This is a genomic window from Cryobacterium tagatosivorans (assembly GCF_004402215.1).
Taxonomy (GTDB): domain Bacteria; phylum Actinomycetota; class Actinomycetes; order Actinomycetales; family Microbacteriaceae; genus Cryobacterium; species Cryobacterium tagatosivorans.
This window is the reverse complement of the sequence record NZ_SOEZ01000009.1, coordinates 1-57,105: the sequence shown is the minus strand read 5'-3', so window position 1 is coordinate 57,105 and position 57,105 is coordinate 1. Positions and strand designations below refer to the sequence as shown.

General features: G+C 69.8%; 54 protein-coding genes (1 of these 54 only partly in view). 45 read left to right on the top strand and 9 right to left on the bottom strand.

Annotated features, from left to right (window positions below; translation table 11 throughout):
- From E3O23_RS01600 to E3O23_RS01590, 3 genes are all read right to left on the bottom strand, one after another.
- A protein-coding gene (locus E3O23_RS01600; protein WP_134487314.1) for an OsmC family peroxiredoxin crosses the window boundary here: on the bottom strand, positions 1-228 show its 5' portion. It extends 198 nt beyond the left edge of the window; 228 of the gene's 426 nt are visible here — the first part of the coding sequence; it begins with the start codon at positions 226-228; its stop codon lies off the left edge, out of view.
- Positions 229-304: 76 nt separating this feature from the next.
- Positions 305-787, bottom strand: coding sequence for a DUF4395 domain-containing protein (locus E3O23_RS01595; RefSeq protein ID WP_134487312.1), 483 nt, complete (start codon positions 785-787; stop codon positions 305-307).
- Positions 768-1,214, bottom strand: coding sequence for a TlpA family protein disulfide reductase (locus E3O23_RS01590; RefSeq protein ID WP_134487309.1), 447 nt, complete (start codon positions 1,212-1,214; stop codon positions 768-770). Before E3O23_RS01590 ends, E3O23_RS01595 begins: the two co-directional genes overlap by 20 nt.
- 113 nt (positions 1,215-1,327) lie before the next feature.
- Here E3O23_RS01590 and thyX point away from each other — a divergent pair, with 113 nt between their 5' ends.
- From thyX to dapF, 14 genes are all read left to right on the top strand, one after another.
- A complete protein-coding gene (gene thyX / locus E3O23_RS01585; RefSeq protein WP_134487306.1) occupies positions 1,328-2,065 on the top strand; it encodes an FAD-dependent thymidylate synthase in 738 nt (245 codons plus the stop codon).
- 57 nt (positions 2,066-2,122) lie between these two features.
- A complete protein-coding gene (gene dapA, locus E3O23_RS01580) occupies positions 2,123-3,100 on the top strand; it encodes a 4-hydroxy-tetrahydrodipicolinate synthase (protein ID WP_134487303.1) in 978 nt (325 codons plus the stop codon).
- Positions 3,101-3,136: 36 nt separating this feature from the next.
- Positions 3,137-4,813 (top strand): ribonuclease J, encoded by a 1,677-nt coding sequence (locus tag E3O23_RS01575; protein ID WP_134487300.1) that lies wholly within the window; start codon positions 3,137-3,139, stop codon positions 4,811-4,813.
- Positions 4,814-4,973: 160 nt separating this feature from the next.
- Positions 4,974-7,826 carry an FtsK/SpoIIIE family DNA translocase gene (locus tag E3O23_RS01570; protein WP_134487298.1) on the top strand — a complete coding sequence of 951 codons (2,853 nt, stop codon included), beginning with the start codon at positions 4,974-4,976 and terminating at the stop codon, positions 7,824-7,826.
- Positions 7,827-7,830: 4 nt separating this feature from the next.
- Positions 7,831-8,433, top strand: coding sequence for a CDP-diacylglycerol--glycerol-3-phosphate 3-phosphatidyltransferase (gene pgsA, locus E3O23_RS01565; RefSeq protein WP_134487295.1), 603 nt, complete (start codon positions 7,831-7,833; stop codon positions 8,431-8,433).
- The gene (locus tag E3O23_RS01560; RefSeq protein ID WP_134487292.1) at positions 8,426-8,983 is read left to right on the top strand and encodes a CinA family protein; all 558 of its coding nucleotides are present in this window, start codon (positions 8,426-8,428) and stop codon (positions 8,981-8,983) included. Before pgsA ends, E3O23_RS01560 begins: the two co-directional genes overlap by 8 nt.
- Before the next feature lie 201 nt (positions 8,984-9,184).
- Entirely contained in the window at positions 9,185-9,493 is a 309-nt protein-coding gene (locus E3O23_RS01555) for a helix-turn-helix domain-containing protein (RefSeq protein WP_134487289.1), read from the top strand.
- Positions 9,494-9,519: 26 nt separating this feature from the next.
- Positions 9,520-9,744 carry a DUF3046 domain-containing protein gene (locus E3O23_RS01550; RefSeq protein ID WP_092323936.1) on the top strand — a complete coding sequence of 75 codons (225 nt, stop codon included), beginning with the start codon at positions 9,520-9,522 and terminating at the stop codon, positions 9,742-9,744.
- A gap of 16 nt (positions 9,745-9,760) precedes the next feature.
- Positions 9,761-10,465 carry a DedA family protein gene (locus tag E3O23_RS01545; protein ID WP_241983274.1) on the top strand — a complete coding sequence of 235 codons (705 nt, stop codon included), beginning with the start codon at positions 9,761-9,763 and terminating at the stop codon, positions 10,463-10,465.
- Between the two features lie 276 nt (positions 10,466-10,741).
- Positions 10,742-11,845 carry a recombinase RecA gene (gene recA, locus E3O23_RS01540; RefSeq protein ID WP_134487283.1) on the top strand — a complete coding sequence of 368 codons (1,104 nt, stop codon included), beginning with the start codon at positions 10,742-10,744 and terminating at the stop codon, positions 11,843-11,845.
- An 88-nt stretch (positions 11,846-11,933) separates the two neighbouring features.
- The gene (locus tag E3O23_RS01535) at positions 11,934-12,578 is read left to right on the top strand and encodes a regulatory protein RecX (protein ID WP_134487280.1); all 645 of its coding nucleotides are present in this window, start codon (positions 11,934-11,936) and stop codon (positions 12,576-12,578) included.
- 64 nt (positions 12,579-12,642) lie between these two features.
- Positions 12,643-14,256, top strand: coding sequence for a tRNA (N6-isopentenyl adenosine(37)-C2)-methylthiotransferase MiaB (gene miaB / locus E3O23_RS01530; protein WP_134487277.1), 1,614 nt, complete (start codon positions 12,643-12,645; stop codon positions 14,254-14,256).
- Positions 14,253-15,179: a tRNA (adenosine(37)-N6)-dimethylallyltransferase MiaA gene (miaA, locus tag E3O23_RS01525; protein WP_134487274.1), complete on the top strand. Its 927-nt coding sequence runs from the start codon at positions 14,253-14,255 to the stop codon at positions 15,177-15,179. The genes miaB and miaA overlap by 4 nt, the downstream gene beginning before the upstream one ends.
- 37 nt (positions 15,180-15,216) lie before the next feature.
- Positions 15,217-16,098 (top strand): diaminopimelate epimerase, encoded by an 882-nt coding sequence (gene dapF / locus E3O23_RS01520; protein WP_134487271.1) that lies wholly within the window; start codon positions 15,217-15,219, stop codon positions 16,096-16,098.
- A 93-nt stretch (positions 16,099-16,191) separates the two neighbouring features.
- Here dapF and E3O23_RS01515 read toward each other — a convergent pair whose 3' ends face one another.
- The gene (locus E3O23_RS01515; RefSeq protein ID WP_134487268.1) at positions 16,192-16,824 is read right to left on the bottom strand and encodes a class I SAM-dependent methyltransferase; all 633 of its coding nucleotides are present in this window, start codon (positions 16,822-16,824) and stop codon (positions 16,192-16,194) included.
- A gap of 42 nt (positions 16,825-16,866) precedes the next feature.
- On the opposite strand from E3O23_RS01515, the gene hflX reads away from it, so the two are divergent.
- The 3 genes from hflX (at position 16,867) to metE (ending at position 22,005) form a co-directional block, all read left to right on the top strand.
- A complete protein-coding gene (hflX, locus tag E3O23_RS01510) occupies positions 16,867-18,390 on the top strand; it encodes a GTPase HflX (RefSeq protein ID WP_134487265.1) in 1,524 nt (507 codons plus the stop codon).
- A gap of 238 nt (positions 18,391-18,628) precedes the next feature.
- A complete protein-coding gene (locus E3O23_RS01505; protein ID WP_134487262.1) occupies positions 18,629-19,675 on the top strand; it encodes a methylenetetrahydrofolate reductase in 1,047 nt (348 codons plus the stop codon).
- A complete protein-coding gene (gene metE, locus E3O23_RS01500; RefSeq protein WP_134487259.1) occupies positions 19,672-22,005 on the top strand; it encodes a 5-methyltetrahydropteroyltriglutamate--homocysteine S-methyltransferase in 2,334 nt (777 codons plus the stop codon). The genes E3O23_RS01505 and metE overlap by 4 nt, the downstream gene beginning before the upstream one ends.
- 113 nt (positions 22,006-22,118) lie before the next feature.
- Here the strand turns inward: metE and E3O23_RS01495 are convergent, their stop codons facing one another.
- Positions 22,119-23,438 carry a glycosyltransferase family 2 protein gene (locus E3O23_RS01495; protein ID WP_134487257.1) on the bottom strand — a complete coding sequence of 440 codons (1,320 nt, stop codon included), beginning with the start codon at positions 23,436-23,438 and terminating at the stop codon, positions 22,119-22,121.
- Between the two features lie 337 nt (positions 23,439-23,775).
- Positions 23,776-24,477: a transcriptional repressor LexA gene (gene lexA / locus E3O23_RS01490; RefSeq protein ID WP_134487254.1), complete on the bottom strand. Its 702-nt coding sequence runs from the start codon at positions 24,475-24,477 to the stop codon at positions 23,776-23,778.
- A gap of 279 nt (positions 24,478-24,756) precedes the next feature.
- Here lexA and E3O23_RS01485 point away from each other — a divergent pair, with 279 nt between their 5' ends.
- From E3O23_RS01485 to E3O23_RS01445, 9 genes are all read left to right on the top strand, one after another.
- A complete protein-coding gene (locus tag E3O23_RS01485) occupies positions 24,757-25,095 on the top strand; it encodes a LysM peptidoglycan-binding domain-containing protein (RefSeq protein WP_134487251.1) in 339 nt (112 codons plus the stop codon).
- 41 nt (positions 25,096-25,136) lie between these two features.
- Positions 25,137-26,222 carry a histidinol-phosphate transaminase gene (locus E3O23_RS01480; RefSeq protein WP_134487248.1) on the top strand — a complete coding sequence of 362 codons (1,086 nt, stop codon included), beginning with the start codon at positions 25,137-25,139 and terminating at the stop codon, positions 26,220-26,222.
- A 9-nt stretch (positions 26,223-26,231) separates the two neighbouring features.
- On the top strand, positions 26,232-26,852 hold the full coding sequence (gene hisB / locus E3O23_RS01475) for an imidazoleglycerol-phosphate dehydratase HisB (protein ID WP_134487245.1): 621 nt from the start codon (positions 26,232-26,234) through the stop codon (positions 26,850-26,852).
- On the top strand, positions 26,849-27,481 hold the full coding sequence (gene hisH, locus E3O23_RS01470) for an imidazole glycerol phosphate synthase subunit HisH (RefSeq protein ID WP_134487243.1): 633 nt from the start codon (positions 26,849-26,851) through the stop codon (positions 27,479-27,481). The genes hisB and hisH overlap by 4 nt, the downstream gene beginning before the upstream one ends.
- A 60-nt stretch (positions 27,482-27,541) precedes the next feature.
- Positions 27,542-28,288 (top strand): bifunctional 1-(5-phosphoribosyl)-5-((5-phosphoribosylamino)methylideneamino)imidazole-4-carboxamide isomerase/phosphoribosylanthranilate isomerase PriA, encoded by a 747-nt coding sequence (gene priA / locus E3O23_RS01465; protein ID WP_134487240.1) that lies wholly within the window; start codon positions 27,542-27,544, stop codon positions 28,286-28,288.
- Entirely contained in the window at positions 28,272-29,066 is a 795-nt protein-coding gene (locus E3O23_RS01460) for an SseB family protein (protein ID WP_134487237.1), read from the top strand. Before priA ends, E3O23_RS01460 begins: the two co-directional genes overlap by 17 nt.
- Positions 29,067-29,204: 138 nt before the next feature.
- A complete protein-coding gene (locus tag E3O23_RS01455; protein ID WP_134487234.1) occupies positions 29,205-34,028 on the top strand; it encodes an ATP-dependent helicase in 4,824 nt (1,607 codons plus the stop codon).
- Positions 34,021-34,800 carry a DNA-formamidopyrimidine glycosylase family protein gene (locus E3O23_RS01450; protein WP_134487231.1) on the top strand — a complete coding sequence of 260 codons (780 nt, stop codon included), beginning with the start codon at positions 34,021-34,023 and terminating at the stop codon, positions 34,798-34,800. Before E3O23_RS01455 ends, E3O23_RS01450 begins: the two co-directional genes overlap by 8 nt.
- Before the next feature lie 62 nt (positions 34,801-34,862).
- Positions 34,863-35,258, top strand: a complete 396-nt coding sequence (locus E3O23_RS01445) for an NUDIX hydrolase (RefSeq protein ID WP_134487228.1) — start codon at positions 34,863-34,865, stop codon at positions 35,256-35,258.
- A gap of 131 nt (positions 35,259-35,389) precedes the next feature.
- On the opposite strand, the gene E3O23_RS01440 is transcribed toward E3O23_RS01445, so the two are convergent.
- Positions 35,390-35,740, bottom strand: a complete 351-nt coding sequence (locus E3O23_RS01440) for a DUF1844 domain-containing protein (RefSeq protein ID WP_174776578.1) — start codon at positions 35,738-35,740, stop codon at positions 35,390-35,392.
- 256 nt (positions 35,741-35,996) lie between these two features.
- On the opposite strand from E3O23_RS01440, the gene infC reads away from it, so the two are divergent.
- From infC to E3O23_RS01350, 18 genes are all read left to right on the top strand, one after another.
- Positions 35,997-36,626, top strand: a complete 630-nt coding sequence (gene infC / locus E3O23_RS01435) for a translation initiation factor IF-3 (protein WP_134487372.1) — start codon at positions 35,997-35,999, stop codon at positions 36,624-36,626.
- Positions 36,619-36,813, top strand: a complete 195-nt coding sequence (gene rpmI, locus E3O23_RS01430; protein WP_092325036.1) for a 50S ribosomal protein L35 — start codon at positions 36,619-36,621, stop codon at positions 36,811-36,813. The genes infC and rpmI overlap by 8 nt, the downstream gene beginning before the upstream one ends.
- Before the next feature lie 28 nt (positions 36,814-36,841).
- On the top strand, positions 36,842-37,234 hold the full coding sequence (gene rplT / locus E3O23_RS01425; protein ID WP_134487225.1) for a 50S ribosomal protein L20: 393 nt from the start codon (positions 36,842-36,844) through the stop codon (positions 37,232-37,234).
- A gap of 70 nt (positions 37,235-37,304) precedes the next feature.
- Entirely contained in the window at positions 37,305-38,105 is an 801-nt protein-coding gene (locus tag E3O23_RS01420; protein WP_134487223.1) for a TrmH family RNA methyltransferase, read from the top strand.
- Positions 38,106-38,176: 71 nt separating this feature from the next.
- On the top strand, positions 38,177-38,965 hold the full coding sequence (locus E3O23_RS01415; RefSeq protein WP_134487220.1) for an amino acid ABC transporter ATP-binding protein: 789 nt from the start codon (positions 38,177-38,179) through the stop codon (positions 38,963-38,965).
- 38 nt (positions 38,966-39,003) lie between these two features.
- Positions 39,004-39,873, top strand: a complete 870-nt coding sequence (locus E3O23_RS01410) for a glutamate ABC transporter substrate-binding protein (protein WP_134487217.1) — start codon at positions 39,004-39,006, stop codon at positions 39,871-39,873.
- Positions 39,874-39,985: 112 nt separating this feature from the next.
- Positions 39,986-40,633, top strand: coding sequence for an amino acid ABC transporter permease (locus E3O23_RS01405; RefSeq protein ID WP_134487214.1), 648 nt, complete (start codon positions 39,986-39,988; stop codon positions 40,631-40,633).
- Positions 40,630-41,571, top strand: a complete 942-nt coding sequence (locus E3O23_RS01400) for an amino acid ABC transporter permease (RefSeq protein WP_134487211.1) — start codon at positions 40,630-40,632, stop codon at positions 41,569-41,571. The genes E3O23_RS01405 and E3O23_RS01400 overlap by 4 nt, the downstream gene beginning before the upstream one ends.
- 42 nt (positions 41,572-41,613) lie before the next feature.
- Entirely contained in the window at positions 41,614-42,654 is a 1,041-nt protein-coding gene (gene pheS / locus E3O23_RS01395; RefSeq protein WP_134487208.1) for a phenylalanine--tRNA ligase subunit alpha, read from the top strand.
- The gene (gene pheT, locus E3O23_RS01390) at positions 42,654-45,191 is read left to right on the top strand and encodes a phenylalanine--tRNA ligase subunit beta (protein ID WP_134487205.1); all 2,538 of its coding nucleotides are present in this window, start codon (positions 42,654-42,656) and stop codon (positions 45,189-45,191) included. Before pheS ends, pheT begins: the two co-directional genes overlap by 1 nt.
- 119 nt (positions 45,192-45,310) lie before the next feature.
- Positions 45,311-46,354: an N-acetyl-gamma-glutamyl-phosphate reductase gene (argC, locus tag E3O23_RS01385; protein ID WP_134487203.1), complete on the top strand. Its 1,044-nt coding sequence runs from the start codon at positions 45,311-45,313 to the stop codon at positions 46,352-46,354.
- Complete coding sequence (gene argJ / locus E3O23_RS01380; RefSeq protein WP_134487200.1) at positions 46,351-47,532, top strand: bifunctional glutamate N-acetyltransferase/amino-acid acetyltransferase ArgJ; 1,182 nt, start codon at positions 46,351-46,353, stop codon at positions 47,530-47,532. The genes argC and argJ overlap by 4 nt, the downstream gene beginning before the upstream one ends.
- The gene (gene argB, locus E3O23_RS01375; RefSeq protein ID WP_134487197.1) at positions 47,529-48,431 is read left to right on the top strand and encodes an acetylglutamate kinase; all 903 of its coding nucleotides are present in this window, start codon (positions 47,529-47,531) and stop codon (positions 48,429-48,431) included. The genes argJ and argB overlap by 4 nt, the downstream gene beginning before the upstream one ends.
- A complete protein-coding gene (locus E3O23_RS01370) occupies positions 48,428-49,633 on the top strand; it encodes an acetylornithine transaminase (RefSeq protein ID WP_134487194.1) in 1,206 nt (401 codons plus the stop codon). Before argB ends, E3O23_RS01370 begins: the two co-directional genes overlap by 4 nt.
- A 48-nt stretch (positions 49,634-49,681) precedes the next feature.
- Positions 49,682-50,611 carry an ornithine carbamoyltransferase gene (gene argF, locus E3O23_RS01365; RefSeq protein WP_134487191.1) on the top strand — a complete coding sequence of 310 codons (930 nt, stop codon included), beginning with the start codon at positions 49,682-49,684 and terminating at the stop codon, positions 50,609-50,611.
- A gap of 283 nt (positions 50,612-50,894) precedes the next feature.
- Entirely contained in the window at positions 50,895-52,094 is a 1,200-nt protein-coding gene (locus tag E3O23_RS01360) for an argininosuccinate synthase (RefSeq protein WP_134487188.1), read from the top strand.
- 6 nt (positions 52,095-52,100) lie between these two features.
- Positions 52,101-53,555 (top strand): argininosuccinate lyase, encoded by a 1,455-nt coding sequence (argH, locus tag E3O23_RS01355; RefSeq protein WP_134487185.1) that lies wholly within the window; start codon positions 52,101-52,103, stop codon positions 53,553-53,555.
- Positions 53,556-53,565: 10 nt separating this feature from the next.
- Positions 53,566-54,165 (top strand): DNA-3-methyladenine glycosylase, encoded by a 600-nt coding sequence (locus tag E3O23_RS01350; protein ID WP_134487182.1) that lies wholly within the window; start codon positions 53,566-53,568, stop codon positions 54,163-54,165.
- Between the two features lie 88 nt (positions 54,166-54,253).
- Here the strand turns inward: E3O23_RS01350 and E3O23_RS01345 are convergent, their stop codons facing one another.
- Positions 54,254-54,850: a hypothetical protein gene (locus E3O23_RS01345; RefSeq protein WP_134487179.1), complete on the bottom strand. Its 597-nt coding sequence runs from the start codon at positions 54,848-54,850 to the stop codon at positions 54,254-54,256.
- The gene (locus tag E3O23_RS01340; protein ID WP_134487177.1) at positions 54,847-55,485 is read right to left on the bottom strand and encodes a DNA-binding protein; all 639 of its coding nucleotides are present in this window, start codon (positions 55,483-55,485) and stop codon (positions 54,847-54,849) included. Before E3O23_RS01340 ends, E3O23_RS01345 begins: the two co-directional genes overlap by 4 nt.
- A gap of 146 nt (positions 55,486-55,631) precedes the next feature.
- Here E3O23_RS01340 and tyrS point away from each other — a divergent pair, with 146 nt between their 5' ends.
- Positions 55,632-56,933 (top strand): tyrosine--tRNA ligase, encoded by a 1,302-nt coding sequence (tyrS, locus tag E3O23_RS01335; protein ID WP_134487174.1) that lies wholly within the window; start codon positions 55,632-55,634, stop codon positions 56,931-56,933.
- Positions 56,934-57,105: the final 172 nt, after the last annotated feature.

Genomic DNA, 57,105 nt, shown 5'->3' with positions numbered 1-57,105 from the left:
GGGCGTGTGCCCGGCCGCCGACAGGATGCCGGCCAGCGCCATCGAGAAGCACGCGGAGTGCGCCGCACCGAGCAGTTCCTCGGGGTTGGTCGTGTTGGGTGTGCCCTCGGAGCGCGCGGCCCAGGTGACGGGGAACTCCGCGGCGTTCGACGAATCGAGCGTCGTGGTGCCGCGGCCGGACTTCAGATCGCCGGTCCATACGGTTGTTGCTTCGCTGGTAAGCGCCATGGTGCTACCTCCTGAAAGTGAAACCCCAGCCTAACCGCCGCACTCCCGCGAAACCCGAATGCCGGGCCATCGGCGTCTAAGCGGTGCCGGCGGGCGTTCCGCGGCGACCCAGCAGACCGGCGCGCACGAGCAGGAGGTAGAGCTGGCAGCCGAGGCAATAGTCGAACACGGCGTTGAGGAACGCTGCGATGAAGGCGGCGGCCGCCGCGGCCGCTAGGCCGCCGGAAAGCCCGACCAGGCCCAGGATGACGCCGACCAGGCTGACGAAGAGGCCAACGCCCTGCGCGAAGGTCGGCGGGGCCGGGTCTTCCAGCTCGGCCGGCGCGGCCAGCCTCGGGCGCACGAAGCGCTTGAACAGCAGCCCGAACGGATGCCGGCCCGCCCCGGCGAACGCTCCCCAGGCGAACAGCGCCGCGAGGGCGGTGAGCAGCACCAACGCGGCCACGGCTGCCCCGGTCAGCGCAAGGAACACCACGACCAGGAGGAGCACGGCGGTGATTGCCGCGACGAAGCGGGGGCCGCGGGGGTCGATGCGGGGTCTAGCTCGCGAGGCGGACATGGCTGCTCCCGGTGAGGTCGTCGAGGTGCCGGGCGATGCCGGCGCGGTGCGGAACCCCGCCGATGCGGGCGCGAACGCGGCCGGTGCCGTCGAGGATGAGGGTGGTGGGCGTCTGCATGACCCCGTACCGGTTGGCGAGGTCGGCCCGGTGGGTGAGGTCGACGTTGAGGTGGGCGACGCCGGGGCGGGAGCCCGCCACACCGGCGAGCAGCCGGCTCGTGCCGGGGCAGCGCGCGCACAGCTCGGTGGAGAACAGCAGCAGGGTGGCGTCCCGGCCGAAGGGGACCTCGCTGGCGACATCCGTCGGCGTGATGACATCACCGGCAACCGGTGCGATTCGTCCCTGCTGCGCGCGCCAGACCAGGCCGAGCGCGGTCGCTGACAGCACGAGCGCCAGGATGACGACGAGTGCGGTGAACGGTTCCATGCTCGCAAGATTACGCGGGCGAGCCTGCGATCCCGGTGTGTGACGAGAGGTTACGCGGACCGGGCGGCGAGCCACGGCCCGGCGGGCACGCGCCACCGGGTATCGTTTAGGCCGTGCCTGAGATTGAGTTTCGCTCCGATGTGACCGTTGAACTGGTTCGCGCCAGCGCCCACGACTCCGACGTGCTGTTTGCCGCCCGGGTGTCGACCCAGGGCGAGCAAACCCTCGAGGAGAGCCGCCTGGAGGGCTCGGAAACCGAGGTCGACCAGAAGCGCGACCGCGGGCTGATCAACTACCTCATGCGCGACCGCCACGGGTCGCCCTTCGAGCACAACTCGATGACCTTCTACGTGCAGGCGCCGATCTTCGTGTTCCGCGAGTTCATGCGCCACCGCATCGCCTCCTACAACGAGGAATCGGGCCGCTACCGCGAGCTGAACCCGGTCTTCTACGTTCCCGCCCCCGAGCGTAACCTCCTCCAGGTCGGCAAGCCGGGAGCGTACGACTTCCTGCCCGGCTCTGCCGAGCAGCTCGCCCTGGTCGAGCAGCAGACGCGCGACGTGTCCGTGCACGCCTACGCGGCCTACCAGCGCATGCTCGAGGCCGGCGTAGCCCGCGAGGTCGCGCGGATCATCCTGCCGCTGAACATCTACTCCTCGATGTACGTGACCATGAACGCCCGTTCGCTGATGAACTTCCTCAGCCTGCGCACGAAGCGCGAGGGCACCCACTTCCCGTCGTTCCCGCAGCGCGAGATCGAAATGTGCGCCGAGAAAATGGAAGCACACTTCGCCGAGCTCATGCCGCTCACCTACGACGCCTTCAACAAGAACGGCCGGGTCGCCCCCTAACGCCGTTCTGTTACGGCCGGGCTGCAGACGACCGCGGTGAGCCGGTACCCTGTAATTGTGTCTACGCCATCGAATCCATTCGGCCAGGTGCTTGTCGCCCTGGTGACCCCCTTCACCGCTGACGGGGAGGTCGACTGGCCCGGCGTCGCCAAGCACATCGACGACGTGATCAACGCCGGAGCGGACGGCATCGTCGTCACCGGCACCACCGGCGAGACGTCCACCCTGACCGACCCGGAGAAGATCCGCCTGGTCGAGGTCGGCAAGGATGTCTCGGCCGGCCGGGCGAAGATCATCACCGGCGGCGGGTCCAACGAGACCGCCCACGCCATGCAGCTCGCCAAGCAGAGCGAGAAGGCCGGCGCCGACGGCAACATGATCGTCACCCCGTACTACAACAAGCCCACCCAGGCCGGCGTGCTCACCCATTTCCGGATGATCGCGGACGCCACCGACCTTCCGGTCATCCTCTACGACATCCCCGGCCGTACCGGCATCCCGATCGAGTACGCGACCATCCTGCGCGCCGCGAAGCACCCCAACATCCTCGCCGTCAAGGATGCCAAGGGCGACCTCGCGCAGGTCAGCCGGGTGCTCAACCAGACCGACCTGCTGTACTTCTCCGGCGACGACCCCAACGTGCTCCCGCACCTGGCCATCGGCGCCACCGGGCTGATCGGCGTCACCGCGAACATCGCGGCCACCCCGTACCGGCAGATGGTCGACGCGGTCAACGCCGGCGACCTCAAGACGGCCACGGCGGCGCACAAGCAGCTCGAACCGCTGGTGCGAGCCTGCATGACCCATGTGCCGGGCACCGTCGCGGTCAAGTACATCCTGCACGGCCTCGGCCGGATCGGCAGCCCGCGGGTGCGCCTGCCGCTCGTCGGTCCCGAGGAGTGGGAGGCCGCCCAGATCGAGGACGAGATCGACCTGGTCACCGCCATCCCGGGCGTGGACTTCTCCAACTTCCGGCCCGACCGCAACGCCGCGGCCGGCGGGGCACTGCCCAGGATAGCCGGCACCACCCGCTAGAAACGGGACCACACGCGCAACCACCAGGGAGGGCACATGCCAGGCGACGTATACGAACCCCCGGCGCTCGAACCGGGCACCCTCCGGGTCATCCCGATCGGCGGCCTCGGCGAAATCGGCCGGAACATGACGTCGTTCGAGATCAACGGCAAGATCCTGATCGTGGACTGCGGCGTGCTGTTCCCGGAGGAGCACCAGCCGGGCGTCGACCTGATCCTGCCGGACTTCGCGCCCATCCGCGATCGCCTGGACGACATCCTCGGCGTCGTGCTCACGCACGGCCATGAGGACCACATCGGCGCCGTCCCGTACCTCCTCAAGCTTCGCCGGGACATCCCGCTGATCGGCTCGGGGCTCACCCTCGCGTTCATCGAGGCCAAGCTCAAGGAACACCGGATCACCCCGTACACGCTGCAGGTCGCCGAAGGGCAGACCGAGCGGCTCGGGCCGTTCAGCCTGGAGTTCGTCGCGGTCAACCACTCGATTCCCGACGCCCTCGCCGTGGCGATCAAGACCGAGGGCGGCACCGTGCTGCACACGGGCGACTTCAAGATGGACCAGCTGCCGCTCGACGGCCGGCTCACCGACCTGCGCGAATTCGCGCGGCTCGGCACCGAGGGCGTCGACCTGTTCCTCGTCGACTCGACCAACGCGGATGTCCCCGGCTTTACCCCGTCCGAGCGCCTGATTGGGCCCGTGCTGGAGGACGTCATCGCCCGGGCGCCGCGCCGGGTGATCGTCGCCAGCTTCTCCAGCCACGTGCACCGGGTGCAGCAGGTCCTCGACGCCGCGCACACCAACGGACGCCGGGTGGCGCTGCTCGGCCGCTCGATGGTGCGCAACATGACCATCGCCGCCGACCTCGGCTACCTCAGGGTGCCGGAGGGCGTGCTGGTCGATTTCAAGAAGGCCGGGAACATCCCGGACGACAAGATCGTCTACATGTCCACGGGCTCGCAGGGCGAGCCGATGGCGGTGCTCAGCCGGATGGTCAATCGGGACCACCAGATCGAGGTCGGCCCCGGCGACACCGTCGTCCTGGCCTCCAGCCTCATCCCCGGCAACGAGAACGCGGTCTACCGGATCATCGACGGCCTGACCAGGCTCGGCGCCTCCGTGGTGCACAAGGGCAACGCGAAGGTGCACGTGTCCGGGCATGCGGCGGCCGGCGAGCTGCTGTACTGCTACAACATCCTCAAGCCGAAGAATGTGCTGCCGGTGCACGGCGAGTATCGCCACCTCGTCGCCAACGCGCGGCTGGCCATCGACAGCGGGGTGCCGGAGGCGAACACGATCCTCGCCGAGGACGGCACGGTGATCGACCTGCGGGACGGCATCGCCCGCCAGGTCGGCCAGCTCGACATCGGGTACGTCTACGTCGACGGGTCGACCGTCGGCGAGATCACCGAGGCCGACCTCAAGGACCGGCGCACGCTCGCCGAGGAGGGGTTCATCTCGATCATCATCGTCGTCGACGCCAATACCGGGAAGGTCATCGTCGGGCCCGAGATCCACGCGAAGGGATTCGCCGAGGACGCCGCCGTCTTCGACGCCGTCAAGCCGAAGATCGTGGCGGCGCTCGAAGAGGCGGCGCACAACGGCGTGCGGGACCCGTACGCGCTGCAGCAGGCCGTGCGCCGGGTGGTCGGCCGCTGGGTGAATGCGTCGTTCCGCCGGCGCCCGATGATCGTGCCCCTCGTCATCGAGGCCTGACCCGCGCCGGTCCCGCCGGTTGAGATGCGGAGAAAGTGCCTTCGTCGAGCCCGGGAAGGTACTTTGTCCGCAGTTCAGTTCGGAGCGTCCGATGGATGGTTGGGCTGCAGTGGGCGTGGGCTGACGGACGATCGACCGGGGCGGCGGTACCGTAGATGCCATGGCTACGAGCACTAAGTCGACCGGTCGCGCTCGCCCCGCGCCCGCACGCGGCAGCGCGCCCGCACGCGGCACCGCGGCGCGCAAACCCGTCGCCAGGACGGCGACCCAGAAGACCGTCAAGTTCGAACCGAAGCCGGGCCTTGCCGTGCGCATCTGGATGGGGCTCGCCCACCTGACCGGCGGCGCCGCCCGCGCCCTCGGCCCGGAGCAGCTGTCCAAAGAGGAGCGCCGCGACGGGCTGCCGTTCTTCCTCGTGCTGCTCTCGATCGTCGGCGCCGTCATCGAATGGTTCCTGATCAACAGTCCCGTCGCCCGGACCCTCGACGCCTGGACCTTCGGCGGACTGTTCGGCCGGGTCGCCTTCGCACTGCCCGTGATCATGCTGCTCTTCGCCATCTGGCTGTTCCGCAAGCCCAGTTCGATCCACGACAACGGCCGCGTCGGCATCGGCCTGTCCATCCTGCTCGTCTCGGTTTCCGGGCTCTGCCACATCTTCGGCGGGGCGCCGGCGCCCAGCGAGGGCATGGAACGGCTCGCCCTGGCCGGGGGCGTGATCGGCTGGATGATCGCGGCCCCGCTGACCTTCCTGGCCACCTCGATCGGCGCGACGATCGTCGTCATCCTGCTGCTCGTCCTCAGCCTCTTCATCATCACCCGGACGCCGCCGAACAAGCTGCCCGAACGGCTGCGCGAGCTGTACGCCTGGCTCTTCGGCGCGCAGCTGCCCGACGCCGAGGAGCGCCAGGCCGGCAAGGATGCCCGGCTCGACAAGACCGCGCAGGTCGAACTCGACGGCGTTGACGGCGACAACAGCGCGCTGCCCTGGTGGCGGCGCAACAACAGCAAGCGCGAGGAAGACCCCGACTTCGACGGTCCGATCAGCGTCGACCCGCGCGGCAACGCCCGGGACGCGGACTCCGGCGCCGTGGACGCCCTCCGCGACCTGCTCGGCGGCGACGGCACCGGCGGCTTCGACACCGCCCTCGAACCGGCGGAGACCCCGGCGAACCCGCGCCGGGACCACTACGGCACCGAAGTGCTCGAAGACCTGGTTCGGGCCGAGGACGCGGTCAAGCGTTTCACCGGCGAAGTCGAACCATCCGCGGCGGCGATCGGCCTCCACGCCGACGACCCGACCGGCCTGACCGAGGTGCTCCCCGGTTTCGAGGAACTGGAGGCGGCCCTGGCCGCTCCGACCGCCCAGCCCGCCGCGCCGCAGCCGACCGCGCCCTATGTGCTGCCGTCGGCGATGACCCTCATCGCCGGACCGCCGGCCAAGGCCAGGTCCGCCGCCAACGACGACGTGGTCCGTTCGATCACCGAGGTGCTCCGCCAGTTCCAGGTCGACGCGAAGGTGACCGGCTTCTCGCGCGGGCCCACCGTGACCCAGTACGAAATCGAGCTCGGCCCCGGGGTGAAGGTGGAGCGGGTAACGGCCCTGAGCAAGAACCTCTCCTACGCCGTCGCCTCGAACGAGGTGCGGATCCTCTCGCCCATCCCCGGCAAGAGCGCCATCGGCATCGAGATCCCGAACACCGACCGCGAAATCGTCACCCTCGGCGACGTGTTGCGCTCGGCCACGGCCACGAACAGCACCCACCCGATGACCATCGGCGTCGGCAAGGATGTCGGCGGCGGGTTCGTCATCGCCAACCTCGCGAAGATGCCCCACCTCCTCGTGGCCGGCTCGACCGGCTCCGGCAAGTCGAGCTTCGTCAACTCGATGATTACCAGCCTCCTCATGCGCGCCAAGCCGAGCGAGGTGCGGATGGTGCTGATCGACCCGAAGCGGGTCGAGCTCGCCGCCTACGCCGGGGTCCCGCACCTCATCACGCCCATCATCACGAACGCGAAGAAGGCCGCGGAGGCCCTGCAGTGGGTCGTCAAAGAGATGGACATGCGCTACGACGACCTGGCCAGCTTCGGCTTCCGCCACATCGACGACTTCAACAAGGCCGTCGTCAGCAACGAGATCGTGCTGCCGGCCGGCAGCGCCCGCACGCTCAAGCCGTATCCGTACCTGCTCGTCGTCGTCGACGAGCTCGCCGACCTCATGATGGTCGCCCCGCGCGACGTCGAGGACTCGATCGTGCGGATCACCCAGCTCGCGCGCGCCTCCGGAATCCACCTGGTGCTGGCCACCCAGCGCCCCAGCGTCGACGTCGTCACCGGCCTGATCAAGGCCAACGTGCCCTCACGCCTCGCCTTCGCCGTGACCAGCGTCACCGACTCCCGGGTCATCCTCGACCAGCCCGGCGCCGACAAACTCATCGGCCAGGGCGACGCCCTGTTCCTGCCGATGGGCGCCTCCAAGGCCATCCGGGTGCAGGGCGCCTGGGTCAACGAGGCCGAGATCGAGAAGGTCGTCAGGCACGTCACCCGCCAGGCCCGCCCGGACTACCGGCCGGATGTCGCGATGGAAGCTCCCCGCAAGGAGATCGATGCCGACATCGGCGACGACCTCGAGGTGCTGCTCGCGGCCGCGGAGCTCGTGGTCTCCACCCAGTTCGGGTCGACCTCGATGCTGCAGCGCAAACTGCGCGTGGGCTTCGCCAAGGCCGGCCGCCTGATGGACCTGCTCGAGTCGCGGGAGATCGTCGGCCCGTCGGAGGGGTCGAAGGCGCGCGATGTGCTCGTCAGCGCCGAGCAGTTGCCGAGCGTGCTCGCCAAGCTCCGCGGCTCGGACGCCGAACACCACGCCGCCGAGCAGCGGGCGGCCGCGTATCCGCCGGCCAATGCCGCTCCCGACCCCCGCTACGCCGACGACCCGGTCGCGAAAATGACCGAAGACTATCCTGAAGAGGACGGGTCCTCCGACGAGGACGCCTGGCAACTGACCGACAGGGACTGATCCGATGGCAACGCCGAACACCGTTCCAACCGCCCCGCCGAGCAACTGGAACCTGCCGAACCTGATCACGGTCGTGCGCATCCTGATGGCGCCGGTGTTCTTCTGGATGCTGCTGGCCGACGCCGGGCAGGACGGCGCCCTGCGCTGGGCCGCGGCCGCTGTCTTCATCGTCGCGATCGCGACCGACGGCATTGACGGCGCCATCGCCCGCCGCCGGAACCTCGTCACCGACCTCGGCAAGCTCCTCGACCCGATCGCGGACAAGGTGCTCACCGGCGGGGCGCTCATCTGCCTGTCCATCCTCGGGGAACTGTGGTGGTGGGTCACGATCGTCATCCTGGTGCGCGAGATCGGCATCACCGTGTTCCGGTTCGTGATGCTGCGCGACCACGTCATCCCGGCCTCCCGCGGCGGAAAGCTCAAGACCCTCTTCCAGGCCGTGGCCATCTCCCTCGCGCTCCTGCCGTTCTGGCTCCTCCTCGGCGACTGGGTGTACTGGGTGAACTGGACCGTCATGGCGGTCGCCCTCGTCCTCACGGTCGTGACCGGCGTCGACTACCTCGCGGCCGGCTGGCGCGAGCGCCGCAAGCACCGCAGCCATGCCTGATCACGTGCCGGCCCAATCCGCTGCCCCCAGAACTGAGGGTGCCGGCGGTGCGGATGCCGATCCCACCGCGCTCCTGATCGCCGAGCTCACCGCCCGGCACCTCACCATCGCGGTGGCCGAATCCCTCACCGGCGGCCTGCTGGTGGCCGAACTCGTCCGCATCCCCGGCGCATCCGTCGTCGTCAACGGGGGAGTGGTGGCCTACCAGACCGAGCTCAAACACCGCCTGCTCGCGGTGGACAGCAGCATCCTCAACGTGCACGGGCCGGTGCATCCGGATGTCGCCAAGCAGATGGCGATCGGCGTGCGCACCCACCTCGCGGTAGGCGGGGAGCGGGCGGACATCGGAGTCTCCACGACCGGGGTTGCCGGTCCGGACGCCTCGGACGGTCACGAACCGGGCACCGTGTTCATCGGCCTGTCCCAGGGAACCGGGGCGTGGGCGATCCCGCTGCAGTTGCCCGGCGACCGCGACGCCGTCCGCGCGGAGGCCGTCGCGCGAGCGGTCCAGGCCGTGCGGGAAATACTCGGCCGGGATCCGTCGGAATAGTTCCGGGGAGGGTGTGGTTACAATCACAAGATTCACGAGGCCACGACACGACATTCACAAGGAAAGTCCAGTGACCGAGGGTACTCTGGGAGTGTCGGATGGGTGCGGTAACGTAAGCCATTCGCCGCCACGAACCCGATCGTGATGGACACAGCAGTATCACTAGACAGCAGTTTCAAGTTGCATGAGAAGGAGGTTCCGATGATTCTTGTACGTCAAGAAATCGGCGATGTACTCAGGGACTTCCGCCTGCAAAAAGGTCGCACCCTTCGCCAGGTAGCCAGCAAGGCCAGTGTGGCCCTGGGTTACCTCAGCGAGGTCGAGCGTGGTCAGAAGGAAGCTTCTTCTGAGATTCTCGCTTCCGTAGCAGACGCGCTCGACACCCCTATCTCGGTCATCATGCGTGAAGTCGGCGATCGCCTCGCCGTGATCGAAGGCCTCGAACCGTTCCCGGACACCATCCCCGAGGAATTCGTTTCGAACTTCGACTCCACGATCATGGCCCGCTAGGTCGACCGGCGAGCGTTGGGCGCGTTGTGCGACTGAGTGAGTTCCGCCAAGCCCTGAAAGACGAGTTCGGCGACGCCTATGGCCGGGTGCTCACCCGCGACCTGGTGCTGACCCCCCTGGGCGGTCGCACGGCCGACCAGGCCCTCGCCGGTGGCACGCCCGCCCGCGATGTCTGGCTCGCGCTCTGCGTCGAGACGGATGTGCCCAAGAGCCGCTGGTACGGCGCGGGGCTTCCCGCCCCGCACAAGTAGACCTCAGCGGGACGAGGTGTCGCCCTGGGCAGACGTGTTCGCCAGGGTTGACGGCGCCATCGCGCCCGTCGGCGACCTCCCGGGGCTTGTCGGAGTTGCGGTTCGCCTTGTTGAGCGACTGGGCGAGTGGGGAGTGGGCCTGTTCACCCTGGCCGAAACGGTCTTTCCGCCCCTCCCGAGCGAGGTCATTCTTCCCCTGGCGGGCTTCCTTGGCCAGCAGGGCGAGCTGAACGGCGCCCTCCTGGTCGTCACGAGCACGCTGGGCGCATATCTTGGCGCCCTGCTGCTCTACGGGCTCGGGGCGCGCCTCGGGCTCGAGCGCTCAATTCGCTGGCTGGCGAAACTCCCCCTCGTTGATCGTGACGACTGGGACAGGGCTGCCCGATGGTTCGGCCGGCATGGTCGATCGGCCGTCTTCTTTGGTCGGCTCGTGCCGGGGATTCGAAGCCTGGTCTCGTTGCCGGCCGGCGCCGCAAGGATGAATCTCGCCTCGTTCAGCATCTTCACGATCGCTGGAAGCGCAATCTGGAACACCTTCCTGATCCTTCTGGGCGCCGCCCTGGGCACGCAATACGAGCTGGTGGCCAGGTATGCGCTCTACCTCAACTACGTGCTCTATGCGGCCATTATCGGGGTCGTTGTCTGGCTGGTGCTGCGGCGGATGCGAGGACGAAGAGCGGCCGGCGCGCGCGCCGACGACTCGGCGAATGACCCTGACTGACCTTCCGGTGACCGAGTACGAGCGTGGTGCGCCACGCCGCCGGGTGCGGGTACATCGAATACCTGTTCGGATATTGCTAGGCTCCTCAACAGCAGAAGTCGAAGACGGCTTATCCACTTCCGCCGCGACTACCGACCAGTGTCGGGGGTCCGGCGTACAGTCGGATTCGTCAACGACCGACAGCAATTGCCTTGTCGACAGGGGGCATCGGGGTCTTCCCGGTGAACCGAAACGACAGCCTATAGGCGCCAGCACGCATGACCGAAGGAGAACGACATGGCATCAGCAGCAGATCGCGAGAAGGCCCTGGAAGCGGCACTCGCCCAAATCGACCGCCAGTTCGGCAAGGGCTCCGTCATGCGCCTTGGCAGCGACGAGCGCGCCCCCGTCGAAACCATCTCCACCGGGTCGATCGCGCTGGACGTCGCGCTCGGCATAGGCGGCCTGCCCCGCGGCCGGATCGTCGAGATCTACGGTCCGGAATCCTCCGGTAAGACCACGCTCACCCTGCACGCCATCGCCAACGCCCAGAAGGGCGGCGGCATCGCCGCGTTCATCGACGCGGAGCACGCCCTCGACCCCGAGTACGCCCGCAAGCTCGGCGTCGACATCGACGCTCTCCTCGTCTCCCAGCCCGACACGGGAGAGCAGGCCCTCGAGATCGCGGACATGCTCGTCCGAAGCGGGTCGATCGACCTGATCGTCATCGACTCCGTCGCCGCGCTCGTGCCCCGCGCCGAGATCGAGGGCGAGATGGGTGACTCGCACGTCGGCCTTCAGGCCCGGCTCATGTCCCAGGCGCTGCGCAAGCTCACCGGTGGGCTGAGCCAGACCAACACCACCATGATCTTCATCAACCAGCTGCGCGAGAAGATCGGCGTGTTCTTCGGCAGCCCGGAGACCACCGCCGGCGGCAAGGCGCTCAAGTTCTACGCCTCCGTGCGCCTCGACATCCGCCGGATAGAAACCCTCAAGGACGGCACCGAAGCCGTCGGTAACCGCACCAGGGTCAAGGTCGTCAAGAACAAGATGGCCCCGCCGTTCAAGCAGGCCGAATTCGACATCATCTACGGTGTCGGCATCTCCCGCGAGGGCAGCCTGATCGACTTCGGAGTGGACCAGGGCATCGTCAAGAAGTCCGGCGCCTGGTACACCTACGACGGCGACCAGCTCGGCCAGGGCAAGGAGAACTCCCGCAACTTCCTGCTCAAGAACCCGGACATGGCCAACGACATCGAGAAGAAGATCCTGATCAAGCTCGGGGTCGGCCCGGAGGGCATCGCGGCGGCCAAGGCAGCCAAGGAGGCCGCCACCGCGGCCGAGGGCGGCGCGAAGGTCGAGTCGATCCAGACGAAGCTCAGCGCACGCAAGGGCGCCTAGCCCCGGCCCAATCCGCGGCACCGCACCGGTGCAGCATGGCGGCACGGCGCCGCACCGCACGATTCACCACGAGAGGCAGGTCACGGGCATGGTTCATTTCGAAGCATCCGATTCAGCGCAGGACCCGGCGCAGGACGCAGCACAGAACAGCACGCTGGCGTCCGTGACCTACCTCCCCGGGGTCGTCCCGCCGGAGGACCCGGCCGGCGACCAGGCCGCGCACGAGGAGACCGACGCCACCGCCGAGCGCGAACGCGCCGAGAAGGTGCTGCTGCATCGCCTGCGGGGCCGCTCGCTGTCCATCTCGGAGGCGCGCACGGTGCTCCGCACGACGGACATCGACCAGGCCGAGGCCGAGGAGATCATCGAGCGTTTCGCTGAGCTGCACTACATCGACGAGGAGAAACTCGCCGACCAGATCATCCACAGCCACCACGAGCGCAAGGGCCTCGGCCGTGCGGGCGTGCAGACGGAGATGCGCCGCAGGGGCCTCGACGCCAACCTCATCCTGGAGAAACTCGAGGAGCTGCCGGACGACGAGGCCGAGCGGGCCATCGAGATGGCCATCAAACGGGTCGGCCAGCTCGAACGATTCGACGAGCAGACCGTCGATCGCCGCCTCACCGGGTTCCTCATGCGCAAGGGGTACAGTTCCGGCGCCGTGCGGCTCGCCGTGAAGGCGGCGCTGGCGTCCCGGTCCGCCGGCCGAGCCTCGACGGTCCGGTTCCGCTAGGCCCGGATTCGGCCGGCGAGCGGTAGGCGCGGCGCAAACGTAAACTAGAGCCACTATGACCAGCATGACCGCAACATCCGCCCGTGCCACGCCGCCCTCCACCGGGCGGACCGTGATCGCCCCCTCGGAGGCCGCCGTCGACGCCGAGGGCCGCGCGCGCAGCTACGAGGTGCGCACCTTCGGCTGCCAGATGAACGTGCACGACTCCGAACGGCTCAGCGGTTCCCTCGAGGCGGCCGGCTACGTTCCGGCGAACGGCGCCGAGGCCGACATCGTCGTGCTCAACACCTGCGCCGTGCGCGAGAACGCGGACAACAAGCTCTACGGCAACCTGGGCCACCTCGCCTCCGTCAAGCGCCGCCACGAGGGCATGCAGATCGCCGTCGGCGGCTGCCTCGCCCAGAAGGACAAGGACACGATCCTGGCCAGGGCGCCGTGGGTCGACGTCGTCTTCGGCACCCACAACATGGGCGCCCTGCCCAGCCTGCTCGAGCGCGCCCGGCACAACGGCGAGGCCCAGCTGGAGATCCTCGAGTCCCTCGAGACCTTCCCGTCGACCCTGCCGACCAAACGCGATTCCAGCTACAGCGGCTGGGTGTCCATCTCGGTCGGCTGCAACAACACCTGCACGTTCTGCATCGTCCCGGCCCTGCGCGGCAAGGAGAAGGACCGCCGCCCGGGGGAGATCCTCGCGGAGATCCAGGCTCTCGTCGATGACGGCGCCATCGAGGTCACCCTGCTCGGCCAGAACGTCAACTCCTACGGCGTCGAGTTCGGCGACCGGCTCGCGTTCGGCAAGCTGCTCCGTGCGGCCGGCCGGATCGAGGGGCTGGAGCGCATCCGTTTCACCAGCCCGCACCCCGCCGCGTTCACCGACGACGTCATCGACGCCATGGCGGAGACCCCGGCGGTCATGCCTCAGTTGCACATGCCGCTCCAGTCCGGCTCCGATCGCGTCCTCAAGGCCATGCGCCGCTCCTACCGCTCCGCCAGGTTCCTCGGCATCCTTGACCGGGTGCGGGCGCAGATGCCCGACGCCGCCATCAGCACAGACATCATCGTCGGCTTCCCCGGCGAGACGGAGGAGGACTTCCAGGAGACCCTCCGCGTCGTAGAGGAAGCACGCTTCGCCACCGCCTTCACCTTCCAGTACTCGATCCGGCCAGGCACCCCCGCGGCGACCATGGCCGACCAGGTCCCCAAGGCTGTCGTCCAGGAGCGCTACGAACGCCTGGCCGCCCTGCAGGAGCGCATCTCCTGGGAGGAGAACCGGAAGGTCGTCGGCCGCGAGGTCGAACTCCTCGTCGCCAACGGCGAGGGACGCAAGGACGCCGACACGCACCGGCTCAGCGGGCGCGCGCCCGACAGCCGGCTCGTGCACTTCGACCTGCCGGACGGATCGCCCCGCCCCCGTCCCGGCGACATGGTCACCGTCATGGTCACCGAGGCGTTCCCGTTCCACCTGATCGCCGACTCCGTCGACGGCGCGCCCCTGCGCATCCGTCGCACCATCGCCGGGGACGCCTGGGACCGGCTCGAGGCCGAGTCCTGCGGCATCCCGGAGTCCCACGGCTCGGACGGCGCCGCCGGGCCGGTCTCGCTCGGCCTGCCGACGCTGCGACCGGGCAGCGGCTCCGCGACCATCCCGATCTACGACGTCACAGACGGAGAGCGCTGACGCCCGTGCTCGTCGTCATCGTCGGACCGACCGGGACCGGCAAGTCCGAGCTGTCGCTCGACCTGGCCGAGAGCCTCGCCGCCCGGGGGCAGGCCGCGGAGATCGTCAACGCCGACGCCATGCAGCTCTACCGGGGCATGGACATCGGCACGGCCAAGCTTCCGGTGGCCGAACGGCGCGGCATCCCGCACCACCTGCTGGACGTCCTTGCCGTCACCGACGAGGCCACCGTCGCCAACTACCAGCGGGATGCCCGTGCCGCCATCGCGGCCATCGCCGGGCGCGGCGCCGTGCCGATCCTCGTCGGCGGCTCCGGGCTCTACATCTCCTCCGTCGTGTACGACTTCCAGTTCCCCGGCACCGACCCCGCGCTGCGCGCCCGGCTCGAGGCGGAGCTGGCCGGGCAGGGACCCGGCGCCCTGTACAGCAGGCTCAAGGCCGTCGATCCGGAGGCCGCGGCCCGGATCGGCCCGAGCAACGGCCGCCGACTCGTGCGGGCGCTCGAGGTCGTCGAACTGACCGGCGCCCCGCATCGCGCCGCCCTGCCCGGGGAACCGGTCTACTGGCGGCCCGCGGTGACCGTGGGGCTGCGGATGCCGCGCGAGGAACTCACCCCGCGCCTCGACTCGCGCGTCGAGGCCATGTGGGCCGGCGGACTCGTCGAAGAGGCCGAGCGGCTCATCCCGGCCGGGATCGAGACCGGCGTGACGGCGAGCCGCGCCATCGGCTACGCCCAGGCGCTCGGCCAGCTGCACGGCACCCTCACCCGCGAGGAAGCCGTCGAAACGACGCAGCAGTTCACCCGCCGGTACGCGAGAAGACAGGTGAGCTGGTTCAAGCGGGACCCGCACACCCGGTGGATCGACGCGACGGACGCCGACCGCCCGGAGCAGGCGCTGCGCCACGTGGACGCCGCGACGTAAAGCCGGACGCGTGCACCCGGCCACCTAAACTGGCTCCATGGGCATCGATCTCAACTTCACCAAGGGCCAGGGCACCGGCAACGACTTCGTCCTCTTCGCCGACCCTGACGGGCTGATCGACCTCACCCCCGAGCAGATCCGCGCCGTCTGCGCCCGCCAGTTCGGCATCGGCGGCGACGGGATCATCCGCGCGGTCCGGTCGCGGAGCCTGGCCGTGGGGGCCGCCGCGCTGGCCGAAGACGACCAGGCCGAATGGTTCATGGACTACTGGAACGCCGACGGGACGGTGTCGGAGATGTGCGGCAACGGCATCCGCGTCTACGCGCGCTACCTGGTCGAGCAGGGGCTCGCGGAGCTGGCTCCCGGCGACACGCTCGCCATCGGCACGCGCGGGGGAGTGCGCGACGTGCAGCGCAACCAGACCGGATACCAGGTGGACCTCGGGCGCTGGCGGCTCGACGGCGGAGAGCCCCTCGTCCGCGCCAGGAACCTGGCCGTGGCCCGCCCGGGCCTCGGCATCAACGTCGGCAACCCGCACGTCGTGGTCGCCCTGGCCGATGACGACGAACTCGACAGCGCCGACCTGAACTACATCCCCCAGCTCGACCCGGAACCCGCCGCCGGGGCGAACGTCGAATTCGTCGTGCCGCACGACCCGCTCGTCGTCGACGGGGTCGGCCGGATCCGGATGCGCGTGCACGAACGCGGCAGCGGGGAGACCCTCTCCTGCGGCACCGGGGCCGTGGCCGCCGCGCTGGCCACCCGGCACTGGGCCGGCGCCGGCGCCCCCAACCAGTGGCGGGTCGAGGTGCCCGGCGGCGTGCTCGGCGTGCGGATGTTCCCGGCCGAGGACGGTGAGCACGTGTCGCTCTCCGGGCCGGCCGTGCTCGTCTTCGACGGGGTCTTCAGCCTCGGCTAAGGAGCCGAGTGTCCCCGCTTGTGCCGAGAATCGCCGGTAGAACGGCGACTCTGGGCGGAAACGGCGAGTGTCGGCGCCAGACGCCAGGGGCGGCTAGGCGTCGGCCTCGGCCGCGAGCCCGCGCCGTTTCACATGCAGCACCCGGAAACCCTTGCTGGTCGCGGTCCGTGCCACGGTGTACTCGTCGGGCAGGTCGCCCTCGAGCCAGCGATGCAGCGAATCCGAACCGAGGTTGCGCTGCACGACGAGCCAGGCATCCGCGTCGGCTTCTAGGCGTGGCAGCCAGGCCCGCAGCAGGCCGTGCAGCTCGCTCTTGCCCACCCTGATCGGCGGGTTAGACCAGATCGAGCGGAACATCACGTCGGCCGGGACGTCGCCGGGCAGCACCGCCGTGACATTCGTCAGGCCGAGCGCCGCGGCGTTCATCCGGACGAGTTCCAGTGCGCGCTCGTTCACGTCCACCGCCCACACCGTGGCGTGCGGGGAGCAGAGGGCCAGGTGCAGGGCGATCGGGCCCCAGCCGCAGCCGAGGTCGAGGAAGTCGCCCCCGGGAGGCGGCGTCGGCGTGTTCGCCAGCAGCACCTGGGTGCCCGTGTCGATGTGGTCGGGGCTGAAGACAGCGTTCGCCGTGGTGACCTCGTAGGGGTGCCCGGCCAGGTTCACCGTCACGGTGCGCAATTTCAGCGTGCTGTCGGGCGTTGCGGAAAAGTAGTGCTCTGCTGCCATAGAAAAGAACGTATCGCTTATGGAGGAACTAGGGTTAAAGGGATGACTGAACCAGAAGTCCCGCAGGACGACGATGTAGTAGCACGCGTGCTGGCCAGTGCCGACAGCCGGGCCTCCGGGTATGCCCTCTTCCGGAGCGGCTCCGCGCAGGCCCTGCAGGGGGAAACCTCCACCGGCGAGCATGACGGCGAGCAGCAGGACCGCGAAGACCGCAACGCGCTCCGCCGCGTCCCCAGCCTGTCGACCGAGCTCGAAGACGTCACCGAGGTCGAGTACCGCCAGCTGCGCCTCGAGAACGTCGTGCTGATCGGCCTGTACACCCAGGGGACCGTCGCTGACGCCGAGAACTCGATGCGCGAGCTCGCCGCCCTGGCCGAGACCGCCGGCGCGACCGTGTTGGACGGGCTGATGCAGCGCCGGGCCAAGCCCGACGCGAGCACGTACCTCGGCAAGGGCAAGGCGGAGGAGCTGGCCGGGATCGTCCAGGCGATGGGCGCGGACACCGTCATCGCCGACACCGAACTCGCTCCCAGCCAGCGGCGCGCCCTCGAGGATGTCGTCAAGGTCAAGGTCATCGACCGCACCGCCGTCATCCTCGACATCTTCAGCCAGCACGCGAAAAGCCGCGAGGGCAAGGCCCAGGTCGAACTGGCCCAGCTCGAGTACCTCCTGCCGCGGCTGCGCGGCTGGGGCGACTCCATGTCCCGCCAGGCCGGCGGCCAGGTGGGCGGGGCCGGGGCCGGAATGGGCTCCCGCGGACCCGGTGAGACGAAAATCGAACTGGACCGCCGGCGCATCCACACCCGCATGTCCAAACTGCGCAAGCAGATCCTCGAAATGAAGCCCGCCCGCGAAGCCAAGCGAGCCAACCGCAAACGCAACGCCGTGCCATCCGTCGCCATTGTCGGCTATACCAACGCCGGCAAGTCGAGCCTGCTCAACCGGATCACCAGCGCCGGAGTGCTCGTCGACAACTCGCTCTTCGCCACCCTCGACGCCACCGTCCGCAAGTCCACCACGGAAGACGGCCGGCTCTACACGCTGACCGACACCGTCGGCTTCGTGCGCAACCTGCCGCACCAGCTGGTCGAGGCGTTCCGGTCGACGCTCGAGGAAGTCGCCGACGCCGACGTCATCGTGCACGTCGTCGATGCCTCCCACCCCGACCCGGTGAGCCAGCTCGCCACCGTGCGCGACGTCATCGGCGAGGTCGGCGCCCGGGACATCCCCGAACTCGTCGTCTTCAACAAGAGCGACCTCATCACCGAAGACGACCGCCTGGTCCTCCGCGGCCTCCAGCCCCGCGCGATCTTCGTCTCCGCGCACAGCGGAGAGGGCATCGAGGGGCTGCTGGCCGCGATCGCGGAGATCCTGCCGAGCCCGCAGATCGAACTGGACCTGCTGATCCCCTACGAGCGCGGCGACCTCATCGCCCTGCTGCACGACCAGGGCCGCGTGCTCTCCACGGTGTACGCCGAGACCGGCAGCCAGGTCAGGGCCCTCGTCACGCCGGAGATCCAGCCGCAATTCACCGAGTTCCTCAGCGTTCCCGCTATCGCGGGCTGAACACCTCGGGCCGTCGCGTAACCCGCCCGGCCTGAAACATACAGACACACTCCAGCTTCGCCCGATCGGGCGTTGTTAGAGTCTCTTTCAATCGTTGCCGCCGGGATTGCCGGCCGGCATGGAGCGACAGCCGAGCCCGGCACCCGCCCGCGAGCACCCGCCAGGCCTGCCTGGCGGTCCGCGGCCGCCCGGCCATTCAGTGCTCGTTACTACCGTGCTTCTGCCGAATGAGGGAACAATGACCGAGACGACGACTACGCGAACGCGCGGCCCGCGCATTCCGTTCTCGTTCGAGCTGTACCCGCCCAAGTCCGAGGCAGCCTCGACCGCGCTCACCCACACGATCGACCGCCTCGCCGCAGCCGGGCCCGACTTCATCTCCGTCACATACGGGGCGAACGGCTCCTCGCGCACCTCTTCGCTCGACGTGCTCCGCTACATCCTGGACGCCACCGGGGTCGACCCGATGGCCCACCTGACCTGCGTCGGATCTTCGGCCGCCGAGGCGAGCCGCCTGATCCGCGAGTTCCTCGACGCCGGTGTGCGGAGCTTCCTCGCCCTGCGCGGCGACCCGCCGCAGGGCATCGACGAGGGGGAGACCTTCCTCGGCGACCTCGGCAGTGCCGCCGAACTCGTGCAGCTGATCCACCGGGTGCAGGCCGAACGGGTGCCCTACCGCGAAACCGCCATCCCCGGCCTGCCCGGCGCCCGCGCCGTCAAGACCGACCGGGAGAAGGTGCGGATCGCCGTGGCCGCGTTCCCCAACGGCCACCCGCGATCCCGGTCGACGTCACAGGACATCGACACCCTGCTGGCCAAGCAGGCGGCCGGGGCCAACCTCGCGATCACCCAGCTGTTCTTCCATGCCGACCACTACCTCAGCTTCATCCAGCGTGCGCGCGAGGCCGGTGTCGAGTTCCCGATCCTGCCAGGGATCATGCCCGTCACCAGCCCCAACCGGCTCCGGCGCATCCTGGAACTGTCCGGAGAGGACGAGCCGGCCGACCTGTCGATCCAGCTGCAGGTTGAGCCCACCGAACAGGGCCAGCGCGAAATCGGGATCACCCACGCCGTGGGACTGGCCAGGGAACTGATCGCCGGCGGCGCCCCCGGCCTGCACCTCTACGCCTTCAATCAGCACGAAACCGTGCTGGCCGTTCTCGAGGGGTGCGGGGCAATCCCCGCCTCCGCCCCGCACGCGGCCACCCAGCTCACGGCCGCGCAACGCACGGCCCACCGCCCCACATCCACCGGACACACCCACCCCGTCAAGGAGTCAGTATGACGAACACGCCCGCATTCCCCACCGGCACCATCCTCGGCTACCCGCGCATCGGGCGCCGGCGAGAACTGAAGAAGGCGGTCGAGGCCTTCTGGGCCGGCTCGATCAGCGCCGACGACCTCGAGGCGACCGCCGCCGGGCTCCGCCAGGCCACCAGGGAGCGCCTCGCCGGCCTGGGCCTCGGTCGCGCCGACTCCTCCATCCCGGAGAGCTTCTCCTACTACGACCAGGTGCTGGATGCCCTCTGTACGGTCGGCGCCGTGCCGACGCGGTTCGCCGGTCTCGTCGACGCCGACGGGCGCATCGACCTGGCCGGGTACTTCACCCTGGCCCGCGGCGAGGGCGAAAACGCCCCGCTCGAAATGACCAAGTGGTTCGACTCGAACTACCACTACCTTGTCCCCGAGATCGGCCCGGAGACGCGCTTCTCGCTGGCGAGCGAGCGCATCGTGCGCGAGTTCGAGGAGGCCAAGGCCGCCGGTTTCCTCACCCGCCCGGTCATTGTCGGCCCGGTCACCTTCCTGCTGCTGAGCAAGCCCAGCGACGGCGCCCCCGCGGACTTCCAGCCGCTCGACCGGCTCGACGACCTCCTGCCCGTCTACGCGGCGCTCGTGTCCCGGCTCGCCGCGGCCGGCGCCGACTGGGTGCAGCTGGACGAGCCGGCCCTCGTCAGCGAGAGCATCGAGACACCCCGGGCCGAGGTCCTCGGCGCCGTCGAGTTCGCCTACGCTACCCTCGGCCGCCTGGCCGAGCGCCCGGCGATCTTCGTCGCCGCGCCGTACGGCAGCCTCGACGACGCGCTCCCGGTCCTCGCCGGGAGCCCGGTCGAGGCGATCGGCCTGGACCTCGTGCGCGGCAGCATCCCCGCATCCGTCCCCGGACTGTCCGAAAAGACCCTCGTGGCCGGGGTCATCGACGGCCACAACATCTGGCGCGGCGACCTCGCCGGTGCCTTCGACGCCGCGGCACGCCTCCTGGACCTGTCGCCGCACGTCGCGGTGTCCACCTCCACCTCGCTGCTGCACGTTCCGCATGACGTCGACGACGAGTCGTCCCTCGGCGCCGACCTGAAGGGCTGGCTCGCCTTCGCCGACCAGAAGGTCGGCCAGGTCGCCGCCCTCGCGCTCGGCCTCGCCGACGGGCGGGACGCCATCCAGCCCGTCCTGGACGCCGCCACGGCGGCCCTCGAGGCCCGCCGAACCGCCCCCGGCGTGCGCGACGGTGCCGTGCGCTCCCGCGCCGAGGCGCTGACCGAGTCCGACTTCTCCCGCGGCGACTACGCCACCCGCCTGGCCGAGCAGGACAAGGCGCTGGGCCTGCCGCTGCTGCCCACGACGACGATCGGCTCCTTCCCGCAGACCGGGGAGATCCGCCGCGCCCGCGCCCAGTTCCTCAAGGGGACCCTCACGGCCGGCGAGTACCGCGACCTCATGCGCGCAGAGATCTCCCGCGTGGTTGACCTGCAGGAGGAGATCGGCCTCGATGTCATCGTGCACGGCGAGCCCGAACGCAACGACATGGTGCAGTACTTCGCCGAGAACCTCGACGGCTTCGCGGTCACCGAGAACGGCTGGGTGCAGTCCTACGGGAGCCGCTGCACGCGCCCGTCCATCCTCTGGGGCGACGTGTCCCGGCCGAAGCCGATCACGGTCGAGTGGTCGAGCTTCACGCAGGGGCTGACCGCCAAGCCGGTCAAGGGGATGCTGACCGGTCCGGTCACGATCCTCGCCTGGTCGTTCGTGCGCGACGACCAGCCGCTCGGCGACACCGCGCGCCAGGTCGCCCTGGCGCTCCGCGACGAGATCGCCGACCTCGAGGCCGCCGGGATCGGCGTCGTGCAGGTCGACGAGCCCGCGCTGCGGGAGCTGCTGCCGCTCAAGAAAAAGGACCACGCCGCCTACCTCGACTGGTCGGTGGGATCCTTCCGCCTGGCCACCGCCGGGGTGGCCGCCCGGACCCAGATCCACACCCACCTCTGCTACTCGGAATTCGGCGTGGTGATCGACGCCATCCGCAACCTGGACGCCGACGTCACGAGCATCGAGGCGGCCCGGTCGCGGATGGAGGTCGTCGGCGACATCCAGGCCCACGGCTTCGACCACGGCATCGGGCCGGGCGTGTGGGACATCCACTCGCCGCGCGTGCCGAGCGTCGCCGAGCTGACCGAGTTGCTCGAAGTTGCCGTGGCCGGGATCCCGGTGCGCCAGCTCTGGGTCAACCCGGACTGTGGGCTCAAGACCCGCGGCTACGAGGAGACCGTCGCGTCGCTGCGCAACATGCTCGAGGCGACCCGGATCGTGCGCGCCGAGCTCGGCGCCGGCCAGCCGGCCTAGCCGCCGCGGCCCCGCCCGCCGCGGCCCCGCCCGCCGAACTGTGAGTTTGGCACCTTCCCGAGCCCAACGAAGGTGCCAAACTCACGGTTCGGCGGGGCGCAGGGACGGGAAATCTACTTCCAGCGGCGGGAGGTCCCGGCCAGGAACTGCGCGTAGCCAGCGATGGAGGCCGTCGAGCAGAGGACCTGGTACAGGACGAGGAACGCGACGTAGCCGGTCAGGTTGCGTCGCACGCCCAGTCCCAACGGGCCGAACACCCAGCGGCGCTGGTAGTGCCGGAGTGCCCCGTAGATCACCAGGGTCATCGGGATGACGGTGAGGGCCCAGGCGGACACGATCGCCGGGTACCCGAACACGAAGAGCACCAGGCCCGGCAGCCAGATCAGGGCGTAGCCGATGTCCAGCAGCGGGATCAGCAGATTGATGGCGGCGATCATCCCGGCCAGCCGCCGGCGCTGGCGCCACGGCGGCACGCTGCGGATGCCCTCGAACATGCCGCGCGCCCACCGGGCTCGCTGCCGCATGAAGAGCACGACCCGGGCCGGGGCGTCGGTGAAGGCGACGGCCGTGGGCTCGAAGATCACCCGCCCGCCCTGCTCGAGGAGCTTCCAGGTCACGACGATGTCCTCGCCGATGGCATCGGGCCAGCCGCCGATCGCGCGCATCTGCTCGGTCCGGTAGACGGAGAAGGCCCCCTGGGCAACCAGGGTGGCCTGGTACATGCCCTGCATGCGCTTCACGGCGGCGATGCCGAGGAAGTAGTCCCATTCCTGCATGCGAGTGAGCAGGTTGGTGCGCGAGTTGCGGACCAGCACCGTGCCGGCCACCGCCACCGTCGCCGCGGGCGCGGATTCCAGCCGGGAGATCAGCCGCCGGAGGGCCTCCCGGTGAAGCAGGGTGTCGGCATCCACGGTGATGACGTAGGGCGTCTCCACCAGCTGGAGCGCCGTGTTCAGGGCATAGGACTTGCCGGGACGGCTCTCGTAGGCGACCGCGAGGCTGACGCCGAACTCCGCGGCCGCGCGGACGGCGACCTCGGCGGTGGCGTCGGTCGAGCCGTTGTCGGCCAGGATCACGGTGACGTCCCCGGCATAGTCGCTCTGGCCGATGCAGCGGATAGTCTCCGCCATCCCGCTCTCCTCGTTGCGGGCGGCCACGATGATCGTCAGCGGCGAGGTCGGGTTGTTGACGGTGCGCGGGGGCTGGCGGTCGAGGATGAGGGACATCGCCATCAGGGCGACGACGTAGCCGGGCAGGTAGGCCACCAGGGCCACGATGATCCAGGCGGCCGGCGCCCCGATGTCGCGCGAGAGGTCGACAATCCAGGGGAGGGAGAACCAGAGGGCGAGCCCGGTCCAGAGCACGGCGAAGGCGACGGCGATCGCGAACTTGACGGCGACCGTCAGATAGAACCGCCGATAGCCGTCCGGCACAGGCGGCGGCGAGGGTGACGGCGAGGGTGACGGCGAGGGTGACGGTGCGGCTGACGGCGCCGGTGACGGCGATGCGACGGGCGTGGAACCGGCGGATTCCGGGGGAGCGTCGGACGCGCTTCGGGCACGGTACGAGGCCTTTGCGCGGGCATGGACTTCCTCGGTTTCGGGCGGCCCGCAATGGGCCCCCAGTGGATCACCTTGCGGAAGCAGTTACCACAGCCGGTTCGCGCCGCAATTCCACAATATTGGCTGCGGAGTGCCCAGCGGGGGCGCGGGGCATCCCCCCTTCGGGGCGATTCCGGGCGCGCCGCCCCCGCGTCCGGCCCGTCGTGGTCTATACGGAGCGGAGCACCGCCACGACCTTGCCGAGAATCTCGGCGTGGTCGCCCACAATCGGTTCGAAGTTGGTATTGCGCGGGAGAAGCCAGATGTGCCCGTCGCGCTGCCGGAAGACCTTGACCGTCGCCTCGCCGTCGAGCATGGCCGCGACGATCTCCCCGTTCTCCGCGTTCTTCTGCTGGCGCACGACGACCCAGTCGCCGTCGCAGATCGCCGCGTCGATCATCGATTCGCCGATCACCTTGAGCATGAACAGCTCGCCCTTGCCGACGAGCTGGCGGGGGAGCGGGAAAATCTCGTCGATCATCTGGTCTGCCATGATCGGCACGCCGGCGGCAATGCGGCCGACCAGGGGCACCATGACGGCGTCGCCGACCTGGACGCCGGATTGGAAGTTCTCCGCGGAGCCGGCGGCCACGTCGTCCGGCGACTGGGGCAGCTCGATGAGCACCTCGATGGCGCGCGGGCGGTTGGGGTCGCGGCGCAGGTATCCGCTGAGTTCGAGCTGGTTTAGCTGGTGCGTGACGCTGGACAGGGAGGAGAGTCCGACGGCGTCGCCGATCTCGCGCATGCTTGGGGGGTAGCCTCGCTGGCTGACCGAGCGCTGGATGACATCCAGGATGGCGAGCTGTTTCTCGCTCAGGCTCTTGCGCCGACGGGTGCCGCCCTTATCCCGGGAACCGGTGTCCTTGCTCACGTTCGTGCTCCTCGTGCCGGTCCGCAGGTGGGGGATGACCCTCGCGGAGGAATGTCGGTGGTGTCTGGTTGAGTTCGAATCGAACAATCTGACACTCGAAACTGTATCCGGCACAACCCCCGATAACAAAGATGTATTCGAGTGTGTCGCGAGTTGCATTCAGGTATTAACCGGAAATGTGCTTGATTGTTCGAAGATTCGAAGATACATTCGGAACATAGGTTCGCATCCGGCCCTCCCGGCCGAGGGCCGGATGCGTTATTCACCAGGAGGTTCGACATGAGCGAAGCAGTCAGCACGACCACCCACCTGCGCCTCACCCGCCGCGGCCGCGTCGTGTTCACCACGCTCGCAGCGCTGCCCCTCGTCGCGGTCGCGCTCGTTGTCGCCCTCAACGGCGGCATGGCCGTCGCCGAGGGAGCGAGCGTCGCGCCCGCCGCGCCCGTTGGTTTCGACTACGTCACCATCAGCCCGGGCCAGTCCCTGTGGCAACTGGCCGAAGCACTCGCGCCGACGAGCGATCCTCGCGACGTCATCGCCGAGATCGTCAGCCTCAACCAGCTGCCCACCGACAGCGTGCAGCCTGGGCAGCGCCTGGCCCTGCCGGCCGGCCTGTAACCAGCGCGCCTCTCCCGGGCCTCGCGGCTAAGATCGAGCGGGTGACAAGTCTCAGTGATCTTCCCCTCCGCGACGACCTGCGCGGCCTCACGCCGTATGGTGCCCCGCAGCTGCACGTCCCGGTAGCGCTCAATGTCAACGAGAACACGCACTCGATCCCGGAGCCGGTCGCCCGCGACATCGTCGCGGCCCTGGCGAAGGCGGTGGCGTCGGTGAACCGGTATCCCGACCGCGAGTTCACGGAGTTGCGCGAGAGCCTGGCCGGCTACCTCGGCCACGGACTGACCCGGGAGAACATCTGGGCGGCCAACGGATCCAACGAGGTCCTCCAGCAGGTGTTGCAGGCGTTCGGCGGCCCCGGCCGGTCGGTGCTCGGCTTCGCGCCCACCTACTCGATGTACTCCATTCTTGCCTCGGGGACCGGCACCCGCTGGATCGCCGGCGACCGCGACGCCGACTTTGAACTCGGCCCGGCAACCGCCGCCCGGTGGGTGCGGGAGAGCACCCCCGACCTCGTCTTCCTCTGTTCCCCCAACAACCCGACCGGGACGCCCCTCTCCCTCGAGACGATCGCGGCCGTGTACGACGCCACCGACGGCATCGTCGTCGTGGACGAGGCGTACGCCGAGTTCGCGCCCGTCGGCGCGCCCAGCGCGCTCAGCCTGCTGCCCGGCCGGGAGCGTCTGCTCGTCTCGCGCACCATGAGCAAGGCCTTCGCCTTCGCCGGCGCGCGCGTCGGCTACCTCGCCGCCGATCCGGCCGTGACGGATGCGCTGCGCCTGGTTCGCCTGCCGTACCACCTGTCCGCGCTGACCCAGGCCGCGGCCTGCGCCGCCCTGGCGCACACCGCCGAGATGCTGGCGATGGTGGACGACATCCGCGGCCAGCGCGACCGCCTCGTCACCGAGCTGGACCGGCTCGGCTACAGCCCGTACCGCAGCGGGAGCAACTTCGTGCTGTTCGGGGGAGTGGCCGACCCGAACGCGACCTTCGAAGCGCTGCTCGCCGAGGGCATCCTGATCCGCGACGTCGGCATCCCCGGCCACCTGCGTGTGAGCGCCGGCACCGAGGCGGAGACGACGTCATTCCTCGACGCCCTGGCACGCCTGAGCCTGGCCGTCCAATAAACTAGGCGTATGAGCTCACCAACGAATTCCTCGCCCCGCGTCGCGCAGCTGCAGCGGGAGACGAGCGAATCGAGCATCGAACTCTCCCTCAACCTTGACGGCACGGGCGTCAGCGACATCCAGACGTCGGTTCCGTTCTACGACCACCTGCTGACGGCCTTCGCGAAGCACTCCCTGACCGATCTCACCGTGCGGGCGCGCGGCGACATCGACATCGACGTGCACCACACGGTCGAAGACATCGGTATCGTGCTCGGCCAGGCGATCAAGCAGGCCCTCGGCGACAAGTCGGGCATCTCCCGGTACGGTGACGCCCTCGTGCCGCTCGACGAGGCGCTCGTGCAGGCCGTCGTGGACATCTCCGGGCGCCCGTACCTCGTGCACCAGGGCGAGCCCGCGGGTTTCGAGTTCCACCTCATCGGCGGGCACTTCACCGGCTCGATGGTGCGGCACGTCTTCGAGGCCATCACCTTCCACTCCGCCATGACCGTGCACGTCACAGTGATGGGCGGACGCGACCCGCACCACATCGCCGAGGCGGAATTCAAGGCCTTCGCCCGCGCCTTCCGCCAGGCCAAGGCGCTCGACCCGCTGGTCTCGGGCATCCCGTCCACCAAGGGCGCCCTATGACCTCGGTCGTCGTGTTCGATTACGGCACGGGCAACGTGCACTCCGCCGTAAAGGCGCTCGAGCTGGCCGGGGCAGAGGTGACGCTGACCAACGATCGGCGGAAGTGCCTCGAGGCCGACGGCCTCGTCGTGCCCGGCGTCGGCGCATTCAGCTCGGTGATGGCGGCGCTGAAATCCGTGCGCGGCGACGACATCATCGACCACCGGCTCGCCGGCAGCCGGCCGGTGCTCGGGATCTGCGTGGGCATGCAGGTGCTCTTCGAGCACGGAGTCGAACGCGGCGTCGACACCGAGGGGCTCGGCGAATGGCCGGGTACCGTGACCGAGCTCCCCGCGCCGGTGCTGCCTCACATGGGCTGGAACACCGTGACGCCCGACAAGGATTCCGTGCTGTTCCGCGGCCTCGAAGAGGAGCGCTTCTACTTCGTGCACTCCTACGCGGCGCAGGAATGGACTCTCGAGGTCTCGCCGCCGTTCCCGCAGCCGCGGCTCACCTGGGCCGAGCACGGCGGACCGTTCCTCGCCGCCGTCGAGAACGGCCCGCTGTCGGCAACCCAGTTCCACCCGGAGAAGTCGGGCGAGGCGGGCATCCGCCTGCTGTCGAACTGGCTTGGCTCGCTCCGCGACTAGCCCCCACCGTTCACCCCGCCGCCGATAGCGCGGCCACCCCGAGCAAGGACACCGCAGATCATGAGCGAACTCGTCAGCACCCCGCGCCTCGTACTCCTCCCGGCCGTCGACGTGGCCGACGGCAAGGCCGTCCGGCTCACCCAGGGCGAGGCCGGCACCGAAACCAACTACGGCGACCCCCTCGACGCGGCCGCCGACTGGGCCGCGCAGGGCGCCGAGTGGATCCACCTCGTCGACCTCGACGCCGCCTTCGGCCGCGGGAACAACACCGACGTGATCCGCAAGGTCATCCGCCACCTCGACGGTGTCAATGTCGAACTCTCCGGCGGCATCCGCGACGACGCCTCGCTCGAGGCCGCCCTGGGCGCCGGGGTACGCCGGATCAACCTCGGCACCGCCGCGCTGGAGAACCCGGAGTGGGCCGCCTCGGTCATCGCCCAGCACGGCGACGCCATCGCGGTCGGCCTCGACGTGCGCGGCACGACGCTCGCCGCCCGCGGCTGGACCAAGGAGGGCGGCGACCTCTGGGAGGTTCTCGAGCGCCTCGAAGAGGCCGGCTGCACCCGCTACGTCGTCACCGACGTCACCAAGGACGGCACCCTGCAGGGGCCCAACATCGACCTGCTCCGGCAGGTGATGGAGCGCACCAGCCGCCCGGTGATCGCCTCCGGCGGCATCTCGAGCCTCGCCGACATCGCCGCGCTCCGCGAGCTCGTTCCCCTGGGCCTCGAGGGTGCCATCGTGGGCAAGGCCCTCTACGCGGGGGCCTTCACCCTCGGCGAGGCACTGGATGTCGCGGGCGACTAACCTCGGCTCGACCGGCCGGCCCGACGGCCCGGCCGACTCGGCCGGGCAGCCGTGGGCCGGGCGCGAGTTCCGGCCGAACGACGACGCCGACGACGACGGCTTCGCCCCGCCGCTCCTGCTCGATGCGCTTCGCCGTTTCCGCGCCCGCGAGATCGGCGAGGAGGGCGTCGTCGACGCCATCAGGGGCAGCCGCCTGCTCGTGCCGCTCGTCACGGAACTCGGCGAGGCCGGGACCACCGCCGCCGGGCTGACGATCGACAAGAGCCAGGAACTGTCGATCATCACCGTGGCCGGCCCCGACGGGCGGAATGTGCTGCCCGTCTTCAGTTCGGCCGCCGCGATGGCCGCCTGGAATCCGGCCGCCCGGCCGGTGCCCTCCGACGCGGTCCGGGTCGCGCTGGCCGCGGCCCAGGAGAACACCGACTTGGTCGTGCTCGACCCGACGGCGCCGACCGAATTCGTGATCCGGCGCCCCGCGCTCTGGGCGGTCGCCCAGTCCCAGCCGTGGACGCCGAGCTACGCCAGTCGCACAGTGGCGGATGCCTTTGCCCGCTCGATCGGGACCGAACTGTCCGTTCTCTCCGTCGTGCTGGGTCCGGGGGACCCCGACGCGCGCCTCGACGGCCCCGAACTGGTCGTGCGGCTGGAACTGGTCGACGGGCTCACCCAGGCCGAGCTCGACGCGACGCTCGCGCGGCTCGCGGCCCGCTGGGCCGCCGACGACGTGATCGCGACGGGCGTCGACTCCCTCCGCGTGCAATTGGCCGCCTCGCGCTAGCAAGCGCGGCCCGCGAAAACCGGAACGTCGGGCGCGGGGAGTGCATCTCATCCGGTTGTCGGCCACCGACCGACCATCCGTCCGGTCTTGAGCGCGGAACTCCTAGGAGTTGTCGGCGGGGTCGGCGAAGATGATCTCATGAACGAGGTGCTCGGACGCTTCTCGCCGGCCACCCGGGCGTGGTTCCGGGAAGCCTTCACCGCGCCAACGGCGGCACAGCTCGGCGCCTGGGATGCGATTTCCCGCGGTTCACATGCGCTGGTCGTCGCGCCGACAGGGTCGGGCAAGACCCTCGCCGCGTTCCTCTGGGCCATCGACCGCCTCGCGGCCGCCCCGCCGCCCGCCGACGACGCGGCGCCCCGCACCCGGGTGCTCTACATCTCCCCGCTCAAGGCCCTCGGCGTCGACGTCGAGCGCAACCTCCGTGCCCCGCTGGTGGGAATCACCCGGGCCGCCACGCGACTCGGGTCCGAACCGCCGCGGGTGAGCGTCGGTGTGCGTTCGGGAGACACCCCGGCGGCCGACCGGCGGGCGCTGGTGAAGACGCCGCCGGACATCCTGATCACCACGCCCGAGTCGCTCTTCCTCATGCTCACCTCCGCTGCCCGAGACTCCCTCCGCGGCGTCGACACGGTCATCGTCGACGAAGTGCACGCGGTGGCCGCGAGCAAACGCGGGGCTCACCTCGCCCTGTCGCTCGAGCGGCTCGACGCGCTCCTGGCGAAACCGGCGCAACGCATCGGCTTGTCCGCCACCGTGCGGCCGGCCGCCGAGGTGGCCCGCTTCCTCGGCGGGGCGGCGCCGGTCGAGATCGTCGCGCCCCCCTCCGGCAAACGGTTCGACCTGCGTGTCGTAGTCCCCGTCGAGGACATGAGCCGCCTCGGCGCCGCCCCACCGCGGGAGGGCATGCCGGGTGAGGGCGTGCCGGGCGAGGGCTCGGCGGCATCCGTGCCCCAGGCCGGGTCGATCTGGCCGCACGTCGAGGAGGCCATCGTCGACCAGGTGCTCGCGCACACCTCCTCGATCGTCTTCGCGAACTCCCGGCGCCTGGCCGAGCGGCTGACCGCGCGCTTCAACGAGATCTACGCCGGGCGGATGGCGTGGGCCGAGGCCGACGCGCCCGTCACCGCCGGCGCGCCCGCCTGGCCGGCGGCGACCGCCATGGCGGCGTCCGCCAGTGCCACGAACGCCACTGCCACGGCCGCGCCTCGCCAGCCGGCCGAGCTCATGGGGGCGAGCGGACGGAGCGAGGGGGCGGAGCCGCTACTCGCGCGCGCGCACCATGGCTCGGTGAGCAAGGACCAGCGGGCGATCATCGAGGACGACCTCAAGTCGGGCCGGCTCCGCTGCGTCGTCGCCACCTCGAGCCTCGAGCTCGGCATCGACATGGGCGCCGTCGACCTCGTGGTGCAGGTGGAGTCTCCGCCGTCGGTGGCCAGCGGGCTGCAGCGTGTGGGGCGGGCCGGGCACCAGGTCGGGGAGGTCTCTCGCGGCCTGATCTACCCGAAGCACCGGGCCGACCTCATCCACGCCGCCGTCGCCGCCGAGCGCATGGTCGCCGGCCTGATCGAATCGCTCGCCGTGCCGACCAATCCGCTCGACATCCTCGCCCAGCAGACGGTCGCGGCGACGGCGCTGGAACCGATCGACGCGGAGGAGTGGTTCGACACCGTGCGCCGGAGCGCGCCGTTCCAGACGCTGCCGAGGTCGGCCTACGAGGCGACGCTCGACCTGCTCGCCGGCCGGTATCCGTCCGACCAGTTCGCCGAGTTGCGGCCGCGGATCATCTGGGACCGGGAGGCGGGAACCCTGACCGGCCGGCCCGGCGCGCAGCGGCTCGCGGTGACCAGCGGCGGCACGATTCCCGACCGTGGCCTGTTCGGTGTCTTCATGGCCGGGGACCAGGCCACGGGCCGGCGGGTCGGCGAACTCGACGAGGAGATGGTCTACGAGTCGCGGGTCGGCGACGTCTTCGCGCTCGGCGCGACCAGCTGGCGCATCCAGGAGATCACCCACGATCGCGTGGTCGTCACCCCGGCCTTCGGCGAGCCCGGGCGGCTGCCGTTCTGGAAGGGCGATGGCCTCGGCCGTCCGGCCGAACTCTGCCGCGCGATCGGCGCGTTCACCCGCGAGGTCTCGGCCGGTACGCCCGCGGAGGGCCGCGCCCGGTGCGCCGCGGCCGGGCTCGACGAGCGCGCGGTCACCAACCTGCTCGCCTTCCTCGACGAGCAGCGCGCCGCCACCCGGCACCTGCCCACCGATCAGACCCTCGTCGTCGAACGGTTCCGCGACGAGCTGGGCGACTGGCGGGTCGTGCTGCATTCCCCGTACGGCATGACCGTGCACGCGCCGTGGGCGCTCGCCGTCGGCGCCCGGGTGCGCGAACGCTACGGGATCGACGGTGCCTGCATGGCCGCGGACGACGGGATCGTCGTGCGCATCCCCGACACCGAGGCCGAGCCGCCCGGCGGGGAGCTGTTCGTTTTCGACCCGGACGAGCTCGAGCAGCTCGTGACCGACGAGGTCGGCGGCTCCGCCCTGTTCGCCTCCCGGTTCCGCGAATGCGCGGCCCGGGCGCTGCTGCTGCCGCGGTACGACCCGGGCCGGCGCTCCCCGCTCTGGCAGCAGCGGCAGAAGGCGTCCCAGCTGCTCGATGTGGCCCGCACCTTCCCGACCTTCCCCATCATCCTCGAGACCGTGCGCGAATGCCTGCAGGACGTCTACGACCTGCCCGCACTGACGGTTCTCGCCCGGGAGATCGCCGCCCGCTCCGTGCGCCTGGTGGAAACGACGACGGATGCCGCCAGCCCGTTCGCCAGCACACTCCTGTTCGGCTACGTCGCCGCGTTCATGTACGAGGGGGACTCCCCGCTGGCCGAGCGCCGGGCCACCGCGCTCTCGATCGATTCCGCCCTCCTGGCCGAGCTGCTCGGGCGGGTGGAGCTGCGGGAACTGCTCGACCCGGCGGTGATGGAGCTCACCGACCTGGAGTTGCAGCGCGTCGCGGAGGGGCGGCAGGCCAGGGGGATCGAGGGCGTCGCCGACCTGCTCCGCGGCCTGGGCCCGCTGACCGTCGACGAGGTGGCCGCGCGACTGGAGCCGGAGGCGCCGGCGACACTCAACGCCCCGGCAGCACTCAACGCCCCCGCAACATTCAACGACCCCCCGCCGGAGCACGCGAGTGCTGCCCGGGCCGAGGCGCACCTCACCGCCCTCGTCGCGGCTCGCCGCGCCATCCGGGTCGGCCACGCCGGGCACGAGTGGCGGGCGGCGATCGAAGACGCGAGCCGCCTGCGCGACGCGCTCGGGGTTCCGTTGCCGATGGGCATCCCCGACGCCTTCACCGAGTCCGTCGCCGACCCGTTGGGCGACCTGGTCAGCCGCTACGCCCGCACCCACGGACCGTTCACCGTCGCGGATGTCGCCGCCCGGTTCGGGCTCGGCGCCGCCGTCGCCCTGGGCGCGCTGCGCCGGCTCGCCGACGCGCGCCGCCTCGTCGAGGGCGAGTTCCGGCCGACCGGCACCGGCAGCGAATGGTGCGACGCCGAGGTGCTGCGCCGTCTGCGCCGGCGGTCGCTGGCCGCGCTCCGGCACGAGGTCGAGCCGGTCGACCGGGCCACCGTCGGACGTTTCCTGCCGGCCTGGCAGCATGTGGGCGGCAAGCTGCGCGGAATCGACGGCGTCGCATCCGTGATCGAACAGCTCGAGGGGGTGCGGATCCCCGCGTCGGCGTGGGAGTCGCTGATCCTCCCCGCCCGGGTCGCCTCGTACAGCCCGGCCATGCTCGACGAACTGACCGCGACCGGTGAGGTGCTCTGGGCCGGCTCCGGAACCCTCGCCGGCAACGACGGCTGGATCAGCCTGCACCTGGCCGAGACGGCGCCGCTGACCCTGCCGCCTCCGGTCGACCGGGAGGCCACGCCCCTGCAGCGGGAGGTCCTGGCGACCCTCGGCGGCGGGGGAGCGTACTTCTTCCGCCAGCTCGCGGATGCCGTCGGCAGCCAGGACGACTCCGACCTCGCGGCGGCGCTTTGGGACCTGGTCTGGGCGGGGCTCGTCGGCAACGACACCTTCGCCCCCGTGCGCTCGCTCATCCGGGGCGGGCACACGGCGCACAAGCCGGCCAGGACGGCGCCCCGCTCCCGGCTGCACGACGGCCGGCCCCTGGCCCGGCCCAGGCTGCCCAGCCGGAGCGGCCCGCCCACGGTAGCCGGACGCTGGTCGATCCTTCCGCTCGCCGACGACTCGGCCACCCGGCGCGCGCACGCGCTCGCCGAAACCCTGCTCGAACGCTACGGTGTGGTGACCCGGGGTTCGGTGACGAGCGAGGGTGTGCCCGGCGGCTTCGCGCTCGTCTACCGCACCCTCAGCGGCTTCGAGGAGACCGGGCGCGCTCGCCGCGGCTACTTCGTCGAGGGACTCGGTGCCGCCCAGTTCGCGACCGGCGGCACGATCGACCGGCTTCGCTCCTTCACCGCGGACAGCCGCGCGGCCGATGGGCCGGAGGGTTCGGTTTCCGCGCGCAGCGTCGTCACCCTCGCTGCGACCGACCCGGCGAATCCGTACGGCGCGATGCTGCCCTGGCCGGCCCTGCCGGAGGGCACCGCGCACCGTCCGGGCCGGAAGGCCGGCGCCCTGGTCGTGCTCGTCGACGGTTCCCTCGTGCTCTACGTCGAACGCGGCGGCAAGACGATGCTCGCGTTCGGCGCCGGCGGGGGTGCCGGTGCCGGCACCGGCCAGGGCGACCGCCCCGGCGCCGAGGACGCCGCCCAGGCAGCCCACACCGACGAGCTGTTCCGGGCCGCAGCGGTGTCCCTGGCCGCGGTCGTCACGGGCGGCGGGGTCGAGAAGCTGGCGGTGCAGACCGTTAACGGACAGTTCGTGGTCGGTACCCCGGTGGGCGCGGCGCTGCAGGCCGCCGGGTTCGGGCTCTCGCCGCAGGGGCTGAGGCTCCGTGCCTGAGGGCGACACCGTCTTCCGCACCGCACGCACCCTCGACCAGGCGCTGCACGGGGAACTGCTCACCGGCTGCGACCTCCGGGTGCCGGCCTTCGCGACCGTCGACCTGGCCGGCGAACGGATGCTCGAGGTCGCCAGCCGAGGGAAACACCTGCTGATGCGGGTGGGGGAGGCGAGCATCCACTCGCATCTGAAGATGGAAGGCGCCTGGCACCTGTACCGGCACGGCAGCCGGTGGCGGCGGCCGGCCTTCCAGGCGAGGGCCGTGCTGGAGACGGCCGACTGGGTCGCCGTCGGCTTCGACCTCGGGCTGCTCGAGGTCCTGCCGCTGGCTCGCGAGGCCGAGCGGCTCGCCTGGCTCGGCCCCGACCTCCTCGGCGCCGACTGGGATTCCGACGAGGCCGTCCGGCGCATCCGCTCGGCGCCCGAGCGGCCGATCGCCGTGGCCCTGGCCGACCAGGGCAACCTGGCCGGGCTCGGCAATGAGTACGTGAACGAGGTGTGCTTCCTCCGCGGGCTCCTGCCCACCCGGCCGGTGGGGGAGGTCGCGGATGTTCCGGGGCTGGTCGAGCTCGCGCACCGGCTGATCACGGCGAACCGCGACCGAGCCGAACGCACGACGACGGGCATCACCCACCGCGGCGCGCACAGCTGGGTCTTCGCCCGCGCCGGGCAGCCCTGCCGGCGCTGCGGCACGCCGATCGAACGCGGCAGCCTCGGCCGCAACGCCCTCGAACTGCGCAACACCTTCTGGTGCCCGCGCTGCCAGACCTAGCCCCGCTGCTCGACCACCGGGCTCGATCCCCGTGCTCGACCCCGGCGGCCTACCCTGTCGGCATGGGCATCACACTGGCCGCGGGCGCCGTCGTCAAGGACACCGGCGGACGGTTCCTGCTGGTGCTGCGGGCCGAGCCGCCGGAGGCCGGCCGCTGGAGCGTGCCGGGCGGGAAGGTCCTGCCCGGCGAGACCTTCCAGGCCGCGGCCGCGCGCGAGGTGCTCGAGGAGACCGGTGTCACGGTGCGGATCGAGCGCGAGCTCGGCACCCTCGACCGCGCCGATGGACGCGGGGGCACCTACGAGATCCACGACTTCGCCGCCGCGTACGTCAGCGGCGAGCCGGAAGCCGCCGATGACGCCGCCGATGCCCGCTGGTTCACCGCCGACGAGCTCGCGCGGCTGCCCGTGACCCGCGACCTCCTCGGCGCCCTCATCCGATACGCCGTCTACCCCTGACCGTTCCTTCGCCGAACTGTGAGTTTGGCACCTTCCCGGGCGTCGGGAAGGTGCCAAACTCACAGTTCGGCGAGAGAGAGAGATCGGCGAGAGAGAGATCGGCGAGAGAGAAAGAGATAGAGGGGGAGGGGCTAGTTGACCGGACCGGTGTACTTCTCGCCCGGGCCCTTGCCGATCGGGTCGGGGATGGCGGACGCCTCGCGGAACGCGAGCTGCAGCGACCGCAGCCCGTCGCGGAGGCTCCGCGCGTGCATGTCGGCGATGTCCGGGGCCGCCGCGGTGACCAGCCCGGCGAGGGCGTTGATGAGCTTGCGGGCCTCGTCGAGGTCCCTCTGGCTGTCCGGGTCGTCGGCCAGGCCGACCTTGACGGCGGAGGCGCTCATCAGGTGCACCGCGGCGGTCGTGATGATCTCCACGGCGGGCACATCGGCGATGTCCCTGGTGGCCTGCGCGGTGTCGTCCTGGTCGTAAGTGTTATTCACTGCAATCCTCTGATAGAGTCGTGTCGGCTCCGAGACGTAAGTCTCGGTACGAAAGTGGATAATCTCCCACCCGCGCTTGACCGCTTCATCAAGGTTACCGGGTAGTTTGCACTCCGCCGTTATGGCGCTGGTCTCCAGCATCCTGACGGTAGACAGGGTGTCGTGCCTGGTTTACGAACGAACTTTGCTCGAACCAGCGCACGTGATTTTTCTCTCTTCGTCGCCGGGCGGCATCCGTCACCTGTCTGTAGCCACGATGTTTGAGAAAGAGGAGCGACGCATCAGCGATCCCCGTACAAATGACCGTATCCGCGTCCCCGAAGTCCGTCTCGTTGGCCCTGCCGGCGAGCAGGTCGGGGTCGTGTCCATTGATGTTGCCCTGCGCCTGGCGCAGGATGCCGACCTTGACCTGGTCGAGGTTTCCCCCGACTCCAAGCCGCCGGTTGCCAAGATCATGGACTACGGCAAGTTCAAGTACGAGGCTGCGCAGAAGGCTAAAGAAGCCCGGCGCAACCAGGCGAACACGATCCTGAAAGAGGTTCGTTTCCGCCTCAAGATTGACAAGCACGACTACGAAACGAAGCGCAAGCGCGCCGAGGGCTTCTTGAAGGCCGGCGACAAGGTCAAGGCCATGATCTTGTTCCGTGGTCGTGAGCAGTCCCGCCCCGACCAGGGCGTGCGCCTGCTCAAGAAATTTGCCGAGGATGTCGCGGAGTTCGGTTCAGTCGAATCGAGCCCGACCATCGACGGACGAAACATGGTCATGGTGATTGGCCCCCTGAAGAACAAGTCAGAAGCCAAGGCCGAGGCCAACGCACATAAGGCTGCCGACAAGGCAGACAAGGCTGCCGACAAGGCAGCGAAACTGGAGGAAAAAGATGCCTAAGATGAAGACCCATTCCGGGACGAAGAAGCGGTTCAAGGTCACCGGCACCGGCAAGATCATGAAGCAGCAGGCCGGCATGCGTCACAACCTCGAGGTCAAGTCGACGAAGCGCAAGTCCCGCCTCAACACCGACCAGGTCCTGGCCAAGGCCGACACCAAGGTCATCAAGAAGCTTCTCGGTCTTTAGACCGCGTATCCCGTAAGGAACTGGAAAAATGGCAAGAGTAAAGAGGGCTGTAAACGCCCACAAGAAGCGTCGCGTCATTCTCGAACGCGCCGCGGGTTACCGCGGTCAGCGTTCGCGTCTGTACCGTAAGGCCAAGGAGCAGGTCACTCACTCCCTCGTCTACAGCTACCGTGACCGCCGTGCACGCAAGGGTGACTTCCGTCGCCTGTGGATCCAGCGGATCAACGCCGCGTCCCGCGCCAACGGCCTGACGTACAACCGCCTCATCCAGGGCCTCGCCCTGGCCGGCATCGGCGTCGACCGTCGCATCCTGGCCGACCTGGCCGTCAACGAGCCCGCCACCTTCGCGGCCCTCGTCGAGAGCGCCAAGAGCGCCCTTCCTGCCAACACCTCGGCACCGAAGGTCACCGCAGCGGCATAGTTCCACACGCAGCATTCACGGGAGCGGGCGACTTGATCGCCCGCTCCCGTTCTGCATCTAAGCTGGTCACATGCTTGATAATCCCCGTTCTCCGCGTGTGCGGGCCGTCGCAAAACTAGCCAAGCGCGCAGCGCGGGACGATACCGGGGTCTTCCTCCTGGAAGGGCCGCAGGCGGTCGCCGAGGCGCTCACCTTCCGTCCGGACCTCGTGATCGAGCTCTTCGCGACCCCGACGGCGCTCGACCGCTACACCGACATCGCCGCGGCCGCCGTCGCCGCCGGCGTCGAGGTCGAATTCGTCACCGAGCAGGTGCTCGAGTCGATGGCCGACACCGTGACCCCGCAGGGCTTCGTGGCCGTCTGCCACCAGTTCCCCATCTCGGTCAAGGACATCTTCGCCAAGGAGCCCAGGCTCATCGCCATCCTCGAAGAGGTACGCGACCCCGGCAACGCGGGCACGATCATCCGGGCAGCGGATGCCGCCGGCGCGGACGCCGTTATCCTCACCGGCCGCAGCGTCGACCTCTACAACCCCAAGGTCGTCCGCGCCTCCACCGGCTCGATCTTCCACCTGCCGGTCGCCGTTGGGGCCACGCTCGAAGACGTCCGGGGCCGGGTGCAGGCCGCCGGCCTCCAGCTCCTCGCCGCCGACGTCAAGGGCGACGACCTGCTCACCGCCCGTAACAGCGGGCTGCTGGCGGCTCCCACCGCCTGGCTGTTCGGCAACGAGGCCCGCGGCCTGACCGACGAAGACCTCGCCAAGGTCGACCGGTCGATCTCCGTGCCGCTGTACGGCCATGCCGAGTCGATGAACCTCGCGACCGCGGCATCCGTCTGCCTCTACGAAAGTGCGTTCGCCCAGCGAAGCTGAGCATCACGAAAGGGTAAATACCACAGGTTGGTGGTATTCGCCGAGACTCGCTTTCCCCTAAGTTGGGGGGTATGGAGCCTACAGATTCAACGCCGGCAACATCCAACATCAGCGTCAGGCGGGGTGAACCGCTGGTCGTCGTGAAAAACGTCGACAAGCACTACGGCGACCTGCACGTGCTGAAGGACATCAACGCGGTCGTCAACCGGGGCGAAGTGGTCGTCGTGATCGGGCCCAGCGGATCGGGCAAGTCGACCCTCTGCCGGGCCATCAACCGGCTCGAGACGATCGACTCCGGTGTCATCACGATCGACGGCCAGCCGCTGCCGGCCGAGGGCAAGGCCCTGGCCCGCCTGCGTGCCGACGTCGGCATGGTCTTCCAGGCCTTCAACCTGTTCGCGCACAAGACCGTCCTGGAGAACGTGACCCTCGGGCCGATCAAGGTGCGCGGGCTGTCCAGGGCCGAGGCCGAGAAGAAGGCCATGGCCCTGCTCGAACGCGTCGGGGTGGCCAACCAGGCGAAGAAGATGCCGGCGCAGCTCTCCGGCGGCCAGCAGCAGCGCGTGGCCATCGCCCGTGCCCTGGCCATGGAGCCCAAGCTGATCCTGCTCGACGAGCCGACCAGCGCGCTCGACCCGGAAATGATCAACGAGGTGCTCGAAGTCATGATCGACCTCGCCAACGACGGCATGACGATGATCGTCGTCACCCACGAGATGGGCTTCGCCCGAAAGGCCGCCAACCGGGTCATCTTCATGGCGGAGGGAGAAATCGTCGAAGGATCCACGCCCGAGCAGTTCTTCACCAACCCCCAAAGCACGAGAGCGAAAGACTTCCTCTCGAAAATACTTGCCCACTAATCGGTGTGCAGGAACCCACAGCAATCAGGAGAAAAACCATGAGACTCAACAAAGGTCTAATGATTTCGGCCATTGCCCTCGCGAGCGCGCTCGCGCTCAGCGGATGCACCGACTCGGGCGCAAAGCCCTCGGCAGCCCCGGTCGAAACGGCGCCCGAGTTTGACGCCGGCACCACGATGGCGAAGCTGAGCGACGCCGGCAAGATCACCATCGGCACCAAGTTCGACCAGCCGCTCTTCGGCCTCAAGGGCCCGGACGGCACCCCGGAAGGTTTCGACGTCGAGATGGGCAAGCTCATCGCCGCCAAACTCGGCATCAAGGCCGAGAACATCGAGTGGGTGGAGACCGTGTCGGCCAATCGCGAACCGTTCATCCAGAACGGCCAGGTGGACATCGTCGTCGCCACCTACACGATCAACGACACGCGCAAGCAGGTCGTCGACTTCGCCGGCCCGTACTACGAAGCGGGCCAGGACCTGCTCGTGCTCTCGGGCAACCCGGACAAGATCACCGGACCGGAAGACCTCACCGGCAAGCAGGTCTGCACCGTCAGCGGCTCCACCTCGGAGAAGAACATCGCCGCCTACACGGACAAGATCCAGGCGACCGACACGTATTCCAACTGCCTCGGCCCGCTGCGCAGCGGCGAGTCCGTGGCCGTGACCACCGACAACGTCATCCTGGCCGGCCTCGCCGACCAGAACGAGGGCGAGTTCGAGGTCATCGACAAGCCGTTCACCAAGGAGCCCTACGGCATCGGCCTGAAGAAGGGTGACGACGAGTTCCGCACCTTCATCAACGATGTGCTCGAGAAGTCCTTCGAAGATGGCTCGTGGGCCAAGGCCTGGGAATCGACCGCCGGCAAGGTGCTCGAGACCCCGACGCCTCCCGCCGTCGACCGCTACTAGGCACATCCGGCCGATCGGGGTGGTCCGTCTGGGTTTCCGGCCGGACCACCCCGATCAGCACTGCTTGAAACACCCTGCATGAAACATCAGAAGACAGAGAAGGAGGTGAGTTGTGGACGCAGTCATTGAAAACCTGCCCTTGTTCCTGGAGGGATTCAGGAACACGCTCGGTCTGCTCGTACTGGCCGGCATCGGGGCACTCGTGCTCGGCATCATCATCGCGACCATGCGCATCTCGCCCGTGGCGTCGTTTCGCGGATTCGCCACCGTCTACACGGAGATCGTGCGGAACACCCCGCTCACCCTGGTCCTCTTCTTCTGCGCCTACCTGCTGCCCTACCTGCAATACTCGCCGGGCTACTTCACGCTGGCCACAATCGGCCTCACCGTGTACACGTCGCCCTTCGTCGCGGAGGCGCTGCGCTCCGGCATCAACGGCGTGCACGTCGGCCAGGCCGAGGCCGCGCGGAGCATCGGGCTGACCTTCGGCCAGACGCTCTCCTTCGTGGTCATGCCGCAGGCCGTGCGCATGGTCATCCCGCCGCTGATCAACGTCTTCATCGCGCTGACCAAGAACACCTCGGTCGCCGGGGCCTTCTTCGTCTTCGAGCTGTTCGGCGCCGCACGCAAGGTCACCAACCTGCGAGGGGATGAAGTGCTCGCGATCCTGCTCGCCGTCGCCGCTTTCTACCTGCTCGTCACAGTCTCCCTCGGCCTCATCGCCGGTCGGGTCGAGAAGAAGGTGGCGGTGCTCCGATGACCTCGGTTCTCTATGACGCTCCCGGGCCCAGGGCCATTGTCAGGTCGCGCGTCCTCTCCATAGTCGGCATCATCGTTATCGCGGCCGGTCTGGTGTGGCTCGTACTCGCGCTCGGCGCGCCGAAGGTCAGCGCCAACGGCGCCGAGCAACCGGGCCTCTGGGACGCCTCCCGCTGGGATGTCTTCCTGGACGTCCAGGTCTGGCGCACGCTCGGCCAGGGTGCCCTGAACACACTCCGGATGGCCGCTGTCGCCGCCGTGTTCGCGCTCGTGCTCGGGGTGCTCTTCTCCTTCGGCCGGGCATCCGACACCAGGTGGATCCGGCTTCCGACGACCATCGTGCTCGAGTTCGTGCGCGGCATGCCCGTCCTGCTGATGATGCTCTTCATCCTGCTCGTCTTCTCAACCGGCTCGTTCTGGGCGGGCGTCGCAGCCCTGTCCGTCTACAACGGCGCGATCATCGGTGAAGCCCTGCGGGCCGGCATCGCGTCGCTGCCGCGCGGGCAGCGCGAGGCCGGGCTGGCCATCGGCCTGACCCCGATCGCGACCCGGTTCCGGATCGAATTCCCCCAGGCGTTCCGGCAAATGCTGCCGATCATCATCGCGCAGCTCGTCGTGCTCCTGAAGGACACCTCGCTGTCGTTCGTGGTCGGCTACGAGGAGCTCCTCCGCGCCGGTCTGTACAACCTGACGAACTTCTTCGGCAGCCGGTACTCCTTCTCCTTCTTCCTCGTCGTGCTGGCCATCTACCTGACGATGAACCTCCTGCTCTCCTGGCTGGCTCGGGTCATCGCGAGGCGCACCGGATCCAGGTCCGGCGGCGTGACTCCGGATGCCAAGGTGCCGCCCGTGAAGCCCGTCGATCCCGAGATCGTCTACCCGGCGGCTCTGGGCAACCAGAGCGGCGGAGCGGGCATCCCGTCTGCCGGCGGGCTCTAGCCCTGCGACGGTCCCGGCCCGGCCCCGCTAAACTTGGGACTTGTGTCTGACCCCACTGAGATCTCCGAACCCGTAGTGAGCGCGGCCGTCGACGCCGCCCTCGCCGCCATCGCCGCAGCGAACGACTCCGCTGCCCTGAAGACCGTGCGCACCGAGCACACCGGGGAGGCCTCTCCGCTGGCCCGGCTGAACGCCCTGATGCGCAGCGTGCCCGGCGACCGGAAGGCCCAGGCCGGCAAGCTCCTCGGCCAGGCCAGGGGGGCGGTGGCGCAGGCCTTCGCGGCCCGCGAAACCGCGATCACCGAGGCCGAGGTCGCCGCACAGCTCGCCGCCGAGGCGGTGGATGTCACGTCCGCGGCCCAGGCCTGGCAGCCCGGCGCGCGGCATCCGATCTCGCTCCTGCAGGAGCGCGTCACCGACGTCTTCGTCGGCATGGGCTGGGAGGTCGCCGAAGGGCCCGAGCTGGAGAGCGAATGGTTCAACTTCGACGCGCTCAACTTCGACGAGGACCACCCCGCCCGCGCCATGCAGGACACCTTCTTCGTCGAGCCGACCGCCGCGCACCTCGTGCTGCGCACCCACACCTCGCCGGTGCAGCTGCGCGCCCTGCTCTCCCGCGAGCTGCCGGTCTACGTCGTCGCGCCCGGCCGGGTGTTCCGCACCGACGAGCTCGACGCGACGCACACGCCCGTGTTCCACCAGATCGAGGGCATCGCCATCGACAAGGGGCTCACGATGGCGCACCTGCGCGGCACGCTCGACCACTTCGTCAAGGCCCTGTTCGGCGAGGAGGCGAAGGTTCGCCTGCGCCCCAACTACTTCCCGTTCACCGAGCCCAGCGCCGAACTCGACCTGTGGCACCCGACCTTCAAGGGCGGCGCCCGCTGGATCGAGTGGGGCGGCTGTGGCATGGTCAACGCCAATGTGCTCCGCTCCGCCGGGATCGACCCGGAGGTCTACTCCGGCTTCGCGTTCGGCGTCGGCGTCGAACGAGCCCTGATGTTCCGAAACGATGTGAAGGATATGCGCGACATGATCGAGGGCGACATCCGCTTCAGCCAGCAGTACGGGATGACCGTCTGATGCGCGTCCCACTGAGCTGGCTCGCCGAGTACGTCGACCTCGAGCCCGGCACGACCCCCGAAGACGTCCACGCCGCCCTCGTCAGCGTCGGCCTCGAAGAGGAAGACATCCACCGCTTCGAGCTGTCCGGCCCGATCGTCGTCGGCGAGGTGCTCTCCGTAGAGCCCGAACCGCAGACCAACGGCAAGACCATCAACTGGTGCCAGGTGCGTGTCTCCCCCGGCGAGCAGACCGCAGCAGACGGCGGCCCGGCCATCCACGGCGTCGTCTGCGGAGCCCACAACTTCACGGTCGGCGACAAGGTCGTCGTGACCCTGCCCGGCGCCGTGCTGCCCGGCCCGTTCCCGATCGCGGCCCGCAAGACCTACGGCCACGTCTCCGACGGCATGATCGCCTCGGCCAAGGAGCTCGGCCTCGGCGACGACCACGAGGGCATCCTCGTGCTCGGCACCCTCGGGCTCGACCCCGAGGTCGGTACGGATGCGATCAGCCTGCTCGGGCTGGACGACGCGGCCGTCGAAATCAACGTCACCCCCGACCGTGGTTACGCGTTCTCGATCCGCGGCGTCGCCCGCGAGTACTCGCACGCCACCGGCGCCACCTTCCGCGACCCCGCCCTCGCGGTCGCCCCGGTCGTCACGGCGTCGGAGTTCCCGGTCACGATCGACGACCGGGCACCGATCCGCGGCCGCGTCGGCGCCAGCGTCTTCGTCACCCGCGCGGTGCGCGGCGTCGACCCGACCAGGCCGTCGCCGGCCTGGCTGATCGCCCGGCTGAAGCTGGCCGGCATCCGGTCGATCTCGCTCATCGTCGACGTGACCAACTACGTCATGCTCGAGCTCGGCCAGCCGATCCACGGCTACGACCTCGACAAGCTCAGCGGCGGCCTCACCGTGCGCCGCGCGCGGGAGGACGAGAAGATCGTCACCCTCGACGACGCGACCCGCGAGCTTCACCCGGAAGACCTGCTCATCACCGACGAATCCGGGCCGATCGGCCTGGCCGGCGTGATGGGCGGCCAGACCACCGAGATCGGTGCCACGACCCGGAACGTGCTGATCGAGGCCGCGAACTTCGACCCGGTGTCGATCGCCCGCACTGCACGCCGGCACAAGCTGCCGAGCGAGGCGTCCCGTCGCTTCGAACGCGGCGTCGACCCGGCCGTCGCCGTGGTCGCCGCGGCGCGCGTGGTGCAGCTGCTCGTCGAACTCGCCGGGGGAGTGGCCGACGACCTCGGCTCGCTCCACGACGCGACCCCCGACGCGGTGCCGATCGAGCTGCCCACCGGCTTCATCTCCGGGCTGATCGGACTCGATTACACCCGCGAAGAGGTGCGCTCCTCGCTCGCCGAGATCGGCGCGACGATGACCGAGACCCCGACCGGGCTGTCCGTCACCGCGCCGAGCTGGCGCCCCGACCTGACCGACAAGTGGACGCTGGCCGAGGAGGTCGCCCGCATCGTCGGCTACGACCGCATCCCGTCCGTGCTGCCGGTTGCGCCGCCCGGGCGCGGGCTGACCCTGCCGCAGGTGCTCAAGCGCCAGATCGCGCAGACCCTCGCGGCCGCCGGCCACACCGAGGTGCTCGCCTACCCGTTCGTGTCCGAGAAGGCCAACGACCTCTTCGGCCTTGCCGCGGGCGGGCCGGTGCCGCAGGTGCGCCTGGCCAACCCGATGGACGGCGAGGCGCCGTTCATGCGCACGTCGATCCTGCCCGGGCTGCTCCAGATCGCGCACCGCAACCGCTCCCGCGGGCTCACCGACCTGGCCGTCTTCGAGCAGGGACTCGTTTTCCGGCCGGAGCCCGGCATCCGTTACGGCGCGGCGGTCGTGCCGCCCGGCGCGGTCCGGCCGAGCGCGAACCTCGAGGCCGAACTCAACGCCGGAATCCCACCGCAGCCGATGATGGTCGGCGTCGTGCTGATCGGCAACACCGTGCGGCACCAGCCGGGCCTCCCCGCGGTCGCGGCCGGCTGGCAGGATGCCCTCGCCGCCGTACAGCAGGTCGCGCTGGCGGCCGGCGTGCGCATCGGCGTGCGCCGGGGTTCGCACCAGGCGATGCACCCGGGCCGCACGGCCGAACTGTTCGTGACCATGACGGATGCCGAGGACGAGGTCGTCGGCTACGCCGGCGAACTGCTGCCCGCCGTGGCGCGTGACTTCGACCTGCCATCCGTCGTCGCCGTCGCCGAAGTGAACCTGTCCGATGTGATCGCACACGCCGGCGCCGGGATCGTCGCGACGCCGATCCGTACGATGCCGGCGGCGACGCAGGACCTGTCGCTCGTCGTCGACGCCGCCGTTCCGGCCGCCGAGGTGCTCGCGGCCGTGGCCGACGGGGCCGGGGCGCTGCTGGAGAGCGCGCACCTCGTCGACGACTACCGCGGCACGGGCATCCCGGCCGGCCGCAAGTCGCTGACCTTCGCGCTGCGCTTCCGCGCGCCGGACCGCACGCTCACGGCGCCAGAGGCGAGCGAAGCCAAACTCGCCGGGGTCGCCGTGGCCGCCGTGCGCTTCGGCGCCACCATCCGCGAGTAGTCCCCGGCCCGCGCGATCGCCGAGTGACGCCGATTCCGCCGAGAATCCCCGCTGTAACGGCGCGTCTCGGCGCAAACGGCGATTCTCGGCGAGGTCTGGGGCCGCGATAGGTTTAACGCATGGTCTTTTCGGTGGCAGTGGCGGGCGCGAGCGGCTATGCGGGCGGAGAGCTGCTGCGGCTGATATCCGGGCACCCTGACCTCGAGGTCCGCACGGTGACGGCGCACAGCAACGCCGGGCAGCGACTCGTTGATGTCCAGCCGCACCTGCGCTCCCTGGCCCACCTGACGCTCGGCGACACCACGCCCGAGACCCTCGCCGGGCACGACGTGGTCTTCCTCGCGCTGCCGCACGGGGCATCCGGAGCCCTCACCGCGCACCTACCCGCCGAGACCCTCGTGGTCGACTGCGGCGCGGACCACCGCCTCGAAAGCGAGGCCGACTGGGCCGCGTTCTACGGCGGCGACTACTACGGCGCCTGGGCGTACGGGGTGCCCGAGCTTCCCGTCGCGGGAGGCAAACAGCGGGACCGCCTGGTGCGGGCGCGCCGCATCGCCGCGCCCGGCTGCAACGCCAGCACCGTCGCCCTCGCCCTCGCCCCCGGCATCCTCGCCGGCGTGATCGAAGCCGAGGACATCGTGGCCGTGCTCGCGGTCGGCCCGTCCGGCGCCGGCAAGAGCCTCAACCTGCCGAACCTCGCGGCCGAGATCCTCGGCTCGGCGAACCCCTACGCGGTGGGCGGCGTGCACCGCCACATCCCCGAAATGCAGCAGAGCCTGCGCTGGGCCGGGGCAGTGAACCCGACCATCTCATTCACCCCGGTGATCGTGCCGATGTCTCGCGGCATCCTCGCCACGGCCACCGCCCGCCTCGTGCCGGGCACCTCGGCCGCCGCCGTGCGCGACGCCTGGGAGCGCGCCTACGCCGACGAACCCTTCGTGCACCTGCTGCCGGCCGGTCACTTCCCGCGCACAGCGGACGTCCTCGGCGCGAACACCGCGCTGATCGGCCTCGCCGTCGACGAGGCCGCCGGCCGCGTCGTCACGGTGACCGCCGTCGACAACCTGGTCAAGGGCACCGCCGGCGCCGCCATCCAATCGGCCAATATCGCCCTCGGACTGCCCGAAACAGCAGGCCTCAGCACGAATGGAGTCGCCCCGTGAGTGTCACCGCCCCCGCCGGATTCGCCGCAGCCGGAGTCACCGCCGGCCTGAAGAAGTCGGGCGGCCTCGACCTTGCGCTCGTGCAGAACCTCGGTCCGCTCGCCAACGCGGCAACCGTCTTCACGCTCAACCGCTGCCAGGCCAACCCGGTGATCTGGAGCAAGCAGGTCATGGCCGATGGAACCGTCAGCGCGATCGTGCTCAACTCCGGCGGCGCGAACTGCTACACCGGCCGGATCGGCTTCCAGACCACCCACGCGACCGCCGAAGCAGTCGCCGCCCGCCTCGAGGTCTCGGCCGGCGATGTGCTCGTCTGCTCGACCGGCCTGATCGGCGAACAGCTCGACCTCGACAAACTCAAGGCGGGCGTCTGGGAGGCGAGCCTGGCCCTGCAGGGCGACGCCGCCGGCTCGCCCGAGGCCGGCCTCGCCGCGGCCGAGGCCATCATGACCACCGACACCAGGCCGAAGCAGGCCGAGCACCGGTCGACCGCCGGCTGGACCATCGGCGGCATGGCCAAGGGCGCCGGGATGCTCGCGCCGGGCCTCGCGACCATGCTCGTCGTGATCACCACCGACGCGGTCCTCGACTCCGCGCAGCTCGATACCGCCCTCCGCCAGGCGACCCGGCTGACCTTCGACCGGCTCGACTCCGACGGCTGCATGTCCACCAACGACACCGTCAGCCTGCTCGCCTCCGGGGCCAGCGGCGTCGACGCCGACCCGGCCGAGTTCACGGATGCCCTCACTGGGCTGTGCCGCGACCTCACCCTCCAGCTGCAGGCCGACGCCGAGGGCGCCGCGCACGACGTCGCCATCGAGGTGGTCAATGCGGTCTCGGAGGCCGAGGCCGTCACGGTGGCCCGGGCCGTGTCCCGGAGCAACCTGTTCAAGGCCGCCATCTACGGCAACGACCCCAACTGGGGCCGTGTGCTCGCCGCCGCCGGAACGGTCAGCGAAGCCGACGCCGCGTTCGACCCTTACGGGATCGACGTCGCGATCAACGGCATCCAGGTCTGCACCGCGGGGGAGCCCGACCAGCCCCGCGAGCTCGTCGACCTCACCCCCCGGGCGGTGTCGGTGGTCATCGACCTGCACGCCGGCGCCGAAACGGCCACGATCTGGACCAGCGACCTCACCCACGACTACGTCGAAGAGAACAGCGCGTACTCGAGTTGAGCGCCGACGAGAGCATCAACAGCCAGGCCGAGGCCGCGGTCAAGGCGGCCACCCTGATCGAGTCCCTGCCCTGGCTCAAGCGGTTCCACGACCAGGTCATCGTGATCAAGTTCGGCGGCAACGCCATGGTCAGCGAGGAACTTCAGCGCGCGTTCGCCGAGGACATCGTCTACCTGCGCTATGCCGGCATCCGCCCGGTCGTCGTGCACGGCGGTGGCCCGCAGATCTCCGCGATGCTCGAGCGACTCGGCATCGAGAGCGAGTTCCGCGGCGGCTACCGGGTGACGACCCCCGAGGCGATGGACGTCGTGCGCATGGTGCTCACCGGCCAGATCAACCGCGACCTCGTCAGCCACATCAACCAGCACGGTCCGCTCGCCGCCGGCCTCTCTGGTGAAGACGCCGGACTGTTCCAGGGGCGCCGGCGCGGCGTGGTCATCGACGGCGAGGAGGTCGACCTCGGCCTGGTCGGCGACGTCATCGGCGTCGACCCGGAGGCCGTGCACGCGCAACTCGCCGCCGGCCGGATCCCGGTGGTCTCCTCGATCGCGCCGGACACGGATGTCCCCGGCCAGTCCCTGAACGTCAACGCCGACGCGGCCGCGGCCGCCCTGGCGATCGCCCTCGGCGCGGCCAAACTCGTCATCCTCACCGACGTCGCCGGTCTTTACAGCGACTGGCCCAACCGCGACTCGCTCGTGTCGGTCATCGACACCGCCGAGCTCCGGGGACTCCTGCCCGGCCTCGAATCCGGCATGATCCCCAAAATGACCGCCTGCCTCGACGCGGTCGAGGGCGGCGTGGCCAAGGCGGCGATCATCGACGGGCGCGTTCCGCACTCGATCCTGCTCGAGGTCTTCACGACCCAGGGCATCGGCACGGAGGTGGTGCCGGCATGAACGCGGCAGACCAGGCGCCCGCGGGGCGCACCTGGCAGGACCGCTTCGGCGACTCGATGATGCGCACCCTCGCGACCCCGCTCGCCCTGCTCGTGCGCGGTGAAGGATGCTACGTCTGGGACGACCAGGGCACGAAGTACCTCGATTTCCTGGCCGGCATCGCGGTGAACGCGCTGGGCCACGCGCATCCGGCCATGGTCGCCGCGGTCACTGAGCAGGTGGCCACGCTCGCGCACGTGTCCAACTACTTCGCCACCCCGCCGCAGCTGGAACTCGCCGAACGGCTGAAACGCCTCACCGGGGCCGGCGACGCCGGTCGGGTCTACTTCTGCAACTCGGGCGCCGAGGCCAACGAGGCCGCGTTCAAACTGGCCAGGCTCAACGTGAACGGCCGCGGCCGCACCCGGATCCTCGCCCTGCTCGACTCCTTCCACGGTCGTACGATGGGCGCGCTCGCCCTCACCGGCAAGCCGCACATGCGCGAGGCCTTCGAGCCCGTCCCCGGCGGCGTCGAGCACATCGACACGACGATCGAGGCACTCGAGGCGGCGATCGACGGCACCGTCGCGGCCCTGTTCCTCGAACCGCTCAAGGGTGAGGCCGGCGTGCTGGAGCTCCCGGACGGGTTCCTCCGCCGCGCGCGCGAACTCTGCACCGAGCACGGCGTGCTGCTGATCCTCGACGAGATCCAGACCGGGATCGGCCGCACCGGTACCTGGTTCGCCTTCGAGCAGGACGGCATCCTGCCCGACGCGCTCACCCTGGCCAAGGGGATGGGCGGCGGCGTGCCGATCGGCGCGCTGGTCACCTTCGGCGCCGCGTCCGATCTCTTCACCCGCGGCCAGCACGGCTCGACCTACGGCGGCAACCCGCTCGTCACGGCGACCGCCAACGCGGTGCTCGGCGTGATCGAGGATGAGGGCCTGGTCGCCAACGCGGCCCGCCGGGGGAGCGAGCTGCGGCAGATCATCGCCGGGTTCGACTCTCCGCTGATCGCCGAGGTGCGCGGGCGCGGGTTGCTGCTCGGGATCGGGCTGACCGAACCGGTCGCGCTGCGGCTGGCAGCGGCGGCGCACGCGCACGGGCTCATCATCAACGCCGCCAACGAGCTGAGCATCCGGCTGGCGCCGCCGCTCATCGTCGGCGACGCCGAACTGGCCGAGTTCGAGCGCCGATTCGGGCTGGCCCTGGCCAGCATCTAGAGTTGAACTTTCCCACCCGCTACCCGCATCATCAGCGAAAGTGACACCGTGACCCGCCATTTCCTGCGCGACGACGACATTTCCCCGGCCGAACAGGCGGAGATCCTCGACCGAGCCCTGGAGCTGAAGCGAGACCGATTCGCGGTCAAACCGCTGGCCGGCCCGCAGACCGTGGCCGTCATCTTCGACAAGTCCTCGACTCGCACGAGGGTGTCCTTCGCGGTCGGAATCGCTGACCTCGGCGGCAGCCCGCTGATCATCAGCACCGCCAGCAGCCAGCTCGGCGGCAAGGAGACGGCCTCCGACACGGCCCGGGTGCTCGAGCGCCAGGTCGCCGCGATCGTCTGGCGCACCTACGGCCAGGCCGGCCTCGAAGAGATGGCCAACGGCACGACCGTCCCGGTCGTCAACGCGCTGTCCGACGATTTCCACCCCTGCCAGCTGTTGGCCGACCTGCTCACCATTCGCGAACACCGCGGCGACCTGGCCGGCCTGACCATCGCCTTCCTCGGCGACGGCGCCAGCAACATGGCCCAGTCCTACCTGCTCGCCGGCGCGACCGCCGGCATGCACGTCCGGGTCGCGTCGCCGGCCGCGTACGCGCCGAACGCGCAGGTCGTGGCGGAGGCCGCGGCGATCGCCGCCCGCACCGGCGGATCCGTCTCGCTGCACACCGACCCGCGCGAGGCCGTCGCCGGCGTCGACGTCGTGGTCACCGACACCTGGGTGTCGATGGGCAAGGAAGAGGAGAAGGCCGACCGCCTCGCCGTCTTCGGCGACTACCGGGTGGACAACACGATGATGGCCCTCGCCAAAGCCGACGCCCACTTCATGCACTGCCTCCCGGCCGACCGCGGCTACGAGGTCACCGCCGACGTCATTGACGGCCCGCAGAGCATCATCTGGGACGAGGCCGAAAACCGCCTGCACGCCCAGAAGTCGCTCCTGGTCTGGCTCCTGGCCCAGAACGCCGCGTAGGCCTGCGCCCGGAGGCCTCGCCGACGGGGATCCCCGGCGCGCACGTTGCGCTGCCTCCTGCGCTGCCTCCTGCGCATAACTCCGCCAGAAAATCGGTAGACCGGCACCAGCCCCCGGAACGTCGGGGTTGCTCCGGCGATGACCGCCGATCTGGCGGAGTTGTGCGCAGGGCGCTGCCTGCGCCGCCGGGGGCGGGTGTCGGCGGGCACGGCGGAGGGACTCACGGCGAGGTCGACCTCTGCGACACCGTAAACTTGAGGTTGATCACGGATTGAGGAGAACCATGGCAGAACGCGTTGTGCTCGCATACTCGGGTGGACTGGATACCTCGGTTGGCATTGGCTGGCTGAAGGATGCGACCGGGAAAGAGGTCGTCGCCCTCGCGATAGATGTCGGACAGAGCGGCGAAGACATGGACGTGATCCGCCAGCGAGCACTCGACTGCGGCGCGGTGGAGTCGATCGTCGTCGACGCCAAGGATGAATTCGCGACCGATTACGTCATGCCGGCGCTCAAGGCCAACGCGCTCTACCAGAAGCGCTACCCGCTCGTCTCCGCGCTCAGCCGCCCGCTGATCGCCAAGTACCTCGCCTCGACGGCGAAGGAACTCGGCGCCAACAGCGTCGCGCACGGCTGCACCGGCAAGGGCAACGACCAGGTGCGGTTCGAAGCCGCCGTCGCCGCCCTCGCCCCCGAGCTCACCTCGCTCGCCCCGGTGCGCGACTTCGCGCTCACCCGCGATAAGGCCATCGAATACGCCGCGGTGCACAACCTGCCGATCGCGCAGTCGAAGAAGAGCCCGTACTCGATCGACCAGAACGTCTACGGCCGCGCGGTCGAGACCGGCTTCCTCGAAGACCCGTGGAACGCCCCGATCGAGGACCTGTACACCTACACCCAGGACCCGGCCGTGACCCGCGAACCGACCGAGGTCGTCATCAGCTTCGACCAGGGCATCCCCGTTGCCATCGACGGTGTCCCTGTGACGCCGCTGCAGGCCATCGAACTGATGAACCTGCACGCCGGCAACCAGGGCGTCGGCCGCATCGACATCGTCGAGGACCGCCTCGTCGGCATCAAGAGCCGCGAGGTCTACGAGGCCCCGGCCGGCATCGCCCTGATCGCCGCGCACGAAGAGCTCGAGAACATGACGATCGAACGCGACCTCGCGCGCTACAAGCGCACCGTCGAGTCCAAGTGGGCCGAACTCGTCTACGACGGCCTCTGGTTCTCCGGCCTCAAGCGGGCGCTCGACGTCTTCATCGACGAGACCCAGAAGCACGTCACCGGCGACATCCGGCTCAAGATGCACGCCGGCACCGCCGTCGTGACCGGCCGCAAGTCCACGCAGAGCCTGTACGACTTCAACCTCGCCACCTACGACACCGGAGACACCTTCGACCAGTCGATGGCCAAGGGTTTCATCGAGTTGTGGTCGCTGCCGAGCAAGATCTCGGCGCGCCGCGACGTCGCCGGCAAGTAGGTCGGTGTGTCGGACAAGGGCGAGAGCATCGGCGTCGACGGCGCCAACCGGGCCGGGAAGGCGGGCGCCCTCTGGGGCGGCCGCTTCGCCGGCGGACCGTCGCCGGAGCTGGCGCGGCTGAGCAAGTCGACGCACTTCGACTGGCAGCTGGCCGAGTACGACCTCCGCGGATCCCGGGCCCACGCCCGCGCGCTGGCCGCCGCCGGCTACCTGAGCGACGAGGAACTCGTCGCCATGGTCGCCGGGCTCGACACCCTCGATGTCGCCGTCGCGGAGGGCCGGTTCACCCCGGCCGACAGCGACGAGGACGTGCACTCCGCCCTCGAACGCGGCCTGATCGACATCATCGGCACCGAACTCGGCGGCAAGCTCCGCGCCGGCCGCAGCCGCAACGACCAGGTCGCGACCCTGGTCCGGATGCTGCTGCGTGACCGTTCCACGGCGATCGCCGACCTCCTGATCGACCTGATCGACGCCCTGGCCTCGCAGGCCGAGGCGAATGAGGACGCGATCATGCCGGGCCGCACTCACCTCCAGCACGCCCAGCCGGTCCTGCTCGCCCACCACCTGTTCGCCCACTGCTGGCCGCTCGTGCGCGACCTCGAACGGTTCGTCGACTGGAACAAGCGCGCCGACTTCTCGCCGTACGGCGCCGGCGCGCTGGCCGGGAGCACCCTCGGCCTCGACGCCCGCCTCATCGCCACGGAGCTCGGCTTCGGCGGCGTCGTCGAGAACTCGATCGACGGTACCGCGAGCCGCGACCTGGTCGCCGAGTTCGCGTACATCACGGCCCAGATCGGCATCGACCTGTCCCGCCTGGCCGAGGAGATCATCCTCTGGAACACCAAGGAGTTCGGCTTCGTCACCCTCGACGACGCGTACTCCACCGGGTCCTCGATCATGCCGCAGAAGAAGAACCCCGATATCGCCGAGCTCGCGCGCGGCAAATCGGGTCGGCTGATCGGCAACCTGACCGGGCTGCTCAGCACGCTCAAGGGGCTGCCGCTCGCGTACAACCGCGACCTGCAGGAGGACAAGGAACCTGTCTTCGACTCGATCGAGACCCTCCAGGTGCTCATGCCGGCCTTCACCGGCATGATCGCCACCCTGACCTTCCACACCGAGCGGATGGCCGAACTCGCGCCCCAGGGCTACTCGCTGGCCACGGATGTCGCCGAGTGGCTCGTCAAGCGCCACGTCACCTTCCGCGACGCCCACGAAATCACCGGTTCGCTGGTGAAGTACGCCGAGGAACGCGGCCTCGAGCTGCACGAGGTGGACGACGCCGCGCTCCGGTCGATCTCCGAGCACCTGACCCCCGAGGTGCGCGACGTGCTCAGCATCCGAGGGTCGGTGGAGGGCCGCGACGGCCAGGGCGGCACGGCGCCCGTGCGCGTCGCCGAACAGCGAGCCGCCCTCGTGGCCCGCGTACGCGCATTGGCTGCGCCGCTGCTGAAGTGAGCCCCCAGAGGTGAGCTTCGACCGCGCGCTGCTCGAGCGGCCCGCGACCCAGGTCGCGCCGCTCCTGCTCGGCGCGGTGCTCAGCCACGGGGGAGTGTCCCTGCGCATCACCGAGGTCGAGGCGTACCTCGGCGGCGGGGTGGACCCGGGCTCACACGCCTTCCGCGGGCAGACCCGGCGCAACGCCAGCATGTTCGGCCCGCCCGGCCGCCTCTACGCGTACTTCACCTACGGGATGCACGTCTGCGCGAACGTCGTCTGCTCGCCCGACGGCGAGGCGTCCGCCGTGCTCATCCGCGGCGGCGAAGTCATCGACGGCCTTGCGGATGCCAGGCTCCGCCGCACCTCGGCGGCGAGCGATCGGGACCTCGCCCGGGGTCCGGCCCGGCTCACCCTGGCGCTCGGCATCGGCCTCGGCGACGACGGCTCGGACCTCGCCCTGCCGCCGTTCGACCTCACCCTCGCGGCGGAGCCGGCGGAGTTCCTGACCGGCCCGCGCACCGGCGTCAGCGGCGAGGGCGGGGGAGCGGAGTTCCCCTGGCGGTTCTGGATGCCGCGCGAGACATCCGTCTCGCCCTACCGCCGCGCCGCACCGCGCCCGCCCAAATAATCCGCGAACCCGCAGTTGTGCGTGTTATTCGTGCCGCATAACGTGCACAACTGCGGGTTCGCGGGGGTTGAAAGGGGGCGGGAGGGGGCTAGGTGATGGCGAGGCGAACGAGGGCGGCGCAGGCGCACGCCCAGATCAGGCTGGCGAAGGTGCCGATGATGAACCTCTCGCGCGCCTCGGCGGCCGACAGCTCGGTGAAGCGGCCGACGCCCTTGATCGCGACGACGACAGCGAGGGCCTCGGGGAATCCGGCGAGGATCGCGCCGGCCACGGCCACGCGCTCGAGGATGCCGATGGTCAGTCCGCCGCGGAGCACCTCGTGCACCCCGGAGGTGGCGACCGTGTCATCCGTGGCCCCGTCTTCGACGAGGATCCCGCCGTGGCTGCCCGGCGGCACGGTGTTCTTCGTCGCGAGGTCGAGTATGAGCACCGCGAGCGGCCCGCCGCCGATCGCGGCCAGCCCGACCGCGATCATCCCGAGCACGATGCCGAAGACGCTCGGCCCGGCCGGCATCGGGACGGCGGCGACGAGGAGCGCGGCGGCGAGGGCGCCGGCCGAGCCGATCGCGTAGACCCGCTTCTGGAGCCTGAAGGCGAGCACGGCGCCGACCAGGGCGCCGCTGGTGACGAGCAGCAGGAAGACCCAGTAGAGGTAGATCAGCACGTGCGAGGTGAGCGTGGTCATGCGTCTCGTTCCGATTCGGTTGTGGCGCGGTCGAGGTTCCCTAAGAGCCTAACCAGTGCGGGGCGCACGGCCTCCTCGACCCTCCACTGCGCGCTCTTCAGCCGCTGGCTGACGGCGGCGGTCGAAATCCCCAGTGCGGCGGCGATCTTCACCTGGGGCAGCCCGCGGCGGAGCAGTTCGACCGCCTCCCAGCCCTCGCTCGTGCGTCGCTGGCGCAGCAGCAGGAGCATGGTGACGATGGCTTCGACCTCGTCGGCGGCCAGCGCCTGGTCGCCCCGCGGCGCCGGGGCCGCGTCCTCGAGGGCGAACCGCGCCTCGGTCCGTTTGGACCGGGTCACCGCGTCCCGGGCGGCGACGAAGGCCCCGCCGGATGCCTGCCTGGTCGAGGCCGGCAGGGGAGCGCGCACGTCGCCGACGCCGAGGCCGATGCTCCAGTAGCCCGAGCGGTGCAGTGCCAGCACGACGTCGAGCGCCGCGTCGGCATCCGCGGTCATGAGCTGGATCTCGTCGCCGGAGGTCTGGTCGGGCGGGAGCGGGAACGCGGGCCCGAAGTCGGCGTTCAGCCGCGCGATCATCTCGCTCGCCCGGTCCCGGTCGTTGCGGCTGTCAATCTGGTCTGCGGTAATCACGAACATTTGGTTAAGCCTCCGTCCTGAAGTGAGTCTAATGAAGTCTCACGCCTAAATCAAGGCTCTTCAATCCACACGGCTTAATCCGCGGCCGGGACGCGCCCGGTACGCCGTCAGGAAGTGCCGACCCGGCGCGCTGGTAATCTGGCAGCGTGTCAGACCCAGCCATCCTCGCCCAGCAGGCCAACGATCCCTCCTTCGACAACGTGTGGGAGGAGATCAACTGGCGCGGCCTCGTGCATGTCTCCACCGACGAGTCCGAACTCCGCGAACTGCTGGGGGGAGAGCCGATCACCTACTACTGCGGCTTCGACCCGACCGCGGCGAGCCTGCACCTGGGCAACCTTGTGCAGCTCCTGCTCATGCGGCGCCTGCAGCTGGCCGGCCACCGTCCCCTCGGCCTCGTCGGGGGATCCACCGGACTGATCGGCGACCCTCGCCCCCAGGCCGAGCGCACCCTCCAGACCAAGGACGTCGTCGCCGAATGGGTGGGCTACCTCCAGGGCCAGGTCTCCCGGTTCCTCAGCGCCGAAGGCGACAACGCCGTCACCCTCGTCAACAACCTCGACTGGACCGAGAAGATGGGGGTCGTCGACTTCCTCCGGGATGTGGGCAAGTACTACCGCGTCGGCACCATGCTCAAGAAGGATGCCGTGAGCGCGCGCCTCAACTCGGACGCCGGCATCAGCTACACCGAGTTCAGCTACCAGGTTCTCCAGGGGATGGACTTCCTCGAGCTCTACCGCAGCTACGGCTGCGTGCTGCAAACCGGCGGGAGCGACCAGTGGGGCAACCTCACCAGCGGCACCGACCTCATCCACCGGGCCGAGGGAGTGAGCGTGCACGCGATCGGCACGCCGCTCATCACCAACACCGACGGCACCAAGTTCGGCAAGAGCGAGGGCAACGCCGTCTGGCTCGACCCGACGCTCACCAGCCCGTACGCGCTCTACCAGTTCTGGCTGAATACGGATGATTCCGACGTGATTTCCCGGCTCAAGGTCTTCACGTTCCTCAGTCGCGCCGAGATCGAGCGCCTGGCGGAGGCGGTGGCTTCGGAACCGTTCCGCCGCGAGGCGCAACGCACGCTGGCCATCGAGGTCACGAGCCTCGTGCACGGGCAGCGGGCCACGGCCGCCGCCATCCTCGCCGCCCAGGCGCTCTTCGGCCAGGGCGACCTGGCCGACCTCGACCCGGACACGCTCGAGGCCGCACTGCGCGAACTCCCGAACACGACAACGGCTCCGCACGCACCCGTGGCGCAGCTTCTCGTGGACACCGGGCTCACCGCCAGCCTCAGCGAAGCGAGGCGCGCGATCAGCCAGGGCGGGGTGTACCTGAACAACGTCAAGGTGGAGAGCGACACGGAGACGATCGAGGGCGCCGTCCTGCCCAGCGGAGTCGCGGTTTTGCGCCGCGGCAAGAAGACCCTCGCCGGCGTCTTCGTGGAGTGATCGGAGCCGACACGCCCGGGATGTGGCAGGGAATTGCGGGCCCCCCCGAATCCGCGTAATGTCATCTCTTGTCACCCCACAGGTGCGGAAAGCGGAATGCTTCCCGGCCTCAAGCGGGACCATCCCAAGCTGAACGATGTGAAGATATTCGCGGAGTTTGCTTGATGACGTT

Excerpts from the sequence above, each read along its gene's own strand:
- E3O23_RS01595 (WP_134487312.1), bottom strand. The coding sequence starts at position 787 with ATGTCCGCCTCGCGAGCTAGACCCCGCATCGACCCCCGCGGCCCCCGC.
- E3O23_RS01590 (WP_134487309.1), bottom strand. The coding sequence starts at position 1,214 with ATGGAACCGTTCACCGCACTCGTCGTCATCCTGGCGCTCGTGCTGTCA.
- E3O23_RS01575 (WP_134487300.1), top strand. The coding sequence starts at position 3,137 with ATGCCAGGCGACGTATACGAACCCCCGGCGCTCGAACCGGGCACCCTC.
- E3O23_RS01570 (WP_134487298.1), top strand. The coding sequence starts at position 4,974 with ATGGCTACGAGCACTAAGTCGACCGGTCGCGCTCGCCCCGCGCCCGCA.
- pgsA (WP_134487295.1), top strand. The coding sequence starts at position 7,831 with ATGGCAACGCCGAACACCGTTCCAACCGCCCCGCCGAGCAACTGGAAC.
- E3O23_RS01560 (WP_134487292.1), top strand. The coding sequence starts at position 8,426 with ATGCCTGATCACGTGCCGGCCCAATCCGCTGCCCCCAGAACTGAGGGT.
- E3O23_RS01555 (WP_134487289.1), top strand. The coding sequence starts at position 9,185 with ATGATTCTTGTACGTCAAGAAATCGGCGATGTACTCAGGGACTTCCGC.
- recA (WP_134487283.1), top strand. The coding sequence starts at position 10,742 with ATGGCATCAGCAGCAGATCGCGAGAAGGCCCTGGAAGCGGCACTCGCC.
- E3O23_RS01535 (WP_134487280.1), top strand. The coding sequence starts at position 11,934 with ATGGTTCATTTCGAAGCATCCGATTCAGCGCAGGACCCGGCGCAGGAC.
- miaB (WP_134487277.1), top strand. The coding sequence starts at position 12,643 with ATGACCGCAACATCCGCCCGTGCCACGCCGCCCTCCACCGGGCGGACC.
- dapF (WP_134487271.1), top strand. The coding sequence starts at position 15,217 with ATGGGCATCGATCTCAACTTCACCAAGGGCCAGGGCACCGGCAACGAC.
- E3O23_RS01515 (WP_134487268.1), bottom strand. The coding sequence starts at position 16,824 with ATGGCAGCAGAGCACTACTTTTCCGCAACGCCCGACAGCACGCTGAAA.
- hflX (WP_134487265.1), top strand. The coding sequence starts at position 16,867 with ATGACTGAACCAGAAGTCCCGCAGGACGACGATGTAGTAGCACGCGTG.
- E3O23_RS01505 (WP_134487262.1), top strand. The coding sequence starts at position 18,629 with ATGACCGAGACGACGACTACGCGAACGCGCGGCCCGCGCATTCCGTTC.
- metE (WP_134487259.1), top strand. The coding sequence starts at position 19,672 with ATGACGAACACGCCCGCATTCCCCACCGGCACCATCCTCGGCTACCCG.
- E3O23_RS01485 (WP_134487251.1), top strand. The coding sequence starts at position 24,757 with ATGAGCGAAGCAGTCAGCACGACCACCCACCTGCGCCTCACCCGCCGC.
- hisB (WP_134487245.1), top strand. The coding sequence starts at position 26,232 with ATGAGCTCACCAACGAATTCCTCGCCCCGCGTCGCGCAGCTGCAGCGG.
- hisH (WP_134487243.1), top strand. The coding sequence starts at position 26,849 with ATGACCTCGGTCGTCGTGTTCGATTACGGCACGGGCAACGTGCACTCC.
- priA (WP_134487240.1), top strand. The coding sequence starts at position 27,542 with ATGAGCGAACTCGTCAGCACCCCGCGCCTCGTACTCCTCCCGGCCGTC.
- E3O23_RS01460 (WP_134487237.1), top strand. The coding sequence starts at position 28,272 with ATGTCGCGGGCGACTAACCTCGGCTCGACCGGCCGGCCCGACGGCCCG.
- E3O23_RS01455 (WP_134487234.1), top strand. The coding sequence starts at position 29,205 with ATGAACGAGGTGCTCGGACGCTTCTCGCCGGCCACCCGGGCGTGGTTC.
- E3O23_RS01445 (WP_134487228.1), top strand. The coding sequence starts at position 34,863 with ATGGGCATCACACTGGCCGCGGGCGCCGTCGTCAAGGACACCGGCGGA.
- infC (WP_134487372.1), top strand. The coding sequence starts at position 35,997 with ATGTTTGAGAAAGAGGAGCGACGCATCAGCGATCCCCGTACAAATGAC.
- rpmI (WP_092325036.1), top strand. The coding sequence starts at position 36,619 with ATGCCTAAGATGAAGACCCATTCCGGGACGAAGAAGCGGTTCAAGGTC.
- rplT (WP_134487225.1), top strand. The coding sequence starts at position 36,842 with ATGGCAAGAGTAAAGAGGGCTGTAAACGCCCACAAGAAGCGTCGCGTC.
- E3O23_RS01420 (WP_134487223.1), top strand. The coding sequence starts at position 37,305 with ATGCTTGATAATCCCCGTTCTCCGCGTGTGCGGGCCGTCGCAAAACTA.
- E3O23_RS01415 (WP_134487220.1), top strand. The coding sequence starts at position 38,177 with ATGGAGCCTACAGATTCAACGCCGGCAACATCCAACATCAGCGTCAGG.
- E3O23_RS01410 (WP_134487217.1), top strand. The coding sequence starts at position 39,004 with ATGAGACTCAACAAAGGTCTAATGATTTCGGCCATTGCCCTCGCGAGC.
- E3O23_RS01400 (WP_134487211.1), top strand. The coding sequence starts at position 40,630 with ATGACCTCGGTTCTCTATGACGCTCCCGGGCCCAGGGCCATTGTCAGG.
- pheT (WP_134487205.1), top strand. The coding sequence starts at position 42,654 with ATGCGCGTCCCACTGAGCTGGCTCGCCGAGTACGTCGACCTCGAGCCC.
- argC (WP_134487203.1), top strand. The coding sequence starts at position 45,311 with ATGGTCTTTTCGGTGGCAGTGGCGGGCGCGAGCGGCTATGCGGGCGGA.
- E3O23_RS01370 (WP_134487194.1), top strand. The coding sequence starts at position 48,428 with ATGAACGCGGCAGACCAGGCGCCCGCGGGGCGCACCTGGCAGGACCGC.
- E3O23_RS01360 (WP_134487188.1), top strand. The coding sequence starts at position 50,895 with ATGGCAGAACGCGTTGTGCTCGCATACTCGGGTGGACTGGATACCTCG.
- E3O23_RS01345 (WP_134487179.1), bottom strand. The coding sequence starts at position 54,850 with ATGACCACGCTCACCTCGCACGTGCTGATCTACCTCTACTGGGTCTTC.
- E3O23_RS01340 (WP_134487177.1), bottom strand. The coding sequence starts at position 55,485 with ATGTTCGTGATTACCGCAGACCAGATTGACAGCCGCAACGACCGGGAC.